Raw genomic sequence first — 54,439 nt, forward strand, 5'->3', positions numbered from 1 at the left:
CAGTGCTCGGACTCGCCGCACAGATGCTGCGGTACCGCAAAGGCACTTTCATCGCGACGTTCATCGCGCTCGCCACCGGGGTCGTGATCCTTACGGTGTGCGGCGTGCTCGTGGAGTCGGGGCTGCGGTACAACGGGGAGACGCAGCGGTACGGCGCGGCATTCGCCGTCGTCGCCAAGCACGAGCTCACGGTGCAGGGGCCGGAACGGTTCGGTGAGCGTGAGACCAGCACGGTGACACTGCCCGAGCGCGGCAGCGTCCCGGAATCGCTGGTCGGCAAGGTCGCCTCGGTCCCCGGCGTGGCGCGGGCGGTGGGAGATCGGACGATCAGCGTCGCGGCGGCGGTCGCGCCGAAGGTGCCGCTCACGGGCCACGGCTGGGGAAGCGCGGCGCTCACTCCCTACAAAGTGGTGTCCGGCACCGCGCCGCGAGTCGAGGGCGAGATCGCCGTGGACCAGCGGCTCGCAGCCGCGGGGAAGCTGCGTCCCGGCAGCACCACGACGATACTCACCGACGGCGCCGTCCAGCAGGTCCGGGTGAGCGGCGTCGTTGGGACGTCTGGCGCGCGCGGGCCGCAGGCGGTGGTGTTCTTCACCGACGTACAGGCGGCCCGGCTCTCCCCCCGTCCGGGCCTTGTCGACGCGATCGGCGTTCTTCCCGCGAAGGGCGCCGACCGGGCGGCCGTCACCGCTGCGTTGAAGCGCATCGTGGACGGCACCGGGACGAAGGTTTACACGGGTGATGAGCGGGGGCTGGCCGAACAGCCTGAGGCGGTCGCCGCCAAGACCTTCACCGTGGAGGCCGGCGGCGCGTTCGGCGGCTACGCCGCGCTCATTACCAGTTTCGTGGTCGCCGCGACGGTCGGCCTGTCGGTGCGGCACCGCCGCCGCGACTTCGCCCTGTTGCGGGCGGTCGCGGCGACCCCTGGCCAGGTGCGGATGCTGATCCTCGGTGAGGTGGGCATGCTCAGCCTGCTCGCAGCGGTGGTGGGGGTCCCGCTCGGCCTGCTCGCCGGGCTCTGGATCAGGGCCGAGCTGGTGACCCGCGGGTTTGTCCCGGAGACGTTCACCATGAGCAGCGGGGTCCTGGCCGCGCCGGCGGTGGTCGCTGCGGTGGCCGCCGTAGCGCTGCTCTCCGGCTGGATCGCCGCCCGGCGTACCGCCCGCATCCGTCCCACCGAGGCGCTCGGCGAGGCATCCGTGGAGCCGACTCTGGGCGGCAAGGTCCGGATCGTGTCCGGCGTGGCGGTCCTCGGCGTCGCGTTCGCACTGATCGCCTTCACCGGCAGCACCGGCGGCCAGGCCGCCATGGGCTCCGCGGTGGGCATGCTGTGCACGTTCGTTCTGGCGATCGCGCTGCTCGCCCCGTGGATCAACCGGGCCGCCGCCGTGGCGCTCGCTCCGGTTCTGCGGACAGTGTTCGGCGACAGCGGGTATCTGGCCGCCGCGAACCTGCGGGCAAACGCGCGCGGCATGGTCGCCGTCCTGACAGCGCTGGTGCTCTCCGTGGGGTTCGGCGGCACCATCTGGTTCCTGCAGGACAACCTGGAACGCCAGACTGTGATCCAGAGCAAGGAGGGCACGATCGCCCAGCACGCGCTGGTCGGCGGCGCGGGCCTGCCCGCCGCAGCGGCCGCGCAGGCCCGGCGGATCCCCGGGGTGCTCGCCGCGACCGGGGTCCGCCGTACCTCGGTACTCGTGCCCTTCATGGACGAGGCGATGGCGGTGGTCGCGCAAGGCATCGATCCCCAGGGCGCGAGCAGGACCATGAACCTGAAGGTGACGTCCGGGCACCTGGACGACCTGCAGGGCCGCGACACGGTGGCGGTCTCCTCGTCCCAGGCGGGCACTTCGGGCTGGAAGGTCGGCAGCATGGCCAAGCTGTGGCTCGGGGACGGCACGCCGGTCACCCTGAAGGTCGTCGCCGTCTACGGCCGGGGCTTCGGGTTCGGCGACGTCACACTGACCAACGAAACGCTCGCCGGACACACCGCGACCGGCCTGGACGACCACGTGCTGATCCGCAGCGCGCCGGGCGCCGACGTGGGGCCGGCCCTGACGAAGCTCGCGGGCGCGTACCCGGCGAGCACCGTGACCGGCACCGATCAGTTCACCGGCAAGCTCGCCGACGACCTGGCGATCAGCTCCTGGCTCAACCGGCTGCTGGTCGCCGTGCTGGTCGGATACGCGGTGCTCGCGGCCGCCAACACGCTCATCATGGCCGCGCTGGCCCGGGCCCGGGAGCTGTCGCTGCTGCGCCTGGTCGGGGTAACCCGCCGCCAAGTGAAGCGGATGGCGAACGCGGAGCAGGCCGCTCTGCTGGGCGTGGCGCTCACGATCGGCGTCGCGGTCGCAGCGGTCGCGCTGTCCTCGATCGTCAACGCCGTCGCCGGGCAGCCCATCCCGTACGTTCCGGCGCTGGGCCTGGTCGTCATCATCGGCGGAACGGCCGCGCTGGCGCTGGGGTCCACGATCATCCCGATCGGGCGGCTCCTCCGCACCCCACCGGTCGAGGGAATAGGCATCCGCGAATAGCGCCTCGCACCGCTCCGCATCAGTCGGGTGCGCTGCCCGTCGGGCAGCGCACCCGACTGCTCTGTGCCGGATCAGTAGGCGGCCGGCCCGTCGTGGTCGCTGCAACGGGACAGTAGCGCTGGCTGCACCATGTTTCTTCCTGCGTGCGTTATGGAGCCGGATGCTCTTGATCGAGATTCTTGAAGCATTACTGAGAAACGTCCCCCACACCACTTACCAGGTGTTTTTGAGGAGCAATGGTGTCCGAGCACTTCCAGCCCGCCACCCATCCGAACGTCCCGTCCAAGCCCCGCCGGAGGCTGTCACGGATCAGCGTGGCGACCGTGGTCGGCGTCCTCGCCGTAGGCGGCCTGACAGGCTGCAGAGACGGCGACGCGTCCGACGCCGAGGCGGAAATCGGCGCGGCCAAGAACGAAATTGCCCTGCAGAAGGCGATGCGGGAGCTGGTGCAGGCGGGATTCCCCGGCGTGCTGGTCTCCGTCAAGGGCAAGGACGGCAAGACCCGCGACTACACGGCCGGGGTCGGCAACCGCGAGACTGGCACCGCTCCGCCGAAGAACGGGCACGTGCGGATCGGCAGCAACACCAAGACGTTCGTCGCCGCGACCGTCCTGCAACTGGTCGGCGAGGGCACGGTGAAGCTGGACGAGCCGATCGACACCTACCTTCCGGGCGTCGTCGAGGGACCGGACTACGACGGCGAGAAGATCACCGTGCGGAACCTGCTCGGGCACACCAGCGGCCTCCCCGACTACACCGAGTTCGTGGACGCGAGCACCGCCACCGCCCCGAGCCGGACCTACACGGCGAAGGAACTTCTCAGCCCCACGCTGCGGCACAAGGCGGTGTTCCCCGTCGGGAAGAGGCGCCAGTACAGCAACACCAACTACATCGTCGCGGGGATGCTCGTCGAGAAGGTCACCCGCAAGCCGGTGGGCGAGGCGGTCACCGAGCGCGTCATCGAACGGCTCGGCCTGAAGCAGACCTACTGGCCCGAGCCCGGGGACAGGAACGTCCGGAAGCCGCGTATGGAGGGCTACATCGCGCCGCCCGGAGGCGAGTTGAAGAACGCCACCGAGATAGACCCCTCGGTCTCCGGAGCCGCAGGCATGGTGATCTCCACCCCGCGTGACCTCAACCGCTTCTTCGCGAGCCTGGTCGGCGGCAAGGTGGTGCCCGCAGCGCAGCTGAAGGAGATGCAGAAGACCGTCGAATCACCGGACGAGGAGCCCAACACCGTCTTCGGTCTCGGCCTCGACAAGATCACTCTGTCCTGCACCGCGATGTGGGGCCATGGCGGCGACATCCACGGCTACGAGACTCGCGGTGGTGTGACCAGCGACGGCCGCGAGGTCACGGTGGCCGTCAACGCCCTGCCCGGCGCGATCATCTCCAAGCAGGACTCGATGGAGGCAATGACCAAGGAGGCCATACAGAAGATCGAGCAGGTCACGAACCTGGTCGACACGGCCATCTGCGGGTGACGAGACCGTTGCAGCGTGGCCGGAAACTCCCGGACTGTGCGGACCAGGGCGGGTCCTCGTGACGGAGGGCGCCCCGGCCACCCGACCCGGCACTCGGTCACGCGGTCCCCCTGCACCCTTTACGACAGTTCCCCGAGCCGGCCCCACATCGCGCGCGGATACTTCGGCGGCCCTCACCTCCGCTACACCCTCGACGAGTGAACCCAATGAGTTTCTGATCAATAGTCGCGTACCGTCGGCCACCGCCGTCACCGGTGCCCGTGCCTCGGCTGAAATCGCCGTCCCGGCCCCCAGCACCCTCTGAACGGGCCTGACTCAATCTACTTTTGGAAGAGAGGGTCACGCTGCGCCTGCCACAGGGTCTGGGGTGGACAGCGGCCACGCAGGACATGGCTCCGGGCAGAACGTATCGATCACAACACCCGCCTCACGGGCTGCGGCACAGCGCATCGTCGGGTCGGGCAGTTCCGTGCCTCTGTACCTCCTCGGCGGTGGGCGGGGACCACCCGGAACCGGCCGTTGTCGTTCGGCCCGGGCTCCGCGAGTGCGGGGCGACGGCCCCCGGCGGGGGCCTTTCATCCCTGCCCTGACACTGCTCGGCTCGCACGTGTCATCGGTACGTGCGGCCGAGCGCGCCTCCCCCGTTCCGCGACTGCATCTCCCCCGCCCCCCTCACCGGTCGGCCCCGGCCGGATCGTGACGATCGTGCTTGCGGGCGTTTCGGGCCCCGTGTGAGCATGCGCCTGCGCAAGCTTGATCTTGCAACCGATCGCGGGGAGGGCGATCCCCGGCCCGCGCCGATCTGTCGAAGAGAGGTACGGAATGAATCCGTTGGCCGACTCCGACCGCCATCCCCAACGGCCGCTCCCCGCACGACACACTCCCGACGGCGACAGCGCCGTCGACCCCGTCGTCGAGCGCTTCCACTTCCTGGTCAACGCTCCCGCGCTCTTCAACGCGCTTGTCACTGCGCTGGATTGGAATCTCTTCGGTCACCTCGCCAAGCGTCCCGAATCGGGCGCCTCCTTCGAGGAGCTGCGCGAGTTCACCGGCGTTCCCGCCCACTCGCTCCGGGTCCTGCTGCACGCCGTGTGCACCACCGGGCTGCTGGAGCGGGACGCGGACGGCGCCTATCGCAACGCCCCGGCCGCAGAGCAGCTCCTGCTCCCCGACGGGCCCGACAGCTGGCACCACATCCTCACCGGCTGGAGGGAGGTCTACTACCCGGCCTTCCCACGCATGACCGAGGCGCTGACCGCCGGGACGAACACGGCGCTCGACGCGTACCCCGGCGAGGAACCGACGCTCTACCGCAGGCTCTCGCACAATCCGGAGCTCGAAAGTGTCTTCCATCGCAGCATGAGCGCCTTCACGCTCAAGAGCCTGGACTCGCTGGTGCAGTGCGAGGAGTTCGCGACCGTACGGCACCTCCTGGACGTGGGCGGCGGCGACGGAACCACCAGCGAGCACCTGATCGCCCGTCATCCCGGCCTGCGTACCACCATCTTCGACATTCCCTCGGTCTCGCAGATCGCCGCGGAACACAGCAAGTCGGGTGGCGTGGAGGGTGAGCGGATCGTCTTCCACCCCGGCGACCTGTTCACCGACCCCTTCCCCCCGGGCGCGGACGCGGTGCTCTTCAGTCACGTACTGGAGATCTTCTCCGGAGAGCAGATCACCGGGCTGCTGAAGAAGGCATACGACGTACTCCCCTCCGGAGGAAGGGTGTTCGTGTACGGCTACAACGTCTCCGACGACGAGACGGGGGGCTGGTACTCTGCGCGGCTCTCGCTCTACCTGAACGTACTCGCCAGCGGGCAGGGCATGGCCTACCCCGCCCGTGACTACGAGGAGTGGGCCCGCCGGGCCGGCTTCGCCGACGTACGGACCCTGACCGACCACCCGTACGAGCACGGCCTGACCATCGGCACCAAGGCGTGAGCAACGCCCTCGGCGGCCGTGGCAACTACCCCGTTCCCGATCCCGGCGTCCCGGTCACCACGTCCCCCGTCCGCTTCCTGGTGTGGCTGGCCACGCGGCACTGGGGCGGTCTCGCGCTGGCCACCGTGTTCGGCGTGCTGTGCACGCTCGCGCAGGCGCTGGTGCCGGTGGCGATCGGTCTCGGCATCGACCGGGGTCTGCTTCCGCGCGATCGCGGAGCCCTGTTGGTGTGGGGCGGGGCGGTGCTGCTGCTGGGCATGTTCCAGGCGGTCGTCGGGACGTTGCGGGACCGGGCGTCGACGACGAACCGGTTCGGGGCCGTCTACCGCGCCACCCAGCTGGTCGTCCGGCACTCCACCGCGCTGGGTGCGGAGTTGCCCCGGCAGGCGTCCACCGGTGCGGTGGTCAGCGTGAGCGCGATGGACGCCGGGCACCTGGGCACGGCCGTCGAGGGCACCGCACGCGGCGGCGGCGCCATCGCCTCGATCGTCTTCGCGTCCGTGTTCATGCTGGTCACGTCGTGGCAGCTGGGGCTCGTCGTGCTCGTCGGCGTACCGCTGATCGCCGCTGCCGTGGCCCGGCTGATGCGGCTGCTCCACAGTCGCCAGGGGCGCCTGCGCGACCGGCAGGGCGCGCTCACCGATCTGTCGGTCGACCTGATCGACGGGTTGCGGGTGCTGCGGGGCATCGGTGGCGAGGACGTGTACGGGCAGCGCTACCGTGCTGCCTCGCAGGGTGTACGCGCCGAGGGCGTACGGGTCGCGGTCACCGTCGCCGACATCGCCTGCCTGCGCGTGCTGCTACCGGGTGCGCTGCTGGTCGCCATCGTCTGGCTGGGCGCGCACCAGGTGGCCACGGGCCGTCTCGAGCCCGGTCTGCTTGTCGCCTTCTACGGCTACGCGGTCTTCCTCACCGAGCAGTTGGGGCGGGTGACCACGATGCTGGACCAGCTGACGCGCGCGGTGGTGGCGGCGCGGCGGCTGCTCGACTTCCTCTCCTTGAAGACCGAACTGCCGTCTGGTGAGCAGTCGTTGCCGGTGGAGAAGCTGCGGCTGCACGACCCGGTGACCGGTCTGGGCGTGCCGCCCGGCGGGCTGCTCGGCGTGGTGTGTGCGACGGACGGGGACGCGCGAGCCCTGGCGGACCGGATCGGCCGGTACGTGGACCCGGCGGCCCGGCACGGTGCGACTCCCCTGTCGGCGTACCGCACCGAGGACGTGCGCGGACGGGTCCTGGTCGCCGACAACGGAGCGGCGCTGTTCTCGGGGCACCTGGCGTCCGAACTCGATGTCGTCCATCAAAGCCCCTTCCGGCGTCGCGATTTCGACCGGGACGCCGTGCTGCGCGCCCTGGAGGCGGCCTCCGCGACGGATGTGGTCGACGCCCTGCCGAACGGGGTGGACCAGGAGATCGGGGGAGGCCGGGAGTTCTCGGGCGGGCAGCAGCAGCGGCTCCGGCTGGCCCGCGCCCTGCTCGCCGATCCGGAGGTGCTGGTCCTCGTCGATCCGACGAACGCCCTCGACGCCCACACGGAGAGCCGGATCGCCGTGTGCCTGGGTCCGTACCGGAAAGGCCGCACCACCGTGGTGCTCACCACGAGCCCCCTCGTGCTCGTCCACACCGAACGCGTCGTGTTCGTCCGGGACGGCAGGGCAGTCGCCGAGGGCGAGCACGTCGACCTGCTCGCGGACCCCGGCTACCGCGCCGTCGTCACCCGGGAGGTCGGCGCATGACCGCCCCCACCCCGCCCGCCGGCGGGCTGCCGGTCGCCTCGCAGCACGAGGTACGCGCGTACGCCCGTCGTACAATGCTGCGCCATCGCGCGCCGCTGGCCCGATCGCTGCTGATGCACGCGCTGGCCTGTGTCGCGGCGCTGGTGGCGCCGCAACTCCTCGGCCGGATTGTGCAGAACGCGGCGGACGGCACGCTCGCCGTCACCCCGGTCGCTCTGACCATCTGCGCGGCTGTGGTGCTGCAGGCGATCCTGACCCGTTACGCGCGGCTCTCGTCGCTGCGGCTCGGCGAGGTCGTACTGGCCGATCTGCGCGAGGAGTTCGTGGCACGCGTCCTTGCTCTGCCGGTGCACACGGTCGAGCGGGCCGGGACCGGCGAACTGGTCACGCGCACCACCCGGGACATCGACATCCTGGCCCTCACCGTGCAGCGGGCCGTCCCGGACACGCTCGTCGCGGGCACCACGATCGTGCTGACACTCGGCGCCGTGTGCCTGACCGATCCGCTCCTCGTGCTGCCCTGTCTGGTCGCCGTACCGGTGCTGTGGCTGTCGACGCGCTGGTATCTGCGACGGGCGCGGGCGGGATACCTCCGTGCCAACGCCTCGTACGCGCATCTCACCGACCATCTGGCCGAGACCGTCACGGGCGCCCGTACGGTGGAGGCACTGGGGCTGGGCGGGAGGCGTCGCGCGCGTACGGACCGGGACATCGCGGCGTCGTACGCGGCCGAGCTGTACACGCTGAACCTGCGCAGCGTCTACCTGCCGATCGCCGACACGGGCTACATCCTGCCCGTGGCCGCGACGCTGGTGATCGGCGGGCTGATGTACGTCGACGGGCTGGTCGGTCTGGCAGCGGTCACGGCCGCGACACTGTACGTGCAGCAGATCATCGCGCCCGTGGACACCCTGCTCTTCTGGATGGACGAACTCCAGGTGGGCGGTGCCTCGTTGGCCCGGGTGCTGGGCATACAGGACGCGACGGAGCCGGAGCGGGGCTCGGTGAAGGCCACAGGAGGGACGGATGCGGCTCCGGAGGGTGGGGTCGAGCTGAAGGGGGTGCGCTTCGCCTACCGGGACGGGCGGGAGAGCCTGCGCGGGATCGACCTGCGGGTGGCTCCGGGCGAACGGCTGGCGGTGGTGGGACCGTCCGGGGCGGGCAAGTCCACACTCGGCCGGCTGCTGGCCGGGATCGACACACCCGACGGGGGCAGTGTGGCCCTGGGCGGGATATCACCGACCGACCTGGCGACGGCCGAGTTGCGCCGTGACGTCGTGCTGGTCACGCAGGAATGCCACGTGTTCCGGGGCAGCCTGGCGGACAACCTGCTCATCGCATGCCCGGACGCGGGCCCGGCGGACCTGGAGCGCGCACTGCGGGCCGTCGCGGCGTGGCAGTGGGCGTCGGCGAAGGGCCTGGAGTGCGAAGTCGGCTCAGGACCCGATGGGCTGACCCCGGCGCAGGCGCAGCAGCTGGCGTTGGCACGGCTGGTGCTGCGGGATCCGCCGGTGGTGGTCCTGGACGAGGCGACCGCTCTGCTGGACCCGCCTGCCGCCCGCACCCTGGAGCGCTCCTTGGCGAAACTCCTGAGCGGCACGGTCATCTCGATCGCCCACCGCCTGCACACCGCGCACGATGCGGACCGGGTGGTGGTCATGGAGGACGGCCTGATCGTCGAGAGCGGTCCGCACGCCGAGCTGGTGGGTCGGGGTGGGGCGTACGCAGAGCTGTGGAAGTCGTGGCACGGGTGACGGCGAACCGTCAGCGCGCGCCGAGGTGGCGCCGGGACGCCGTCGCCGGTCCCGGCGGCGGGTCCGCAGCCGGGACCGGACTCCGCCGCACCACCTGCGTATCCGTGGGAGGGCGGTGCCGGAACCTCACCAGGTGACCGGCAGCGCGTGCACGCCGTAGAAACCCATGTCCTCGCCCCGGAGGACCTGGGACGGTGGAATCGCCGGCTTCATTCCCGGGAAGCGGGCGAAGAGGGCGGGGAAGGCGATCTTCATTTCGGTGCGGGCCAGGTGCTGGCCGATGCACTGGTGCGCGCCGTGTCCGAAGGCCAGGTGGCCGGAGGCGGGGCGGGTGACGTCGAGGTGGTCGGGGTCCTCGAAGCGGGACGGGTCGCGGTTGGCGGTGGACAGGGAGACGGTGACCGACTCCCCCGCGCGGAGGCGGTGGCCTGCCAGGTCCAGGTCTTCCAAGGGACTGCGCGGGACGCCGAAGTGGAAGATTGTCAGATAGCGGAGCAGTTCCTCGACGGCGTTGGCGGCCAGTGCCGGGTCGGCCGTCAGGCGGGCCAGCTGGTCGGGGTGGGACAGCAACGCGAAGACGCCGAGGCCGAGCGAGCCCGCCGTCGTCTCGTGGCCCGCCGAAAGGAGCAGCGCCCCGGCCCCGGCGACCTCCGCAGTGGACAGGTCGTCTCCCCGGGCCAGTTCGCTCAGCAGGTCGTCGCCGGGGCTGCGGCGGCGGTGTTCCGCCAGGTCCGTGAGGAAGGCGTCCAGCTCCCGCATCGCGGTGGCCGCCTGCTCCGCCGTGGCGTCCAGCTGGAACAGGGTGGCGCTGTTGCGCTGGAAGTCGGCCCGTTCGGCGTAGGGGACGCCGAGCAGTTCGCAGATCACCAATGAGGGGACGGGAAGCGCGAACTGCTCGACCAGGTCAACCGGTTCGCCCTCTCCGCCGAGGCGCGCCATTGCGTCCAGCCGCTCCTCCACGATCTCCTCGATGCGCGGCGCCAGCGCGCCGGTCCGTCGCACCGTGAACCAGCCCATCAGGCGCCTGCGCAGCCGGGTGTGGTGTGGAGCGTCCATGTCGACGAGCCAGCCCGGCAGGGCGGGGCTGCCGTAGAAGGGGTCGGTGCCGGGGCGGGCCACCGGCGCCCGTTTCAGCTCGGAGCGGGCGCTGAAGCGCGGGTCGGCGAGGACCCTGCGCGCGAGTTCATGTTCCGTGACCAGCCAGCCGATGTGCCCGTCGGGGTAGCGAAGCCGCGTGAGGGGGCCCTTGTCGCGCGCCGCCATGAGTGCGGGCGGCGGGTCGAAGGGGCGGTGCGGGTCCCGGGTCGTCGGGTGCGGGGGCACGTCTTCCGAACCGGCCCGCGCCATCGGGCACTTCTGGTCCTCGGAGCCGGTCCGCATCTCCGGGGGGTTCTGCTGCATCATCCGCGTGCTCCTTCGGGGGGCACGAAGGTCCCGCTGTCCGTTCGGGCTCGCTCCCGCAGGAAGGCCATGAGCCGGCGTGCTCCTTCGTCGATCCCGTCAGGGTCCAGGTAGCTGCACGACAGCCGCAGCGTGTGAGTGCCACCCCCGCCCAGGTGGAAGGGGGCCATCGGCGTCCACAGCACCCCGTACTCGGCCGCCGCGACTTCGAGCAGCGCGGTATCCACCGGGACCGGCAGCCGCATCAGGACGAAGAAGCCGCCGTCGGGGCGGTTCCACTCAACTCCTTGCGGCGGGTCTTCGGCGCTCTCGCGGTCCAGGGCCCGCAGCAGGTGGGCGAGGTTGCGCCGGTACAGCGCGGAGCGCGTACGGATCGGTCCGGCCAGAGAGCCGCCGTGCTCCAGGAACATGCCCGCGATCAGCGCCTGGCTGATCGGGGAGGTGTTCACGGTGACGGCCGTCTTCAGGCGTGCGAGTTCGGCGGCGAGCAGCACGACGCCCGACCTGGTGCGTACGCGTTGGTCGGCGACCGCGTAGCCGACGCGAGCCCCGGGGAAGCACACCTTGGCGAACGTGCCGACGTGGACGACCCGTTGGGCGGAGTCGAGGGCCTTGAGGGCGGGGAGTTCGGTGCCGGGTGCGGCCGTGAAGCCGTACGCGTTGTCCTCGATGACGAGGAAGTCCTCGGCTTCGGCCAGGGTCAGGAGTTGCTCGCGCCGGGCGCGTTCCATGCGCGTACCGCTGGGGTTGGCATAGTCCGGGGCGACGTAGCAGGCGCGGACACGGCGGCCGGTGCGGCGTGCCGCGCGGCATGCCTGGGCCAGGGCGCCGACATCCAGGCCGCCGTGGTCCTCGGGGATGGGGACGACTTCGGTGCCCAGGAGGGCTGCGGCGCTGGTGATGCCGACGAAGCAGGGGTCCGCGACCGCCAGGAGGTCGTGCGGGCCGGTGATGAGGGCCCGCAGGGTCAGGAACATCGCCTCCTGGGCGCCGACGGTGACGACGAGGCTTTCGGGGTCGACATCGATGCCCTGGTCGCGGCGGAGGGCCTCGGCCACGATGTCGTTGATGATCCCCTGCGCGGGTCCGTACTCGTACAGCAGCCGCGTCGCCGACTCGCGGGTGCGTCCTGCGGCCGCGGCCGCATGGGTGACGAAGCGCTCCAGGTAGCGGGTGGTGTCCAGGGCGGCGTACGGGTCGGGGTGCGGCGCGCCCGGGGCGAAGGAGACGGCGTCCGGGTGGCGGCCCATGACTTCGTTGAGGAAGCCGATCGACTCCAGGACCGGGTCGCTCAGCGAGGGGTGCAGGGCATCCCGGTCGAGGAGGACGCCCGTACGGGAACTTGCGGTGACGCTCACCCGGCGGCTCCCTCGGTCCCACGATGCGAGCGGGCCCAGTGGCGTTCCGCCTTGGCCAGGACGTCGGGGCTGTAGGTGCGTTCGGCCTGAACCACGGCGAACCGGGCCAGGTAGCCTCGCAGCAGCTCCAGGGGTTCCTCGGCAAGGGTGAGCATGGCGCGGTTGGCGGCCACGGCCGGGCCCGCCAGGTCGTGCACGGCACGCTGCACGGCCTCGTCGAGCCGCTCGGTGGGCACGACCTCGTCGATGAGGAGGGCGGCGGCTGGTTCGTCGGTGTGGATCCGGCGGCCGGAGAGGATGACCTGCCGTGCGGTACGGGCGCCGGTCAGGCGGGTGAGGCGCAAGTTGCCGAGGCCGGGGACGATGCCCTCGTCGGCGGCGGGGAGGCTGAGGAAGGCGCCTTCTTCGGCGATGACGCGGTCCAGGACGAGCAGCAGTTGCATCCCCCCACCGATGGCGAAGGAGTCGACGACGCCGACCCAGGGTTTGGTCACCGTGCCGGCGGGGTCGTCGCCGAGCAGGCCGCGGGCCAGTTTGTTCACGTACCCGAGTTCGCGGCCGAGCAGGAAGTCGACGAAGGAGATGGCTCCGGCGCGCAGTTCCTTGAGGTTGATCCCCGCGCTGAAGACGCGCTTTCCGGCGTGGCGCGGATGGTCGACCGGTCCGCCGCGCAGGACGCCCACGCGTACCCGGTCGTCGAGGAGGACGACGTCGACGGCCGTTTCGAGGTCGGTGATGAGCCGGTTGTCCTCGGCATTGAGGCAGTGGGCGTTGCGGAAGGTGACGTGGGCGGCGTCGCCGTGGCGTTCCAGGAGTACGGCGTCCAGCTCCAGGCGGTTCAAGCTGCGGAATTCGGCCAGGCGGGCGGCCGATTCGGGGGCGGGGCGCAGCATCGACTCGATGAGATGGGTGCCCGCGACCGGGGACCGTAGGAGGGCGCCGAAGAAGATGCCCTGGTCGATCTCGCGGCCTTCCTTGTGCGCCTGTACGCGGGTGCGCTCCTCGGCCAACTGCTCGGCGTCCGGCACCAGGCCCGCGAAGCGGACGGCGGCCTCGGCGGCGAGTTCGGCCAGCCGGGGGCGTCGGGTGCGGCCTGCGGTCAGGGTGTCGTAGACGGCGTCGGCGTGCCGGTCGAGGAAGGTGTGCCGGGCGGCCCGGCAGCCCGCGTGGAGGACGTTCGCGCGGCGGGCTTCGGCCTGCGTACGGTCGGGGACCGGGGGCAGTTGGGCCAGGAGCCGTTCGGCTTCGGCCACGCGGTGGGCCAGGGCTTCGGCGTCGATGGCCAGTTCGCCCGCGGGGGCGGTGGGTGCCGTCCAGGACCCGTCGGTGGCGGGCAGCGGGGCCTCGCCGTACAGCTGATTCGTGGTCTCGTTCACCCGGTGGCTCCCCGTGCCGCGTCGAGCGCGGCCAGGCGGCGCAGTTCCCGGTCGCAGGCTGCCAGGTGGGCGCCGAGCGCGTCGTCGTACTCCAGGGTCTGCGCCTCCAACAGCAGCTGCCTGCGGATGGCGAGTTCCGTGTCGGAGATGCGGCCCATGAGGACGCTCGCGGTGTGCACGGCCTCGTCGGTGTCGGCCGTCACCTGGTCCAGGAGGCCGAGATCGTGGGCGCGGGGCGCGTCGAGGTCGTCGCCCCAGAGCACGATCTGGCGGGCGCGGGCGGCCCCGAGCTGCTGGGAGAGGCGGTAGACGACCATGCCGGGCCAGAAGTGTCCGTCGTTGACGGGGGCAAGGAGGCGCAGGTCGGGGGCGCCAATGCGGTAGTCGCTGACGAGCAGCAAGTCGAGGGCCGGGCCGCCGCAGGCGCCGTCGGCGACGGCGATGGACAGGGCGGGCAGGCGTTCCAGTCTGCGGACGGCGCGCTCCCAGCGGTTGATCTGCTGGATGTCGGCAGTGCCGGGCCAGGCTCGGGCGGCGGTGGGTGTGTGCGGCAGGCGGACGACGACGACCGTGCGCTCGGTGCGTTGCTCGGCGCGGTCGCAGGCTTCGGTGACGGCGCCGGTCAGCCGGGGCAGCGGCAGAGCGGGGTCCAGGTCCAGGGTGATGTCGAGGCCGTCGGGCAGGCCGTCCTGCGTGTCGCCCGGGAGAGGGCTCGGCCGACTGTTGTGTGTGCGCACCGCGGTTCCTCTCGTCGTGGTGTTTTCGCGTCGCTCCGGCGCCGGGGTCACCACCGTGCCAGCGCCATCTCGATCGTCGAGCCCGGCCCCATCGTCATCAGGACCCCCACGTCGCCCGGCCGTGCCGTTCCTTCGGCCGAGAGGCGCTGGTAGGAGAAGAGGAAGGAGCCGCTGGAGAGGTTGCCGTGGTCGCGCAGCACGCCCGTGGTGTGGCGTACGTCGTGCCGGGACAGGCCCAGGTTGACACGGACGGAGTCCACGACCTTCTTGCCGCCGGAGTGCACGACCCAGTGGGTGATGTCCGAGGGGAGCAGGCCGGTGCCGCGCAGCAGGCGTTCCAGGGCGCCGGGCGCGTGGGCGCCGACGACATACGGGATCTGCGGGTCGAGCCAGAAGCTGAACTTGCCGTGGCCGTCGTCCCAGTCGTAACGCATGGCGTCGACGGCTTCGGGGATGATGCGACTGGAGAAGCGCAGCAGGGCCGGCTCGGGTGCGCTGCCCGCACGCGTGTCCGCGGTGGTGACGGCGACGGCCGCCGCTCCGTCGCCGAACAGGCTGTTGACGACGGAGGAGCGCATCGTGCCGTCGAAGACGTACGCGGCCGAGCACACTTCCACACATACCAGCAGGGCGAGTTCGCCGGGGTGGGCGCGGGCCCAGCCGTCGACGGCGTTGAGCGCGTTGAGGCCCGCGTTGCACCCCATGCCGACGACGTCGAGCCGTGAGCAGGACACGTCGATGCCGAGTTCCTTGATGAGCAGGGCCGAGAAGCCGGGGGTGAGGAAGCCGGTGGAGGTGACGCAGCACAGGTAGCGGACGTCGGAGAGGTCGGCGTCGGCGTCCTTGAGGCAGTTCTCGATGGCCCGGCGGCCCAGGTCGATGCCCTGCCGGGCATGTTTGCGCAGCAGCTCGCCCTGGGATTCGGCGAGTTGGGTGCCGTCGGGGCGAGGGGCGGGGAGGGTGAGCCCGCGGCGTTCGATGGCACTGTTGAGGAAGACCGAGCGGACGCGGGGGTCCGTGACGTCCAGCAGGTCCAGGAGTTCGCGCTGGGTGTAGGTGGTGTCGGGGACGGCGGTGCCGACGCCCGTGAGCCGGGGTCCGACGACGGTCGCGGTCATCCGAGGTAGTCCTCCGGGCCGCCTTCGCGCACGGTGTCGAGCGTGAAGCAGTGGAAGCCGCCGCCGAACAGCCGGCGGTGACGGTGGCGTACGGGGACGACGGTGAACTGGTGCTTCTCCAGCGTGCGCATCAGCTCGGGGCAGGCTTCGTTGACGAGTACGGTGTCGGGTCCGGCGGAGAGCACGTTGAGGTCGATGAACGGACTGGTCAGGACCAGGTCCTTGTCCTCGTACCGGGGGAAGTTGTCGCTCTCCGGGGTGGGGGCGACGATCCGGTCCCAGCCGCGCAGCACCTCGGGAAGCTTGTCGGCGACGGCCTCGGAGCGCACCAGCAGGGTGCCGGGGCGCAGGGCGAGGACCATGCTGTCGATGTGGCTGTCACTGAGCTGGTGGACGCGGTGGATGCGGAACCGGTCGCCCAGGTGGCGTTCCAGCCAGTCGCAGGCGAGCGCGTGGTGGGTGGTGGAGATATTGACCACCAGATCGCGTCCCAGGCGCAGGACCTGGGCGCCGTCGAACATCATCTCGATGCCGACGTCGTACGGGGACGGGCTGGGCGCTCCGATGGGTTCGGTGGGGCCGCCGACCGTGCTTTCACGAGCGTAGGTGAGGTCGAAGGAGGCGTCGGTCATCAGGGGCCGGGGCATGACCGTCCAGCGGGCGCCGCGTTCAAAGTAGCGCTGGAAAACCTGGGTGAGGAACTGCGTCTCGAAGTAGCGGGAGCGGATCATGGGCGGGGTCTCGATGATCTCGTCGCCCAGGATCAGGGTGTTGTCGCGGATGTTCAGCGGCGGGACGACCGAGGCCGACCAGGCGGGGGTGCGCACTTCGCTGGTGGATGCGTCGAGGTCCATCGGGCGGTGCACGGTGACACCCAGGCCGGTCAGGGCCGAGGCGATGCCATCGAGGTCCTCGACCAGCTCGTCGACGTACCGCTGCTTGATGGGGACGCGGCCCCGGCGGCCGCTCTCGCCGCCCGATTCGCCGCCGACGGTGAGCCGGGGGTAATACCACTCGGACCGGCTGGCGTTGTCGCCGGCAATGTTGTCGTGGAAGAAGAGGTCGAAGGACAACTCCCGCTCGTGCGAGGTGTAGTTGGCCGCCGATCCGACGACGACCTCCTTCAGGGTGGACCATTCGTCGAAGCTGTTCAGCATCATCGCGCGCTCCCTGGATCGCCTGGGGCGTGCCACCGCCCCCCTCGGCCGGGACCGATCCCTGGGACGGGGCCGTTGCGTTCTCCACACTTGCCGTCGGGACGGGCAAGGGCAAGGGTCCCATTTCCGGGTTCACTGCTTTTCGGTCTTCTGCGGGGCGCAGCGTCCTCAAGGTGACACGCGCGGACCGGATTCCGGTCGGATCGGCGAGACGTGCCTGGTCAGCGTCGTCGCGGAGGTGGTGTCGCACAGGCGGCCCAACGCTTAGCTGGAGCAATTCGGCAGGTCGTCGATGTGTCCTGATCCTTGCATCCGCCACCCACGTGGAAGTGGCGTGGGCCACACCCCGGGCCGGGGCGGTACCGGATGTGCTTCGATCGGCATCGGCGCACACCCCGTACGTGCTTTCCCCGACCCGCAGGACGAATCGCCCGGCTCCGCCGGGGTCGTGAGAGCGTTTTCGGCCGAACCGGGGGTCACTTCTCGGACCGGCCTCCCTCGATCCCATCATTCCGTGTGCACACGCAACGACCCGCGACGAAGAGGTGGACGAACAGACATGCCCCGACTCCTGATCGGCAACGGCCCGAGTGAAGACCTGGTGGGAGACTGGAACAAACCACTCATGGGCTGGTGGGCCCAACGCCTGTTCTGGTTCGTGCGCGACGGTGACGTCCTGGTGCTGCCCGAGGCTCCGGACGAGGAGTTCCTCGCGTACGCAACGCAGTTGCTCGAAACGGACCCCGCGAGTCTCACGTTCGTCGTACGGACCGGCGGGAACCGCCCGGGCAACTGGCTGCTCGACCCGGAGCTGGCGGAACGCACGCGCAGCGCTCTGGGCGGTATCGCACCGACCGAGGTGTTCGCGCTCTGTCCCAACGAGGCCGTGGTCGAGTTCGCCGACGCGCTCGGCGCGCGCTCGGCCGTGCCCGGACACGCCTTCCTCGACCAGGGCGGCGCCCGCATCGCCGACAGCAAGGCGATCTTCCGCATGGTGGCGGCCGGTGCCGGGGTCCCGCTGCCCGAGGGCGGCGTCAGCGCCAACCCTGAGAGCGCGTACCGCCTGATCACCCGGTTCCTGGACGCGGGCCGCGCGGTCATCCTGAAAAAGGAGTTCGCGCAGGCCGGCAGCGGCAACGAGGTGCTGACCCTGGCCGAGGGCATCAAGGTCAACGGCGCCGCCCGTACGGTCGTGCTCCCCGACGCCCGCGACGCCGTGCGCGTCTACCTCAACGAGCGCTGGGAATGGCTCACCGCGGGCCATGTGCACCAAGTCGTCGTCGAGGAGTACCACCCGGGCAGCCAGGCGGTGTTCGCCGAGTTCTGGATCAGCGACGAGGGCGTCGAGCTGGGCGGCCTGGGCGAGTTGGTGGCCGAGCCGGTCGCCGACCACTCCTTCCTCCCGGCCCCCGGCCTCACCGCCGACCAGGAGCGCGCCCTCATGGCGGGGGGCCGCGGGCTCAGCGAGGCCGTACGGGTGATGGGGTATCGCGGTGTGCTCAGCGCCGACGCCATCGTGGTGGACGGCGCCGACGGCGGCCCGGAGGTCGTGTTCACCGAGTACAACGGCGTGGTGACCGGCTCGACGCATATCTACCAGCTCGGCAAGCGGCTGGCCGGGGAGGACTACGCCCGTGACCGCGTGCTGGCGGAGTACGTCTCGTGGCCGATCTCCTCGTTCGCGGAGGCCCGCAAGTACGTGGACACCGAGGGGCTGGGCTACGACCGGGAGACGCGCACCGGAGTCGTACTTCTGAACTCGTGGCGGGACAAGGACACCGGGGTGGTGCCCTTCTGCCTGATCGCTGAGGACATCGACGCGGTGGGGCGGCTGAAGGCACGGCTCATGCCGCAGGAGTCGGGCAGCTGAGGCCCGCGGGCCCGGGCCGTTGCCGACCCGACCCGGTCCCCGTTCGATCGCCCCCGCGTCGAGTCGGTCGCGCACGCACGGCCGGAGTGGGCGGGCTCACCGCGTCGTCCATCGCGCTGTGGGTCGGAATCAAGGAGTTCCTCGACGCGCCGCGGTCGCAGATCTTGGTGGGCCGGTGGGAACAGGGAGTTGTCCAATCCGATCACGGTAGGCGCAACTCCCTACCGCTACCGGGGGCATGGTGATTCCCACTCCCTGGCACGCGACGGGGCAGCCGCCACGAAGCCCTCGGGGCTTGTGGAGAGCCGGGTGCGGTGCCAAGTCGCATGCCCGGCTCGGGAAGCGGCTCCGGGGAATCGGGCCAGTCGAAGGACCAGCACCGCGCCCCGGGCCGGCTTCACCATCAGCCCAGGGAGGCCCGACGGGCATCGCCGTCTCTCACGCGGTGTCACACGCGTGTCACCAGCCCTGTCGACGCTCTCGCATCGCAGGGCCCTGTGTGGGCCTTCGCCGGGTCATGCGCCAGGGGCCTGCCCGGGGAGGGTGATGACGTCCGTGGCCCCCAGCTGCCGGTTTCACGCTGGGTGACCGCGATGATCGTGCCGGACAGTTCACGCAGCGCCTTCACGACGTGACGTTCAGTTGCCGCGTCGGGTGCCGCTGTCGCTTCGTCGAGGAGGAGGATCGGCGCGTTCTTCAGAAATGCGCGGACGATAGCGGGTTGCTCGACCTCGTCGCCAACGCACGCCCGGCGGACACGGCGCATCGCGACTGCCGCCCGCTGCCCGCCCCGCCGCTCCCCACGTCCCCCGAAGCCCTCGCCGCCGCGCGGACGCTGCTCCAGAATCCGAGCCATGGCGCGGGGGTCGTTGAACTGGCGCAGTCGGCCGGTGTCGGCGTACGAACGCTGCAGCAGCAGTTCCTGAAGGAGACGGGACTTCCCTTCGCACGGTGGCGCACCGCCGCGCGGGTCGCCACCGCGGCGAGCCTTCTCGGCCTCGGCCACGACATCGGCTGGACCGGCAGGCAGGTCGGCTTCTCGACCCCCGCGGGATTCACGGCGGAACTCGGGGTGGACGCCAGGACCCTCGGCCACGACTTCATCGCCGCGACGGGTCAGACCTATGCGCAGCGGCGAGACCAGCTCCGCATGAACCTGGCCCGCCAGTACCTCGAAGAACGCATGCCGACCGGCCAAGCCGCACGGAAGCTCGGCTACGCGGACGCCTCCGCCCTCACCCGGGTCTTCACACGCGCCCACGGGATGTCACCACGTGAGTACCGGCGCTACGGCTGGCAGCACACCGAGGAAGAACTCATCCTCCAGTGACTTGATCTGCAACCTCGGTGCCCGAACGAGTCCTCGCACTTGATCGCTCGGACTGACAACTGCCGTACGTGCGGGCGGCCGGCTGGTCCCGGCCGTCGACATCACGTGGTGGCTGCGGCCCGGCACGCACACCTCACCGCAATGGATCCTGTGCCACACCCACGGGCGGGCAAGGGCCGGCACATTCCCGTTCCCGGCCGGCCGTACTCGGTGATCTGCGACCCTGAAACGGGACGTACCTCGTGGACCGCACCGCTGGGCGCACTGCGGCTGGCACCGGGCGACGATGCTGCCACCACAACGGCCGGGCAGATGCGTGAACTCGTCGAGCGGCTGGAGTACCGAGTCGGCAGGAGTGCCCTGGTCTGCGAGGGCACTCCTTTCTCAATCCTCCTCGCAGCTCTCTGTGGCGGTCGCGTCGGACCGGGCGGGGCTCGCCGGGACGCGGCTTCACTTGGACGCGACGAATCCCCATTGGTCGACCGGGCTGATCCCCTCTTCGTTGGGTCGTGGGCGCCACAGGGTGATGGAGCCGAATCCCGGATCGACGAGTGTCATTCCGTCGGCGCTCGCGAGGATCTCCTCGGGCCGGCGTACCAGGTACGGCGGGGTTTCTCCGGCTGCGTAGGCTTCTTGGGCGGCGAGGGTCTGCGGGGTGGAGACTGTGTCGCAGAGGACGAGGTGGCTGCCTGCCGGAAGGCTGGCCATGTACCGTTGTGTGAGGTCGATGCCGGCCTGGGGTTCGACGTGTCCGAGGGTGGACAGGAGCATGACGGCGACGGGTTGCGTCATGTCCAGGGTCCGGGCGGCTTCCTGGAGCACGTGCTCGGCGTCCGTCATGTCGGCGTGGATGTAGTCGGTCATGCCTTCCGGTGCGCTCGTCAGCAGGGCCCGGGCATGGGCGAGGACCAGTGGGTCGTTGTCGACGTAGGCGATGCGCGCCTGGGGCCGGATGGTCTGGGCGACCTCGTGCGTGCTGTTCTGAACGGGGAGTCCCGTGCCGATGTCGAGGAATTGCGTGATTCCCGCGCTGCCTGCCAGGTACTGGACGGCCCGGGTCTGGAAGGCGCGTGACGCCAGGGCGAGTTCCCGTGTCTGGGGGTAGATCGCGATGACCTGGTCACCCAGTTCCTGGTCGACCGGGTAGTAGTCCTTGCCGTTGATCCAGTAGTTCCAGACCCGGGCCGAATGGGGGACGCCGATGCCGATCCGGGCTTCGAGTTCAGGGCTCATGCTCATCGGTAACCTCACTTCAGAAATTGTGTTTCACCTTTTCGACCAGAGGGTTTGCGTGTCGTCCTGTCCCAGCGTTTCGACACGGAAGTTCAGTTCGGGCAAGGCGTGGAGATCGTTTGCGGTCGGCACGCCTGCCCCACTACCTCTGCGAGAATGGCACAGTCGTACGTGAGGATCAGAACGCGGCGTCCGGGGACCGGCTCGTGGATCCAGGTGCCGAGAAGTTCTCCGGTCCCGGCGTCCCAACCGCTCTCCTCGCCCGGTTCGCGAACGGTGGTCTCTTCGGGACTGCGGTCGGCAGGGTGTGGTCCGGACGGTGGGCCGATCTCCAGGCGCCCGCCGGGAAGTTCCCACTCCTCGTGTTCGTTGCCGGGCAGCAGGACCCGCACCTCATGGTCCTGGGCCACGGCTGTGACCGGGACCGGCCACAGCGACGGTCGATATGACATGCAGGTTCCCAGAGCGCAGCGGGTGGACCGGTTCCCCGGACCGTAGCAGTCGAGTGCCGGTCCGGGGACCTCGTGGCCGAATTGTGCGAGTCGACAACCTGTCGCTTCACCAGGCTTCCGGACGTTTCGGACCTCGGCCGTGTGGCGCCGGATTCACCGACCTCCAATTCAGCACCGTACACGGTCCTGTGCCGCCGGACGCTTCAGAGGATCTCCCGTGGCAGGTACCTGTCCCGGCGACGGAGGCCATCCACGCGGCGCAGCACCTGCTGCGGGGCTCTCGGGAGCGTGCCGCGCCTTCGGTGCGTTCGTCGTGATCACCCGAAGCTCCCGGATGGCAGCGACTGTCCGGCGGCCTCACCGGGCCCCGACGTGCCAGCCGTAGGCTTCGGCGAAGGCCGAGTGATGCCGGTCTCCATGGCCGAAGCGTCGACAGTGGGCCTCCATGGCAGCCAGATCCCATACTGGCTGTCCGATTTCCACTGTGTCCCAGGCGCAGAGCACTGCTTCACCGCTGAGGCGTGTGAAGCGCGTGACGGTGTTGGGGATCGCCACACTCTCTGCTTCGGCCGGCGCCTCCATCACCGCGATACCGGGCTGCGGCGCGTTCGCCCCCGAAACGGCGACGACCGGGCGGGGCTTGCCGCGCGCGGAAGCCATCGCTCATCCTTCGACCGTGGTCATGGGCGCACACGGTGGGACTCAGGTCTGTTGTTCAAGGGCTGCGACGGTGTCCAGGTTGCCGTGCGCCCGTTCGGGAGCAGCCAGGCGCCACCGGCGTCGGAGCCGGTCGTGACCAATGGAGACGGCCTCGGCGAGCATGGCCACCCCCTCCTCGCGCATGCTGTCGATGCGGGCGAACAACCGGTTCGTCGGATCAGCCGTCATGACACCACCGCCTGCGCCTCCCCGGCCGGGCGGGAGAGCTCCCCGCTGTCATGGACGGTCCTTCCGCCCAGCAGCGTCCGCAGCACCCTGGTTACCACGGAGATCTTCCACCGGGCAAGTCACCGGATCGCGATCCACGACCACCAGGTCCGCGTGGTTTCCCGGTGCGAGCGAACCTATCTCGGGCCGGCCGAGCACGCTCGCCGACCGGGCATCACCACGCCGCCTTCGATATCGACCTGAAGGGCGTCGGACCCTGCCGCTTCCACCATGGCGTCCCGGTCCCCCGCTGCGAGTACGCGCCCGCCGGACAACACCAGTACCTCGGCCTCGGGTGCGTTCGGATCGAGCGTGGGGACTCCGGCATCGCCCGGTACGAGTTCTTCCTGGAAGTCGCTCGCTGCCGCCAACTACGGGCCAGCCTCGACGAATGGGGAACCACGCAGCGGGCGGCCTTCGCCGGCGAACTGCGCGGCGCCGGATCCGCAGACCCCGAGGCCGACGCCGCGGATCTGCTGACCGTCATCAATGGCCTGTTGTTGGAGCAACTCGCTCTGCCCATCGACGACTTCGAATCCGTCCGGCTGCGACCGGCCGTCGCGCGGTTCTTCCCGAAGGGCTGATCACCGCGGCCACCTGAACGAACGAGGGCGCAGGGGTGGTCGATCGGTACGTCGAAGGAAGTCGAATCCACCTGCCCAGCACGCCCCCGGGAACCGGCACGCAGGTGACCGGCTCCCACCTGCGCGACTGCGTGGTCGGCCACCCGCGTCGCCCACAAGCCCGCCGTCAGCGGGATTGTGATCCCACCCCGCACGGTCACCCGCCACCTGACCGCCCTCGGGCAGAACCCACGCAACTCCATCGACCCAACGACGAGATCAGCCGAGAGCCGCAGACGACCACTGCTCGACGGCCCGGCCACATGGTGCACGTGGACGTGAAGAAGGCCGACCGGATGCCCGACGGTGGCAACTGGCGCGTTCACGGTCGCGGAAGCCGGCAGGCAGAGGCAGTCGGGCGCCGCACGGGCAAGGGCGACGTCTTCCAGTCCCTGGGTGGCTTCAGCCGGGCGGAGGAGGAGGGCCGCGCTGTGAGCGACCTGCCGGACTTCCGCGAATACCGACGCGGGGTGCAGCTCTGTGCCGAACGCCCCAGCGGCTCCTGGTGAGCTACTGGCCGGGGATGCGCGTTGCGCCGGCTCGATGCGGCGGTCGGGCAAGCAACGGGGCCACAGCGTCCGTGACGCCGGCTGTTCCTGAAAGGAGATCCCGGGCAGCGCGTTGTCTCACGTACGGTCGATCCATGAACAGTGACGGCGTAGTCGTGGACGAGGCGATCCGCGCAGCATGGGACTCGTACCGGGTCCTGGAGAAGCGGACTTCCGCCAAGGACCGCCAGGATGCGCAGCAGCGGGTCAAGGCCGCCGTGGACGCATACGGGCGCGAGGAGGTTTCCCGAGGCACGGTCTTCTTGGTGGGCGTGCTGACCGGATCCCTGATCGCCGAACAGCCCGGTGGCGAGGACCGGCTCGATCCGCTCAGTGATCTGATCCCCGCCGTGATCCGCAGGCTCCCCGCCTTCGAGATGGCCGACCCGGCTCAGGTGCCGATGGTCACCGGCGTCCTCATGGCCGCGGCGATGGGCATGGACACCGTGGCGTGGCGCGACCGGTTCGGACAGATTCCACCGGAGGAGGCTCTGGCACACGGCTTCGTGTTGTGGCTGCTCGCCGACCTCTTCGATTCCCTGACCGGACGGCCCGGAACCATCGATCACATGATGCGGGAGACCTTCGAGGCCATGGCCGCCGAACACAGCTGACGTGCGGGCGCTGCCCAGTGGGTGGCCACCGGTGCATGGGGCCGTGGCCACGAAGCGAAACGCTCCGGCCCCGGCAGCTGCAATGCCGGGGCCGGAGCGTTGTCACGGGGCGGCTGTCCGAGCCGGCCGATGTTCCGGGCGGCCAGGTGGCGCAGGGGCCTGTTGGCCCGGTGGGTGAGGGACAGCTGACCGGCGGCTCGCGCGGCGCACGTCCCGGTCCCCGGGGTCGGCGGTCCTACATGTCGGTTGTGGCAGGGGCCAGGGAGTCGACGTCTTCCATGAAGCGGAGCATCCGGGCGTTGACGACCTCGGGGTGGTCGATCTGCGGTCCGTGGCCCGTCGCGGCGATGATCTCGGCGCGGGCCCCGGTCACGAGGCGCGGTACGCGTTCGAGCTGCCGCTTCGGGTGTACGAGCAGGCTGTGCTTGCCCATGACGAGGTAGAGCGGGGTCCGAATGGATCGCAGCGCGTCCTCGGAAAGCGGCAGGGGTGCGGGGCGACGGATCCGGAACGCACGGGCGCCGAGCTGGATCCACTTCCGCATCTCGGGGACGGCGATGACCGGCTGGTCCAGCCAGGCGGCGAGACGCGGACGCAGTGCCTTGGGGGCGAAGGTGGCGAACAGGCTGACGAACACCCAGGCGAAGAAGCGCAGCCCCACCTTCTCCAGGCCGCCGGGGTCGAGGGCGGTGACGGAGGCGAGCCGTTCAGGGCGCCGATGGGCCTGGTTGAGCACGAGCCAGCCGCCGTACGAGGAGCCGACGAGGTGGACTCGGTCGAGACCGAGTGCGTCCAGGGCCTCGTCCATCCACTGCGCGGCCCGCTCGGGCTGCCACATGGGCTCGCGGTGGACGCTGCGGCCTGCATCACCGGGGGTGTCGAGAGCGTAGACGGGGCGGTCGAGGCTGAGCCCGGAGGTGTTGGGGTACCACATGGCGGAGGAGTAGCCGGCGCCGTGGATCAGGACGATCGGGGTGCGGGATTCGGCTGCGGGGTCCTCGGGGCCGTACCGGTAGACGTGCGTGGTGCCGAAGCTGGTCTCGACGTCCGTCTCGGAGCGGATGGGCGCTCCCATCGCGTAGAGCACGTCTGCGGCGGCGAAATAGCGATCGCGGAGCTCGTCGTTGACGTAGCGGCCGACGTCGCGGCGCACACGGGTCGTGTTCTCGGGCACGGGGCACCTCCGGGAAGATTCTTCGTGATACGACCGTATCACGATGCTGATACGGCGGTACCATGAACGGGGTCCGAGAAGCCCGGGCCACGAACCCAACCACCGACGGGCGGAGACACCGGCACATGCCGAAGCGCGTGGACCACGAGGAACGGCGCACCCAGATCGCCGAAGCGCTCATCCGGGTCGCCGGACGACGCGGGCTGCACGCCGTCGGCATGCGCGACGTGGCCGCCGAGGCCGGCGTGTCGCTCCGGCTCGTGCAGTACTACTTCGAGACCAAGGAGAAGCTCCTCTTCTACGGGCTCGAGCACCTGACCGGCCGCTTCACCGCACGCGTCGGCGCCCGCCTGGCGGCCGCGGGTCCGGACCCGGGCCCGCGCGCCACCATCGAGGCGCTGCTGCTGGCCTCCCTCCCGACCGACGAGGAGAGCCGCACCTTCCACCTCGTCTACAGCTCCTACTCGATCCTGTCCGTGACCGACGAGGCGCTGGCCGCCCAGCCGTTCATCGACAACCCCGACGCCGCGGAGAACGCCCTGACCGGCCTCCTCGAACAGGCCCGGGCGGCAGGCCTGGCCCATACCGGCATCGACGCCCGCACGGAGGCGATCAGCCTGCTCGCGATGGCGGCGGCCATGGGCACCAGCATCCTCGTGGGTCAGCGGAGCCCGGAGTCGGCCATCGCGGTACTCCACCACCACCTGGACCGGATTCTCGCAACCTCCGCGACGCCGACGGCCGGGGACCGCAGCTGACGCTCCGTGGCACGCGCGCCGTACCCCGCCGCCGGGACCACCGGCCGACGCAGCGAGCTTCGCCGCGCCACCCCCAACCCGGCGGCCGGGCCGCATCCTGCCGAGCAACCCAGGCCGGAACGCAGGGAATCCACGCAGGCCGGCCGCCTCGGGCGCCACTGAGCGCACGAGCCGCCACATCCAGTGCCCATCCGCCAGCTCCAGGCACTGCTTGTCGGATCTCCGGACACGGGTGGCGTGTTGGGAGCGGGGTGGCTGTACGGCCCGTGGGGGTGTGGCGCACGCGGAGTGGGACCGGCTGGCGTCGGACCTGCCTCGTGGTGGTGCGAGTGGGAATCGGTGGAATGATCACCGGCGGCTGATCAGCGGGGTGCTGCACCGGGTGCGGACGGGTGCGCGGTGGCGGGACCTGCCGGAGCGGTTCGGGCCGTCCGCCGGGGGCTGTGCGGTCGAACGATGCATCCGGAGCCGGTGAGCGGACCGGGCCGGCGTCCCGTCGCCCGTACCGGGAGGCCGATCGGGACGGCGATGACGGCAGCGGTCGAATGGCCGGCGGCCGGGAGCGGCGGGCACCCGGTCGGCGAACGGGCAAGTCCCTCGGTATCCCGCTCAAAGACCCCTTCGGTGACCGCGAGTTCGTCCGGCTCGACGCGCCGCGCGGTGATCCGTTCGAGCAGCTCGGGATCCGGCATGCACAGATTACTGAGGTCGAACTCGTGATGTCGCCGGGTTGCTCGGGTGGGCCTGATGGTCGGGCCGGCCACCGGCAAGGCAGCCTTCCATGATGTCGCTGCGGCACTGGGTATGCCGTAATCCGTTTCGGACGCGGTCCGCGCATCCCGTTCGCCCCGGGCCATGCCGAACCCGGTCGCGCCGGGACAACTGACCGCCCGGCATCGCCCCGCGCACGCCTGAGAGTATGGGGAGCCACCGCTGCCGCGCCGCCTGGAGTACGACATGCCCCGCCGCAACCTCATGCTCCTGGTCTCCCCCGCGCCGGGCGGGGGAGAGCCGGGAGGACCGTTCGCCGGGGCCGCCGACGTGCCGATGGCGGTCGCCGCCGCGTTCACACGGCCGGCCCGGCTCCTGCGGCCGACCGGGCCGGACGCGTTGCGGCACCGGACAGGTCCGCACCCGGACCACTGACACGGGATGCAGGACGACCCGCGGCACGCGGACCGGCGCGCACGCGGTCGTCCGCTCGTCGGTCCCTCCCCCGCCCCGGCCGCGTAACCCCTGACCACCCACTCCCCACGATCCCGGAGACACCGCCATGCCACGCGTCCTCCTCGTCGAAGACGACCCCTCCGTTCGCGAGGGCGTCGAGATCGGGCTGCGCCAGCGCGGGCACGAGGTCCTGGCCGCCGTGACCGGCGAGGCGGGCCTTGAGGCGCTGGGTGTCTTCCGCCCCGACATCCTGCTGCTCGACCTGATGCTCCCCGCGATGAGCGGCGTCCAGGTGTGCTCCCGGGTACGCGAGACGAGCCAGTTACCGATCATCATGCTGACCGCGCGCGGCGACGACGTCGACATCGTCGTCGGCCTGGAGGCGGGGGCGGACGACTACATCGTCAAGCCCGCCCGTACCGAGGTCATCGAGGCCCGCATACGTGCTGTGCTGCGCCGCGCCGAGAGCCCGGTCGGCGCGAGGCCCGCCGTCGAACACCACGGTGAACTCGACATCGACCGCGCCGGTCACACCGTCCTCAGGTCGGGCGCCCCGGTCGCCCTCGCACCCTCCGAGCTGAAGCTGTTGCTGCACCTGTCCGCGGTACCGGAACAGGTCTTCAGCCGGCAGCGGCTCCTGAAGGAGGTCTGGGATCACAGTTTCCACAGCGACATCCGCCTGGTGGACGCCTGTGTGCGCCGACTGCGCGCCAAGATCGAGGATCCGTCCCGCGATCCTCGCTACATTCAGACCCTGCGGGGCCACGGCTACCGTTTCGGTCCGCTGTGAGAATGCCCGGCGCGGCCGCCGCGTTCGGACTGCGCACCCGGCTGGTGATCGCGTTCCTGCTGGTGGCCGCCGTCAGCGCCGTCACGACCGCCGCACTGACCTATCGGCAGGCGCGCAACGCGGTCCTCGTGCGTGCGCAGGACACCGCCGTCACCTCCTTCCGCGAGGAGGTCGAGCAGTTCGTCCCCCGCCTGCCCCTGGACCCGGATTCGCTGCGGTGGGACCTCTACGCAATCGCTGCGCGCGCCAAACCACATCCGTGGATCGTCTTCGCCGAGTACGGTTCGCTGCGCGTCTCCTCGGGTGACCGGCCGGTCTCCGGTGTCGTGACCCCGCAACTGCGCCGGACCACGCTCACCTCGGCACGTGGCAGCTTCGAGCGGGTCGTCAAGGACGGGAACGCGTATCTGACCATCGGGATGCCGGTGATGACCCGGGTCGTCGCCGGGGGCGCCGCGGTGCCGAGCGGCCTGGTCCTCTTCGCCGTGATGCCCATGACGAACGAGGAAGTGGACATCGACTCCCTGGTGACCGCTGCCCGCGACGGCGCCCTGCCGGGGCTGGCCGTGGCCCTGGTGCCCGCACTGCTCGCGGCGCGCAGCGTGCTGCGCCCCGTCCGCGAACTGCGGCGTGCCGCACATTCCATGGGCGGCGGGCAGCTCGACACGCGTATCACCGTACGCGGCCGGGACGAGATGGCCGACCTGGCCAGGACGTTCAACGAGTCGGCGGCCCGCCTCGAACGCTCCGTGGAGGAGTTGCGGGAAGCCGGAGCACGGGCCCGGCGATTCGCCTCGGACGTCTCGCACGAGTTGCGCACCCCGCTCGCCGGTATGCTCGCCGTCACGGACGTGGTGGACGAGGAGGCCGGGACGCTCGCCCCGAACACCGCTCGGGCGGTGCGCCTGATCAGCGCCGAGACCGGCAAACTTGCCGTGCTGGTGGAGGATCTGATGGAGATCTCCCGTTTCGACGCCCGCGCGGCGGAACTCACCACCGATGAGGTGGACGCGGCGGAGGCCGTGCGCAACACCCTGTCCGGCAGGCAGTGGCTCGGCCGGGTCCGCGCCGAGCTCCCCGACGGCCTGCGTATCCGCCTCGACACGCGCCGCTTCGACGTCATCGTGGCCAACCTGGTCGGCAACGCCCTGCGCCATGGTGCCGAACCTGTCACCGTGCGGCTGTCGGCACGCGGGGGTGCGCTGATCACCGAGGTGCGCGACAGCGGCCCCGGGATCCCACCGGATGCGCTGCCGCACGTCTTCGACCGCTTCTACAAGGCGGACGCCGCACGTTCCCGCTCGCCGGGCAGCGGCCTCGGGCTCGCGATCACCAGGGAGAACGTACAACTGCACGGCGGCGCGATCCACGCGCGGAACGCGACCGGCGGCGGCGCCCTGTTCACCGTGGAGCTGCCCTTCGACGGGCCCGCGTCCGGGAGCGGCGCGCCGGACGGTCCGTCACCCGCGCACGATGGCACGGGGCCGGCGAAGAACCACGTCCGGACGGAGACCATCGCGTGAGGAAGTCGTCGTTCCGCGGGCGCCGGACGGTCCGGCTCGCCGCGCTGCTGATGCTCGCCGGGGGCCCGCTCGTGGGCTGCGGCATCCAGGAGACGGCCGTGATCGAGGCCGGCAGGCCGGTTGTCGCCGATCTGCTTCCCCCGCGCGAGGAACGGATGCTGTTGTTCTTCCTCTCCCCCGACGACGAACTGCTGCCCGTGCCACGAATCGTCGAAGCACCGTGGCAGAACGGAACCGCGGGCTCCGCCGGGTCGGATGGCGCGTCGCCCCGCCCGGACGAGTCGCCGCACGGGCGGGTCGGCCTCGGCGGTTCGTCCCCGCCGGGCGAGGGAATGAGCGAGTCCCCCTCGCCACTCGCGGCCGTCGCCGCCCTGCTCGCCGGGCCGGACAAGGCCGAACGGCGGGCCGGTCTCCACAATGCCGCTTCGCTGTCCCGTGCGGCATCCGCCGCGGACCGGGCCGCAACGGGTGACCGCAACGTCGAGGTCGTGCTGCGTCTGCGGGTGAAGGGGCTGACCGCCGCCGCCCGCGACCAGATCGTCTGCACGGCCGCGTTCGCGGCGCATGTGCAGGGGGCCGTGTCCGTGGCCCTGGTCGGGCAGGACGGGCGCCTCGCTCCGGCCGACTGCCCCGTTCGACCCGTCCGGGTGCCGACACACTGAGCCATGGGCGGCGGACGGGCGCCTGGTCCGGCACCGGTCGAGGGGGCGGCCTCCGTGACGTGCGGACGAGCCGGCGTCGTTCCCGCACCGGCCCCGGGCGGCGGCGCGGAAAGGAGCGGCCCGCCGGAACATCGGTTCCGGCGGGCCGCTCGCCCCGGCTCACCCGGGGCCGTGCTCCGCCCGTCGTTCTCTCATCCGGTCGCGCGGCGCCCGTGGCCGTCGGCCCGGTCTCGCCTCACCTGCCGAAGAAGGCGTTACCTGCCGAAGAAGGCGTTACCTGCCGAAGAAGGCGTTGTGGATCGTGACCGTCGACTCGTTGTCGTCCTTGTCGGTGACGACGGCCTTCAGCGAGATCGCCTTGCCCTTCGCCGGGGCCTTCACCGTGATCCTGTCCGCCGTGACCGGGACGGGCAGCCACGTCGTGTCGTCGTACGACACCATGACCCGCAGGGTCTTCAGGTTGGCGCCTGCCGCCGCACCCTGCACCTCGACGGGGACGGCCTGCGTGCCGCCCGCCGGAACTGTGGAGTCGAGTGCGAGCTGCGGCAGGAAGCGGACCGTGGAGACCGGGAGCATGGTCGGGCTCTCGGTACGGGCCGAGTCGAAGGTCCACGAGGCGTCGATCCGGGTCCCGGTGCGGTTGAACTCCGGGTTCCGGTGAATCGTGGTCGACACCGTGTACGCGGCGGGTTCGGACGGCAGCGCGAAGGGCTCCTGGTCGATGGCCACGTCCTTCTTCACGTACAGCTCACCGTTGCGGTGGACGGTGGTGCTCGCGCCCGAGTACCGGGCGAACCCGGAATGGCCCGCCCCGTCACTGACCAGCGGCAGCGAACCGAAGATGGTGTCGCCGTCGCGCACGATCCCCTCGTTCGCGTTCATCCGCGGCCCCGGTGCACCGACGTTGAAGGTCTCGGTGTACGTCTTCCCCGCCTCGTACCGCCGCGGCTCGTCGGGGCCGTAGACCGCATCGAAGTTCCGCCGGCCCGAGGGATCCGCTCCGCCCAGTACGCCCGCGACGATGTTCCAGGCGGCCCCGTCGGCGGTGGACAGGTAAACGTTGCGCGTTCCCGGTGCCGACTGCACGGTGTAGGGGGCCTCGACGCCGCCTCCGTAGTCCAGGATGCCGTGCGCCGCGAGGGCGCCGTCGAGGCCGGGTACGGACGATCCGACCTGCGCCTTCACCAGGGCCATGTCCCCGGACGTGTAGGTCTTGCTGTAACCGGTGGCCAGTTCCTTGACCGGGCCGCCGGTGAGGACGTTGTACTCGTTGCTGCCCCGCGCCCAGTGCGCGGACCACTGCTGGGCGAGGGAGCCGTCGTCCATCTCCGGCCCCTGGTACGCGGTGCGCAGATTGTCGAAACTGCCGAACTCTCCGCCCTCGATGATGAGGGTCTCGGGTGTGCTCAGGGTGTACATCATTCCGGCGCGCGTGTAACGTGCGGCGGCGTCCGGCACCTTGAAGGCGACGGGCCGGGTGGTCCGGGCGTCGAGGGTGACCGTGGTGGGACCGGTCACCGAGAACCGCGGATTGTTGATCAGGTCGATGCCCTTGCCCGGGGCGGTGGGGTCGACCAGCATGTCGGCGGCGAGACTGTAGGTGCCTCGCGGCAGCCGGACCGTGGCGGAGCCCGACGACAGGTCCGGGAAGAACCGACGGCCCGTGGCGGACCCGCTGTAGCCCTTCAGGTCGGCCTGCCAGTTGGTACTTGCCGCACCGTCCCGTCCGACGGTGTTGAAGGTGACGTCGTACGACTCGGCCTCGCGCTCCACCGATGCCGCGGTGCGCACGCTCCGGCCGCCCCCGGTCGCGACGACCGTTACCGAGTACGAGCCGTCGACCGTTCCGCCGAGCCGGGTGTCGGCGGTGAGGTCCACGGCGGCGGTGCCGCCCGCCGGAACCGTGATCCGCTTCGCCCCGAGGGTGAAGAACCCGGCCGGGGCGGGCTTCTCGTCCCCGCCGGTGGGCGCCTCCAGCGACAGGTCCAGCGTCACGTCGGTGGCACCGCTGTTCCGGTACCTCACCTGCTTGCCGACGGGTGTGTCGTCGGTGTGGGGCCACTGCTGGATGCCCAGGCCGACCGAGGCCGGTTCGGAGACGAGCGTCTGGTCGATCGCCTTGTCGACGGCGAGTCGGCCCGCCCCCTGCTGGAAGACCGAGTGGGCGCCGCCCTTGGCCGAGCCCGTCAGGACCGCCTTGATCTGTGCACCCGTCCAGGCGGGGTTCTTCTGCTTGAGGATCGCCGCGGCGCCCGCGACGTGCGGGGTCGCCATCGACGTGCCGCTCTTGCTGACGTACCCGGGAGGGTTCTGGTCCGGGGTACCGCTCGCCGCCGCCGCCGTGATCTCCACGCCCGGTGCGGTGATGTCGGGCTTGACGGCGCCGTCCCCGGTGCGGGGCCCGACGCCGGAGAAGTCGGCGATCAGGTCGTCGTCGTCGACGGCACCGACCGTCAGCGCCGCGTCGGCGCTGCCGGGGGATGCGACCGTGCCCCGGCCCGGCCCGCTGTTGCCCGCGGCCACCGCGAACAGGACGCCCTTCTCGGCGGAGAGCTTGTCGACCTGGGCTTCCAGCGGGTCGATCCCCGGGGTGTCCGGGCTGCCCAGACTCATGTTGATGATGTCGGCCCCCTGGGCGACGGCCCAGTCGACCCCCGCCAGGATGCTGGAGTCGTCACCACTGCCCTGGTCGTCCAGCACCTTGGCGCTGATCAACCGGGCCCCGGGCGCCACGCCCTTGAACCGGGCGTCCTTGACCCCCGTACCGGCGGCGATGGAGGCCACGTGCGTGCCGTGTCCGACCCGGTCCCGGGCGTCCGGGGAGGCGCTGAAGTTCCGTTCCGCCACCACCCGGCCCGTCAGGTCCGGGTGGGTGGCGTCGATCCCGGTGTCCACGACGGCAATCTTCACACCGGTGCCGTCGTAGGAGCGGGCCCAGGCCGCTGGGGCGCCGATCCGGCCGGTGCTGCGGTCGAGCGACGCCTTCCGTACGCCGTCCAGCCAGATGCGCGCGATGCCGGAGGTCGTGGCCGCCGAACCGTCGTCTCGCCGACGGGTCAGCGCGTCCCAGAGGGAACCCGCGCTGTCGGTGGTGCTGGTGACGGCGTCGGCGTCGAGGGCCGACAGGGTCCGGCGGACGGTGGTGCCGTCGGAGGAACGCACCTCGGCGCGGGCGGAACCGGCCGCCGACCCCCGGTAGCCGACGATCACCTTGAGGCCGGCCCGATTGGCCTTGAGGCTTTCCGGTTCGGCGAGTCCGGTGATGTCGAACAGCCGCTGGTCCAGCGTGCCGTCGGCGATCAACCGCCGGGCATCACGCGGCACCGCATAGGTACGGCCGTCGTAGGTCCGGGTGAAGAAGGGGATGTCCTGCCTGCCCTTCGCCCGCTGGATACCGCCGACCCGGCCACGGGAGTCCACGAGGACCCGGTCACCGGTGATCAGGGTGACGGTGCGCATGGCCTTGTCGGCCGCCCCCGTGTCCTTGGCGACGACCGGGAATGCCGGGTCCGGGCCGCTGGTCCTCGCCGATGCCGGGCCGGTCATGCCCGCCGTCAGGACGACGGCGGCCGCGGCCACGACGGCATACGCCTGTTTTGATCGTTTACGCAAGATTGCCCCTGCTCAGGAGTGAATCGGGCGGGCGAGGGCCCGGCCCGCACGGGGCGCTCTCGAATACTCGTACGACCCCGAGGTCTTGAAGTATTCCGGGGGCGCTCGGAGGTACTCAATGATCGTTGTGTAACAGCGCTCCGGGACGATCGGGCCTGGCCGGCCCTCGTCATGACGGTCCGTCAGATCGCTCGCGGGCGGTCCGCCGCGCTCGCGGACGTCGTCCTCGGCGATGCGGACCTGGGCGTCGGCCCACTGGTCGGCACCGTTCTCGACGTCGCGCGGACAGGTCGCTCGGGCACCCGGCGGCGCGGGGCCAGGCGAGTTGAGCCCACGTCCCCGGCAGACAACCCGGTCGGCATCGGCAGGACGCGCGGTGCGGTGGTCGCAGCGGGAGCAGGTGGTGCGGCCTCGCGCCGGCGAGCGTCGGCGAGGCCGGTCCGGAAGGCGGCGCGGCAGGAGCCGCGTCTCTCGGCTGTCATTCGGTGTCTGTGGTGATGGCCTTGAGCATGGGGATTCTCGCGGCCCGGCGCCCCGGCCAGAGGGAGGCGAGGATGCCGATCGCGGTGGTGGCCACGAAGAAGAGGAGCGTCCTGTCCCACGGGATGATGAGGGGGACGTCTTCTTGGCCGAGGACGGCCGCCGCGCCGATCGCGCTGCCGACGATGAGGCCGAGTGCCAAGCCGAGGAGACAGATGGTCACCGATTCGATGCACAGGACGGAGCCGACGCGTCGGCGGTCCAGGCCGAGAGCCCGCAGTACGCCGATCTCACGGACGCGTTCGAAGACGGCCATGCCCATGGTGTTGACCACCCCGAGGGCGCCGATCAACACGGTGACGCTGAGCAACGCGTACATGATGTTCAGGAACGGGGCGCTCTTCGCAGCGGCAGCCGCCCTCGCGTCGGCACGGTCCTGGACAAGAAGTGCCGGGTTGTCCAGGGTCCGCCGGATCTCCTTGCGGAGCGCGGCCGTCCGGCCATGGGCGGCCTTGATCAGGATGGATACGGTGCGTGGCCGGTCCTCGGTGCTGGAGGCGCGCGGTAGGGCCTTGTCGGAGATGAGGACGGGGGTCAGGTCGTCCGAGCCGTCGTAGATCGCGACGATGGGCAGGCTGGTCCTCGTGCCCGCATCGCCGGGGGTACCGGTGACTCGGGAACCGAGTCGCCGGCCGTGCGTGGTAGCCGTCCTTTCGGTGACCGCGATGCCGTGGTCGAGCCGGCCGAAAGAGCTCTTCCGGACGGTGACGGGTGCCAGGCGCTGCACCGTGGCGGGGTCGACGGCAGTCGTCGGCAGGGAGTCGGTGTCGGAGAGGTCGAAGTAGGTGCGGATGATCGGTGTGACGGCCTCGGCGTCCGCAAGCCGTGCCACACGAGCGGCGGTGTCATCGCCGATCTCCGCGAAATCGACGGCCGTGATGCGCAGGTCCGAGGTCATGGACCTGTCGGCTTGCTGCTCGTCCATGCGGCTGACCGAGGTGATGACCACGGTGACGGCGGTGACCATCGCGAGGCCGACCATGAGGGTGGTCGCGGTGGCCGCCGTACGGCGTGGGTTGCGGCGTGCGTTCTCCTCGGCGAGCTTGCCGCGGATGCCTGCCACCCGGGTCAGCGGGGAGCGCAGCAGCCCGGTGACCCCCAGAGCGAGCAGCGGGGTGAGGACGATCAGTCCGATCAGGAGGACGGGCACGGCGCCGAAGAGGAGGTTTGGGCTGCCGACGGCGGCAGCGACCAGCAGGGCTCCGAACGCGGTGATGGCCAGGCCGATGGTGTTGCGGCGGCGCAGCGAGGCAGCGGTCGGGGGCTCGCTGGTGCGCAGCGCCGCCACGGGCGCGACGGCTGCCGCTCGACGGGCCGGGAGGTACGCCGACAGCGTGGTGACGCCGATGCCGACCGCGAACGCCGCGAGCACAGGTGTGACGGAGAGGATCCGCAAAGCCGCACTCGGTCCTCCGGTGACACTGAACAGCCTGTTCAACAGCGTCGCGACCCCGATGCCCAGCACGTAGCCGGCGACGGAGGCGACCGCTCCGACGATGGCGGCCTCAGCCAGGACCGGGCGCATCACGTACTTCCTGGTGGCGCCGACCGCGCGCAGCAGCGCGTGCTCGCGGGCGCGGGCCGCACTGAGCATGGTGAAGGTGTTGGCGACCAGGAACGTGGAGACGAACAGGGCGGTGCCGGCGAAGCCCAGCAGTATTGTGGTGAGCTTCTGGTCGTCGCCGGTGGACGCCGCCTCGGCGTCCAGGTCCGCCCGGGTCGCGGCGCGGAATCCTGAGGGCAGCAGTCTCTGTGCCTGTTCGGCGAGTTGGGTATGCGGTATGCCGTCGGCCGCGGTCAACGTGATCGCCGAGTAGTGGCCCGGGGCGATGGCGAACTGACGTTGCGCGGTGCGGGTGTCGAACGCGGTGAGGGTGCCGCCGACCGCCGTGCGACTGTCCTGCGCGGTGAAGATGCCGACCAGTCTGGCGCTTTGGGCCGTGCCGTCGACAACGATGCGTACCCGGTCGCCCACCTGGTACCCGGCCCGTTCGGCGGCCTGCCGGTCGACGGCGATCTCCCCGGTGGTACGGGGGCCGCGGCCTGCCGTCAGCGGGTAGCAAGGGGCCTTGCCCGTACTGTCGGGGACGTAGTTGATGCCTGCGGCCTGGTACAGGTGGCCGACCAGGGTGCCGTCGGATTGGACGAGGAAGGAGTGGCCCTCGACCGTGCCACGGGCCGCGGAGACGCCGGGCAGCGCGCGCAGCCGCCGCAGGAGCGAGTCGTCGAGTTGCGGGGTGCCGCCGGAGGAGTCCGCAGATGGCGGTTCGGCAGAACGGCCCGGCGTGATCTCCACCGATACATCGGGGCGGGAGTTGGTCCGTGCACGAGCCACGGCTGTGCTGACGGACTCGCTGTAGATCAGCGAGCCGGTCACGAACGCCACGCCCAGCAGCACGGCCAGGGCGGGCATCGCGAAGCGGAGGCGGTGGGAGCGAAGGGTGCGGACAGCGGCGCGGAACATCGACGGCCTTCGGGAGGGGATCGCTCGGTGGGTCATCGCGGTCAGCCGACTCGCTGCGAGACATCGAATGCCTTCACCTGCTCCAGCACCCCGGCCGCGGTCGGGGCCGGCATCTCGTGGACAAGGCTTCCGTCGGCCAGGAACAGGGCGCGGTCGGCGTGGGCCGCGGCGACCGGATCGTGGGTGACCATCACGATCGTCTGGTCCAACTCGTGTGCGGAGGACCGCAGGAAGGACAGGATTTCGGCCCCCGCCCGGGAGTCGAGGTTGCCGGTGGGTTCATCGGCGAAGACGACGGCAGGCCGGGTGGCCAGGGCCCTGGCGCAGGCGACCCGCTGCTGTTGGCCGCCGGAGAGCTGGGCGGGACGGTGGTCGAGCCGGCCCGCCAGCCCCAGGAGGTTGATCAGGTCCGTCAACCACGTCCGGTCAGGGATGCGCCCGGCAAGATGGCACGGCAGGGTGATGTTCTCCCAGGCGGTGAGGGTGGGCAGCAGGTTGAACGCCTGGAAGACGAAGCCGATGCGCTCGCGCGTACCCGGGTCAGCTGCGCGTCGTTCAGCGAGCCCAAGTCGGTGTCGCCGATCCGCACCGTACCGGACGTGGGAGTGTCGAGTCCCGCCAGGCAGTGCATGAACGTGGACTTGCCGGAGCCGGAGGGTCCCATGATCGCGGTGAACTCGCCGCGCAGGAAGCGGGCCGACACCCCGGCCAGCGCCATGACGCGGGTCTCGCCCTCGCCGTAGATCCTGGTCAGGTAACCCGCGGCGGCGATCACCGCGCCGGACCCTTCGGGGGACGAGAGGGCATCCGTCCTCTGGTTCATCTCATCGCTCCTGCACGGTTGTTCGTGGAATGGCGGACTTGCCGAACGGGACCGGCCCCATGCGGCGAGGGCGCGGACGGCGGTTGCCGGGGCGTTCCCGAGGCCGATCCTTCGGCGTGGTGCGGGTGCGGCGGATGGGTCGAGGCCGTCGGCGGGCATCTCACCGCCGGCCCGCAGAGCGGACGCGGCTGGCGCGTTGGCCGTTCTTCCCCTGAGCGCCTCGCCAACCTCATCGCCCCCGGTCTCCCCCTCCGCGTTCGTCGGCGGCCGCCGCTCCCCCGCCGGCCCGCCCGTCCCCTGGTCGCAGCGAACCGCGCGGCCCCGCCGAACACCATCGGCGGGGGCGCGCGCTGGTGCTGTGGCACGCGGGTGATCACTGCTGGGTGTGGCGCTCCAGGTAGATGGAGGTGAACACGGCGACCTTGGCGCGCAGGGCCGAGGGTCGAAGGGTGTGCTGATGCAGTCGACGGCGCCGGCCGCGTATCCGCGGGCGGAGTGCTCGGAGTCCACGCGACGGCGACAGAGCCGCGTACGGGGAGAGCCGCAACGGCGCGCTGCGCGGAGCCCGGCGGCCACGACGACGTGGGGGCCCGCGGCGACCTGACGAGCAGGGAGTTCATCGCCTTCTGGTTCGCCGTCGACCGTGTACCGGCCGGAATGGACGTCAGCATCTGGGACGTCGACGACGCCGTCCGGCGCCTCGTCCGCTCCGGCAGCACGGTCGAGCGTGCCGCGCTCGCTGATTCCGACGTGCCACTCGACAAGTTCACCAGCGCCTGATGTCGGCTACCGAGTCGGAGGGACTCGGGTGCTCAAGGGCCGGGTCGGCCGCGGTGCGGCGGCCGTGCCGGGAGTTCGGCGATCTCGGCTCCGCGGCGTAGCACGTCGCGGAGCATGGCGGGGGTCAGGGTGCGGGTGGACATGTTGCGCTGACTGGGGTGGTAGCCGCCGACCAGGTGCAGCGGCCGTCCGTCACCGGGATCGGCGAGCAGCGCCTCGGCCCCGTGTCCGAAGACCGGGCGAGGACGGGGCAGTTGCCAGCCGGTGTCGGTGAGCACCGGCAGGAGCGCCTGCCAGGCGAACCCGCCGAGAACCAGGATCGCCCGCAGTGTGGGCCGCAGCAGTTCCAGCTCACGGGCCAGCCATGGCCGACAGGTGTCCCGCTCACCGGTGGTGGGCCGATTGCCGGGTGGGGCGCAGTGCACCGGCACCGTGATCCGCACCCCGTACAACTCCAGTCCGTCGCCCCGGTGGGTGGCAGTGGGCTGCGAGGCGAGCCCGATGTCGTGGAGGGCGGCGTACAACGCGTCGCCGGACGGGTCACCGGTGAAGATGCGCCCGGTGCGATTGCCGCCGTGCGCGGCCGGCGCCAGACCGACGATCGCCAGTGGTGCGTCCGCCGGGCCGAAACCGGGAACGGGGCGCGCCCAGTACTGCCAGTCCCGAAATGCCCTGCGCTTGATCCGCGCGGCCTCCTCCCGCCAGGCCACCAGGCGTGGGCACGCCCGGCAGGTGGTCACCGCCGCATCGAGTTTGCTCGGTGAGCTCGTCCGGGGAGCCGTCCGCGCGGGATAGTCGTGCGAATCGGGCGGGGGGCGTCTGCTGGACACATCGTGCTCCTCGTGAATATGCCGTGCCGGACGCCGTCACTCGGTGCCCGGGCGGCAGTCGTGCCGGCAGGCCTGGCAGGATCCCGACGGGTTGGCATGAGCTGCCGCCGATAGAATGGGTGGGTCGGGACGATCTGCTTCGCAGCAGGCCACGCAGCCGGCCACCTGCTTGAGGAGAGGCGGCCGACCGATCTGGAAGGGCACCATTATGGCCAAACAGATCACCTGTCGCAGAGTCTACGAGGAGACCGCGCCCAAGGACGGCAAGCGCGTGCTGGTGGACCGGGTCTGGCCCCGGGGCATGCGCAAGGCGGACGCACATCTGGACGAGTGGCTGCGTGCTGTCGCCCCGTCGAGCGAACTGCGCAAGTGGTACGGCCACGAGCCCAGTCGCTTCGCCGAGTTCCGCCGCCGGTACCTGGCAGAGCTGGGCGACACCGGGCACCGTGAGGCGGCCCGACATCTGCGCGACCTGGCGGCACGCGACAAGGTCATGCTGCTGACCGCCACCAAGGATGTCGATCACAGCCAGGCCGCCGTTCTCGCCGACTGGCTGACCGGGAGCCGATGACCGCCCTCAGGGCGCGGACGGTCGCGCCACCGTCGTTCACGCGAACCCGCCCTTGCACAGGTGGCGATCGGGGACGGGTCGGCCGTCCCCGATCGCCGTGCCGCGGACTGTCCGGAGACGTGAAGAGGAAGCGCCATGCGAACGAACATCATCCGGCACGAGAACATGATGGTGAGTTACCACGTGGTCAACGGCTGGACCGTCCTTGAGGCCGATGGTGAGATGGACGCCCACACCGCCCCCATGATCCGGGAGGCTGTGATCAAGCTCCTCGATGAGGGACACCGCCACTTCGTCCTGGACCTCGGCTTCGTCACCTTCATGGATTCGATGGGGCTGGGCGTGATCGTGGCGATCACCAAACGCATCCGTGAGCGCAAGGGCTCGCTGCGTATCGCGTCCGTCTCCGGCCGCATGCTCAAGATCTTCGATCTGAGCGGCATGCGCGAAAGCTACGAATTCCATCCATCCGCATCGGAAGCGACGCAGTCCGCTCCCTCACCCGACGGCCTCGCGAACTGGCCGCACCCCGTCTCCGGCTGAGGAACGCCCCGGGCCGCCAACGGCACCGCCCTGCCGTGCGCGAGAACTGTGCTCGCCGAGCCCTGCGCGTGCATCCCCGCTCCGGCCTCGACCTCGTCGGCCCGGACATCCCGCTCCTGCGATTCCGGCCGGGGCAAACCCGCGAAGCCCTCGGCCCGAGGGCTTGTCCCGCTATCCCCGGCGGGCTCGTGACGACGGCTACGGCGCCTCGCCGCGTTGTCGGAACATCCGAATACATCCCGCATGCGAACGCCCCTCCGCCCTGCGATGCACCGCATCCGGCGCCGCGCGCTGATCCACCGGGGTGACGGGGCAGCCGTCAGCCGACGAGGACATCTACACCGCCCACGGCCCGGCCGGCACCACGGAGCCGCCCCACAAGGCCCCAAGGCCACCGTCACCGCCGACGGCACCACCCGCTTCACCACCCGTCGGCACGCATCGGCGCTCCGGCCCCACCGGGGCAGACACTGCCGCCACGGCAGCATCCTGCCCTGCGCCCTGCGTACCCTGCCGCCAACCTGGGCGCCCCCTCCCCGGACACTGCCACGAGGCCGGGACCGGAACGGGCCGGGCAGCCGCCGCTCACTGCCCCGGGCCGCCCGGAGTGCGTAGGGCGAACACGGCGACATCGTCGTCGAACACCTGCAGGTCACGACCGATCAGAGCATCGCACAGGTCGTCCAGCGGGGCCGTGGCAAGGCGAGCGGCTTGTGCAGCAAGGCCGTCGAGTCCGGTGTCGATGTCCTGGTCGCGGCGCTCGACCAGCCCGTCGGTGAACAGCAGCAGGGTACTACCGGGCGGAAGGGGGTGTTCGTGGCTGAACCGGGGGACGGAGGCGTCGATACCCACCGGGATTCCGTGCCGGGCGGGTGCCAGGTAGCGCGTGCTGCCGTCCGCTCCGACCAGCAGCGGCGGCAGATGCCCGGCGTTGCTCCAGCTGAACGTATACCTCCCGCCCTCCGCACTGCGGCGCTCGATGCGGCCGAGTACCAGAGTGGCCGTGGGCGGCTCGTCGAACATCGACAGGGCATGGTCCAGGCGCGAGATGACCAGGCCGGGCGGCCCGCCCCGGTCGAAGGCGATCGCGCGCAGCATGTTGCGGATCTGGCCCATCAGCGGGGCGGCCTCGATGTCATGGCCGGTCACGTCGCCCATCACCACGCACGTGGCGCCATCGGGAAGCTTCACGGCGTCGTACCAGTCCCCGCCCAGCCCGGGCAGCTCGGAGGCGGGCTCGTAGCGGGCCGCGGCTTCGAGTGGCGCCAGGTCGGGAAGAAGGGGCAGCATGCGGCGCCGGAAGTGCTCGGTGGCGCCCCTGAGGCGCTCGTACAGACGGGCGTTTTCGAGGCTGATGCCCGCGGCGCTGGCCAAGGCCGTCAGCAGGCCCTCGTCGTCGTCATCGAACGGCGTGCCGTCGACCTTGTCGGCGACGTAGAGATCGCCGTAGAGGGTGTCCCGCACCATGAGCGGAACGCCCATCAGGGTCCGCATGACCGGGTGCCTGGGCGGAAAGCCCACGGAGAGAGGGTGCGTGGCCACATCCGCCACCCGCAACGACCGCCGGTCGTCCACCAAGGTGCGGAGCAGGCCGTGGCCCTGCGGCAGACCCATGGCAGCGCACAGATGCGGGTCGTCGATGCCCACGGTGATCAGATCGATGATCTCGCCACTGTCCGAGAGCACGCCCAGCGCCCCGTAGCGGGCGGCGACGAGGTCGGTTGCCGCTTCCACGATGTGGTGGAGCACGGCGGGGGTGGCCATGTCGGTGCTGACCGCTCCGACCGCGTCCAGCAGGCGCCGCAGCAGGTGCCGATCCAGTGCACGTCGCGGCGGCGCGGCCACGCCGTCCCGGGTGGGGCCCCGGCCCCGGTCCTGCAACTCGGTGGCCCGTGCGGCCTCCGGCTGCGGGCCACCGAACGGCGGTTCCCACGGATTGTGCGCCATGGTGCTGCCTCCCGGCGCCATCGGGCTCGTTTCCACCGTCGCCCTGTCTAGTCACACTACGCGCTCACCGGCCGGGAAGCAGGCCGCCCGGCTCCCGCCCCCTCCGGCCGGGGCCACGTGGTACCGCGCCTGTGCCCGGCTCGGAGCGCGGTAGGGGTGCGGGACGGCGATCGGGCAGGATCGCCGCCCCGGGGTCACCTACGGCTCAGACGAACGACGTATCGACCGTACGGCCGGTGGGGGCCGGACACTCCCCCGCGCTCCGGAGCCGCACCGCTGCTCGGAGGGAGGGTCAGCCCCATGCACCGAGGGTGAACTCGGCGATCACCACCGAGAGCAGGAACGAAGCGGTGATCGCGACGAGCCCGACCGGGATGATCTTCCAGCCGATGTGCCGCAGCAACGGCAGGTCCTTGCCGAGCGACAGTCCGGCGAGGGTCAGCATGATCGTGGCGATGGACAGGAAGTCCACCGATCCGACCAGCCTGTTGAGGCTGCCGGAGGCGAAGAACCACGGGCTGGAGACGTACGTACCCACCGTGGTGATCCACACGATCGCGGAGATCTTCCGGCTGACCTTGGCGAGGAAGAGGCCGAGCAGCACCAGGCCCAGCAGCACGGCGTAGCCGCCGACGATGTCCCAGCCGATCGTGCCGGCCGCGACCGAGGCAGTGCCCAGACCGAGCACTGTCAGGACGCCGAGCGACAGCCAGAGCGGAATCCTGACCTCGCCCGAGGCGACGGCGACTTCTTCCCGGAAGGCGCGGTTGGCGGCGGCGTCCGTCGGGCCGTCCGGGGCGGAGGGAGCGTCGGGCGTCGTCGTCCCCGGCGCGCGGGTGTCCTGCCGGCGGGTGAGGAAGCGGTAGAAGCGGTCCGCCAACGGCAGTGCCACGTAGATGCCCACGTAGACCCCGAGGATGGTGGTGATGAGGTTCGACACCGCCGCCATGCCGAGGATGGCCTCCTCGTGCCCCGGGTACGCGGCCACGATGCTGGCCGAGGACGCGGCCATCATCGATCCCGAGCCGACGCCGGCGCCCATGGCGAGGGCCAGCGGGTCGAAGATGTTCCAGTTCGACACCAGCGAGGTCAGGAGCGTGATGAACACCGCGCCGAACATCGTGCCGAACACATACATGGCCAGGACGCCGCGGTACTGGTCGGAGTCCGGTCCGTACTTCTCCGAGACCATCGCGAAGGACGGCTCGCGGTCCAGTGAGAAGGTGGCACCGACCGTGGCCTTGCCCAGGCGCAGTACGACGGCGAGCGGCAGTGCGACGGCCACCGTGCCCAGTAGATGGCCGATCTCCTGGAGCAGCAGCGCGGGCCCGGCCTTGACGAGCGTCGGCAGGCTGGGGCCGATGTTGAAGGCGAGCCGGGCGACCAGGAGCATCACGGCGACGCCGACGAGCGCGGACGCCACCCTCTGGAGGTGGATGCCGAGGGGCCGGATCTTCTGGACCGACACCAGCAGGCCCAGGATCAGGCCCCACACCATGGGGAAAACGATGACGGAGCCGATGCCCAGGTCGATGTCGAGCTGTCCGACGGCCTGCACGACCAGGGCGATGACCAGAGCGAGGGCGGCGATCGGCAGGGTCTGACGCGACCCGGCGACGCGGTCCTCGGGCGTGGTGGTGAGGCCGCTCATGTCGCCACCGCCTCCTCGCCGACGTCACGGCGGTAGGCCGCGGCGATGAAGCGGTGCCGGTGCTCGGCGTGGCCCGCCGCGTCGACGACGGTCCAGGCGAGCGCACGGGCCGCCTCGAACATCATGTCGTACGCCAGGGATGTGTCGGCGACGGCCGCGAAGGCATGGGAGTGGATGGGCTCGTCGGCCCCCGGAATGCTCAGCCATGGATGCAGGCTGGGGATGACCTGGCTGACGTTGCCCATGTCGGTCGAACCGCCGGCGAGCCGGGCGCCGGGGGTGACGTCCCGCCCGAGGGCGGCCATGGCCGACGTCCAGAACCCCGCCAGCGCGTCGTCCTGCACGAGCGGCTCGTAGAGCGGCTCGGTGGCCTCGACGGTCAGCTCGGTGCCGGTCGCCAGGGCCGCGCCCTCGAAACACCGCCGGACACGCTCCAGCAGTGCCTCGTACTCGGGCAGGGTGAACGCCCGGCATTCGAAGTCGACAACGGCCCGCTCGGGGATGATGTTGGTGGCGACACCGCCTTCGGAGACGAACAGCGCCACCCGCTGGTCGCCCGGCATCTGCTGGCGCAGCAGACCGACGGCCACCTGGGAAAGCGTGGCGGCGTCGGCGGCGTTCACGCCCTGGTGGGGTGCGGCCGCGGCATGCGCCGCACGTCCCCGGAACACCGCCCGGTACCGGCCGACCGCCTGCGAGGTGCTGCCTGTGGGGTTGTAGCCGAGCCCGTCCTGCACCGGGTGGACCATCAGGGCCAGGCCCACCCCGTCGAACGCGCCGGCCTCCAGCAGCAGCGCCTTGCCGCCGCCGTGTTCCTCGGCCGGGGTGCCTATCGCCTTCAGTGTGATGCCGAGTTCGTCGGCGTACGGGGCCAGGGCCAGCGCGGCGGCCACCGAGGCGCCGGCGATGAGGTTGTGGCCGCAGGCATGGCCGACCTCGGGCAGCGCGTCGTACTCGACACAGAGCGCGACCGTCAGCTCGCCGCTGCCCGCGGTGGCGGTGAACGCGGTCGGCAGACCGCCCGTGCCGCGCTCGACCGCGAACCCGCCCTCGGTGAGCAGCTCGGTGATCGCCGCGGCGGACTCGGTTTCCTGGAAGGCGGTTTCGGGGTGCGCGTGCAGGGCGCGGGCCAGCGCGAGCACGCGGTCCTGCCAGTCCGACACGCCCGTGGAGGTGTCGGCCTTGAGCCGGTTTCCGGAGCCGGCGGGATTCTTCGTGGTCACGGGGGTCTCCTAGTAGCTCAGCGAGGGGAACGGGGCGCCGGCGGCCCGGGTGGGCGTCCAGACGGCCTTGGTCTGCGTGTACTCGTCCAGCACACCGGGGCCGGAGGAGCGGCCGTGTCCGGAGTCCCCGAAGCCGCCGAAGGGCACGGCGACGTGGATGGTCTTGTAGGCGTTGATCCAGAAGGTGCCGGATTTCACGGCGCGGGCCACGTGGTGGGCGCGGGCGACGTCCTGCGTCCAGACCGCCCCGGCCAGGCCGAAGTCCGTGGCATTGGCGCGGGCGATGGCCTCCGCCTCGGTGTCGAAGGCGTCGGCGCCGACCACCGGTCCGAAGACCTCGGTGGTCTCCAGCGGGTTGGCGGGGGTGACCCCGTCCAGCAGGGTGGGCGGCACCCAGTGCCCGCCTGCCAGCGCCGAGCCGGTGAGCCGGTCGGGCAGTTGTGTGCCGGTCACCCGGCGGGCACCGCCGTCGAGCCCGGCCTCGATCAGCGAGGTGACCGTGCCGAACTGGGGCCGGGTGATGATGGGGCCGACCTCGGTGGCGGGGTCGAGGGGGTCGCCCAGCCTCAGCAGGGACGCGCGCTCGGCCACGCGGGCGATGAACTCCGCGTGCACGGAACGCTCCACGAGCAGCCTGGAGCCGGCCACGCACGACTGGCCCGCTCCGGAGAAGACCGCCGACACGGCGCCGTCGGCCGCGCGGTCCAGGTCGGCGTCGGCGAAGACGATGTTGGCGCTCTTGCCACCGAGTTCGAGGACGGTCGGGATGCCGGCGCCCGCCGCGGCGACCGCCACCCGGCGGCCGGTGGCGACCGAGCCGATGAAGGACACCTTGCCGACCCGGGAGTCGGAGGTGAGGGCGGCGCCGACCGTGGTGCCGAGGCCGGTGGCGACGTTGAAGACGCCGTCCGGCAGCCCCGCCCGGTGGGCCAGCTCGGCCAGCCGCAGTGTGGAGGCAGGAGTGAATTCGCTGGGCTTGACGACGACGGCGTTGCCGGCCGCGAGCGGCGCGGCCGAGTTCCAGCCGCCCGTGAACAGGGGCGCGTTCCACGGGGTGACGGCCACCACGACGCCCCAGGGGACCCGTTCGGTGTAGGTGTGCCAGTTGCCCGGGACGGGGATCGTGTGGCCCAGCAGCTTGTCCGCCCATCCCGCGTAGTAGCCGAACATCTCGGCGACCTTGGCGGCCTCGGCGCGGGTGTCGCGGACGGGCTTGCCCGTGGTGGCGGATTCGAGGAGGGCGAGTTCCTCTGTGTGCTCGCCGATCGTCCGGGAGACTTCGCGCAGGATCGTGGCCCGTTCGAACGGGTCGGTCGCGGCCCAGACCTCGGCCCCGCGGATGGCGGAGGCCAGCACGGATTCGGCCCCTTCGGCCCCGGCGTCGGCGTAGTCGGCGAAGCCCTCTCCGGTCGCGGCGGCGGTGAGGTGCACGGTCTCGCCGCGGCCGGTGACGACCCGACCATCGATGAACGAGCCCAGGCCCTGCGGGAAGGCGGCGTCGAGAGCGGCGCGGGCAGTGACGGCACCGGACGTGCTCAGGTCCGTCGGAAAGATGGTGGTGCTCATGCTTCTGTGGCTCCTTCGGAGGTGAGGGAGGGGGCTACGGTGCGGGCGATCTCGGTGAAGTCGGCGCCGGGGCCGAGCGCGGCCAGGGCCTGCTGCCAGACGCTGCTGGCGGCGGCCAGCAGCTGTGGGGTCTCACCGCGCTGCCCGGCGGTCTCCACGGCGAGTGCGGCGTCCCGAGCCATGAGCCCCAGGGCGAAACCGGAGTCGTAGGTGCCGGGGAGCACCCAGTCCGGGTACATGGCCGCAGATGCCTTGCTGGCACCGGACGCACCGCTGATGCCCGCCGCGGCGGCGGAGGGATCGACGCCGTATGCCTTCGCCACGGCGAGGGCCTCGCCGACCGCGACCAGGTTGACGGCCGCAAGGGCGTTGTTGAGGAGCTTGACCACGTTTCCGGAGCCGGGGGCGCCGAGGTGGCGGTACTGGCCGCCGGTGAGTGCGTCCAGGACGGGCCGGGCCGCGTCGAGCGCGTCGGTGTCGGCACCGACGAACGCGGCGAGTCGGCCGTCGGCCGCGCCATCACGGCCGCCCGAGACGGGTGCGTCCACGAAGGCCGCTCCGCTGTCCGCCGCGAGGGCCGCGCACTTGGCGGACGTGCCCGGCTCCGACGTCGTGGTGTCGACGATGACGAGGGTGCCCGACCGCGCCAGCAGAGCGGGCACGGTCGCCTCGACCGCGCGGGCCGAGGGCAGCGACAGGACCACGTAGGGCGTTCCGGCCAACTGATCGAGGTCCTCGACGGCCTCCACGCCGGCCCTTGCTGCGGCGGATCGGGCGGCGGGCGCCGGATCGAATCCGCGCACCTGCCACCCCGCCCGCAGCAGGGCGGAAGCCATGGCACCGCCCATCGAGCCGAGGCCGACGACGGCGATGTGCTTGCTCATCAGTGCTCCTGTCATGAGGGGGCGTGCGTACGGACACGAGCGAGGCCAAGAAGATGGACCTCGCCGGCCCGGGGAGAGAAGGACGGTGTTCAGGCGGTGGGGCCCGACGGACCTTGGGACGGGGTCCGGGTCGGGCGGGCCCGTCGGCGCGGTCAGCGCTCACACACGGGCGGTGAAAGAGGTGCGCCGAGGTTCGCGTGGGCCACCGGCGTGACGGAGGCGGCACCGGTCGGGCGGCGGGGAAGCGTGTGCGGTACGGCGGTGGGGACTGGTGGGGTGCATCGCCCGATGCAGGCGGTGCCGCGGGGCGTCCGACCGCGCGGACCGGACCGGACGTCCGCGCGGCGCGAGAACGATTCAGTCGAGGTAGACGTCCAGGTCCTTCCAGAGTTGCTGGGTGCGGCGGATGGCGGCACGGCTGCGCTCGGGCCGAGCTGTCTGCATACCGGCGAGGAGTCCATAGACCACCGAGGTGGCGGCCGTGACGGACTGGAAGAAGGAGATGCCTTCCGACGGCACGATCAGCAGATGGTGGGCGATGGAGGTGGCGAGCCGGCCGCGCCGCATGTCGGTGATCGCCACCACCGTGGCGCCCTCCGCACGGGCTGCGTCGGCTGCGACGATGACCTGCTTCGTGGACCGCCACATGTTGACGACCACGAGCACGTCACCCGGACCGAGGCAGTTGACGGCGGTCGCCAGATGGACGCCGGCCCGGCTCTCCAGTGTGATGGGGTAGCCCATGGTGGAGCCGAGGTGTGCCATGACACTGGCCGGACCGGCGAAGGAGCCGACCCCGACCACCAGGATCGACCGGGCCGAGGCCAGCGCGGCGATCGCCGCCTCCGCGTCGGCGGCCGAGTTGCTCTCCAGGGTCTGGCGCAGATTCTCGATGTCGTGTGTGAGCGCGCTGTGCAGCGGGCTGCGGTGCTCGCCGTGTTCGGTAAGCGTCTCCTCGGTGGAGATGTGCACCAAGTAGCGGGCCCGCAACTCGCGTTGCAGATCCGGCCAGCCCCGGTAGCCCAGCGTCTGGGCTGCCCGTACCACCGTCGAGCTGTTCACGTCAGCCCGCTCGGCGATCTCCGCGATCTCCGCGTACGAGGCCAACTGCGGATTGCGGACGACGACGTCGACGACCCGGGCCTGGGCCTTGGACAGCGGCACATCGGGCAGGGCGTCGCCGAGCCACTGGACGTTGCCGCCGGCGGGGTCGCGGTTCTGCAATGCGGACACAGGTCTTGCTCCCTGGCACGAGAGATGTGCTGCAAGCACGTTTGCAGCACCGTACATCGCAATTCCATTTGCAGGAACCCCCTCCTTCATTTGCAGGAGCCCTCCCCGTATCCCCGCGCTGTCCGGAGAAGCCGGCCGTGTGTCCGGAGCAGGGCCCGGCCGTGCACGGCTGGATGGCGGACCAGGTGTGGACCACGGCGAGGGTGGCCATACCTATCGGCAGGAAGTTCCACGTCTCCCACAGCGCCTTTGGGGCGAGGAGGCCGATGCACCGGTTCGGCTTCAGCCCGCAGGTCCCCCGCGCGGCGGGTCGCCGAGCGCGCGAGGAGGCCGTCACCGAGTGGCGGGAGGCGAGCCGGGCGGAGGCAGAAGAGCCCGGGCGGCCCATCGGGGTCACGCTGCTTCGAGGACGGGGCAGGGCGTTGTCACGCCGTCGGGCATGTGGACACCTGACGGTGTGTCGAGGTGTTGTGGGGCCGCGTGACGGCCCTGGACTCGGGCGGCGGCAGGTCGGCCGGTGACGCCGGTGATCTGCTCCCGGACGGTGAAGCGGACGGTCATTTCGGCACGGTGTCGGGTGCCGGTCATCAGGTGGCGGCGGGGCCGGAAACGAGGGTGAGATGCCGCTGAACGCGGAAAGGAACCGCCGCGCGGCGCTCACGCTGCGGAAGCGTTTCATCGCCCATGCGTGCTGCCGGGTGGACTACGGAAGAAGAGCCTGGCCGCAGCCGTGTCCCGGCGGTTCTGCACCAGGATGTCCGGCACCTCTCCGTCCTGGTCGACAGCCCGCCACAGGTGCTTCCGCCCGCCCTTGATCAGGGCAGGCATGCTCACATCATCTCAGCCGGATCACGACACGAACGAGCACCCCCGAGATCAAAAACCGGGCACTGACCGGACTCGCTGCTCGCGCACATGGCCACTGCCCCGCGAACCGCCCGATCCAATCACGGCTGTGGCGTCTTCCATAGTCGTACGGCACCGTCGAAGGTGGCGGTTGCGACGAGGCGGCCGTCGGGGCCGAATGCCACGTTCGATACGTTCGATGTGTTTCCGACCAACTGCGCCTGCAGGTCGCGCTCGGTCGCGTCCCACAATTGCACCACCTCGCCACCGAAAACAGCGAGTGTCGTACCACGGGGGCTGTAGGTGACTCCGACCTTCCCGGTCGTCGTCTCGTCGAGGGAGGCTTCGGAGCGGCCGCTGGGCGCTTGCCACAGTTGTACCGGCGCGGTGTCGTCGTCGCATGCGGTGGCGAGGCTCTTGCCGTTCGGGCTGTACGCCACGGCCAGACTGTCCTCGCAAAGGTCGAAGCGCTCGTGTGCCGTGCGCTTGGCCACATCCCACAGTTGCGCCTCGTACCCGTCGGTATGGCCGTACTCGTCGTTGCGGTAGCCCGCAGTGGCCAGAGTCTTGCCGTCAGGGCTGAACGCGACCTGACTGGCCCTCATTTCGTCGTCGAGGACGGCGATTTGTCTGCCCTGATCCTTGCCGCTGTCCGCGTTCCACAGCCGTACGCCATTGCCACCCCCGGTGGCGAGGAGGCGGCTGTCGGGGCTGAACGCCACGCTGTCGAATCCCTCGTGGCGAGAGTCGCCGGTGACGGTGGCGACCAGTCGGCGCTTGACCACGTCCCACAGCCCGAGCACATCGTCGCGGGTGCTGGCGGCCAGCAGTTTCCCGTTGGGACTGAACGCGATGGCGACGACCGGGGGCCCGCCGGCGCTGGACTTGGAGCGCTGGGCGAGGACGGTGCGGGTCCGGCGGCCGACCACATCCCACAGCCGCACCTTGCCGTCGTTGCCGCCCATGGCGAGGGTCTTGCCGTCGGGGCTGAACGCCACGTTCGCGGGCTTCTCGGGAAAAGCGGTGAGCGTGCTGGTCGGCTCGATCGTGGATGGCGTGGCTCGGTCCGCCGACTGACCGGGAAGCAGGACGGCGATGAGCACGGCGGCCAGGACGAGTACCCCGATTCCGCTCAGCGCCGCCGCAGCGGGCAGGTGCGGCGTGACGACGGCGGGAGGGAGCGGGCTGTCCGTCTCGGGCCGCCTGCCCGCGGCCGGTGGACACGCCGAGGCGCCGGGCCCGGCTCCCCCGCCCTGTCCCGGAGGGGTCGCGGACGGGGCAGGGGAGGTAACGGCGTCGTGAAATCCCTGTACCGGGTCGACGACGGTCCGGGCCCTTGGCTGGGAAGGGAGGGTATGCCCTGCACCGCCCGCGCGTCCTGGCGCCGAGGCCGAGCGGCAGTGGCGTATGACCTCATCGAGGGTGGGCCGGTGCTGCGGATCCTTTTCGAGGCACCGTGCGGCGATGGTCCGGACGGGTTCGGGGCAACCGTCGAGGTCGGGGTCCTGTTCCAGGATGCGGTACAGCACACCGTGCCCGGTGCCGCCGAAGGCCGGTCGTGCGGTGGCGGCGAACGCGGCGATGGCCCCGAGGGCAAAGACGTCGCCGGCTTCTGTGACGGTCTGTCCCCTGATGTACTCGGGTGCCATGTATCCGGGCGTCCCGGCGAGCATTCCGGTACTGGTCACGGACGTGACGTCCGCGGCTCGCGCTATGCCGAAGTCGATGACCTTGGGGCCATCGGGCGTGAGGAGGATGTTGGAGGGCTTGAGGTCACGGTGGATCACTCCGGCGGCGTGGATGGACTGCAGTGCCTCGGCCACCCGAGCCGTCAGCGCCAGTACCGCGGTGACCGACAGCGGCCCGTGTCCGGCCACCGCATCGTGCAAGGCGGGACCGGGCACGTAAGCCGTGGCCAGCCACGGTTCGTCAGCCTGCAGATCCGCGTCGACCACCGGCACGGTGTACAGCCCCTGGACCCGCCGGGCCGCGGACACTTCCTGCTCGAACCGCTTGCGAAAGCCACGGTCACTCGCGTATTCGCGGTGCACGAGCTTGACTGCCACGGCGCTGCCGGCCGGAGTGCGTGCCAGGTAGACCCGGCCCATTCCACCAGCGCCCAGTACTGCCTCGATCCGGTACGGGCCCGTCTCGGCGGGATCCCCGGGCCCCAGTGGGCGGGGCGGTGGCGGAGTGGTCGGCCATTCCGTTTCCCCAACGGCGTCTGACGCTGCATGTGGACGGCGGTCCGGTTGGGACATGCCGACTGTCACCCCTCACTGGTCGTGCCCGCGCCGCGTCGTCTGCTGTTCGAACCACTCGGATCCCATGCATCCCACTGCGAGGCCCGGCGCCCTCGCCGAGGCCCGTGCCGGTTCGAGCGGGCAACAGGGTAATCGAGCCACGGCCCACTTGTCTGTCCCTGTGAATTCCCCACGGACCACGGTATGCGCCTCGGCCGACTGCCCCGGTCTCCTCCACGACCGTCCGGTCCCCGGAGCCACCGGTGAGGATCAACGGCGGCTCATCGCCGGTCCCGCACTCGGCTCTCGGGCCAGCGGGCACGGCCACCTCGATCGGCATCGATTCGTCCAGACCCGCAAGGAGGAGAGGACGACCGACCGTCAGCGGCTCCGGCGGCGTGTGCTCATAGGTGTTGCCCCGGAGGCGTAAGCGCTCCTCCGGCCTCTCCCTCGGTGAGGTGCGCGGCGGCCATCTGCCGGAGGAGGTAGCGCATCCGGTCGACGCGGCCGGAGACGACGGCACCGTCGGGAATGCCCTTCGAATGCGGCGGAACCAGCCTCGGCCCGATGCCGATCGGGGGGTGCCGGTGGCTCACACTCGTGTGTCGAAATCCCCCGACGCCGCTTTCACACCGTAGGGGCACTCGGCCTTGGCGTACGAGTAGTGCCAGGCGCTGACGCTCGTGCTGCCGTCCTTGCACCACACCGTCGCCTGTACGTAGACGTTCCCCCGGCAGTCGACGTGGTAGCGGCCGGCACCTCCCGGGCCGGCCGAGTCGAACCACTCTGTGCATCCCCCGGCGATCGCCGCGGGGCTCAACGCTTGCGATGTGTTCGCCGAAGCCGGAGATGCTGCGAGTGCGCAACAGAACATCACGGTTGCTGACAGGGCTGTGACGAGCCGCTTCCTCATGGTTCTCCCCGTTGTTGGCGTTGTTGTGCCGTGCCTGTCCGAGCGAGTGGTTCATGGCGGAACGGCCGCCGGTCGAAGTCTCCCGGGCTTCTCGCCGCAGGGTCACGACCGTAACTGGCCAGGTACTCCGTCTCCGCCGTCGCCGTCCCCGCGGGGCTGTCCGTTCGCGCGGAACGATGCTCGGCACGGGCGGCGTCGGGCGGCGTCGGGCGGCGTCGGGCGGGACAAGGGGCGCAGCCGGGCCGGGGCGGTGCTGGAAGCGGCGTGTGCGCGATGGGGTGGGCGCATCGGCGCCTTGAGCCGCTGCCTGCGGCGCAGGAGGCGAGACTGCGATGCTCGCCCAGGCGCTGCTCGCAGCACCGTCCCCCACACAGCCGGAGAACACCACCGCACCAGGTGACCGTGGCGGGCGGCGAGACCGGCCGCCGACCGGCTGATCCGGCCGGACACCGAGGCGGTGTCAGAGCTAACCTCTTGCCATGAGCTGGGACGAAGGACGCCTGCTGGCCCTGGAGGTCGACGTGAACTACGGCCTCGCGACGAACCCGGACACTCCTCGATCAACCCTGAGAGATCCTTCCCTGCTTGTGGTGTGGGCATGGTCCCCCCGCGCACGTCTCCTGGCGCTCGCGTCCGGCCTCGCGCTCCCCAACTCCATCTGCGGCATGGAGCAGGAGTACAGCCCCGGCCGTCTGCCCGACGCGCTTCACTGTCTCGTCGCATCCCTCGACAACCGGACGGTGTCTGTCGAGGGCGGCCCGTGCTTCGTCTTCCCGGACCGTCTCGACATCCCCGTTCCGACCCCACTGCCCGTCATCACCTCCACCAGCGACGGCCGGCGCACCGCCCAACACCTGATCCGGCCGGACAACTGGCAGCCCGACGAGTGGAACGAACTGATCAACGGGCGCATGGGTGAGTGGGCCATGGCCGTCCACGACCGGGAGCCGGTGTCGATCTGCTTCACACCCGCGTCGAACGCCACCGCCGGAGAGGCCGGCATCTGGACCCGCCCCGACTTTCGCGGCAAGCGCCTCGCACCGACCGTCGTAGCCGCCTGGTCCCAGCGTGAGCACCGCACCAAGACCGTGCTCTTCTACCGCACCACCGCGGACAACCACGCATCCCAAGCCGTTGCCCGCGCTCTCGGCCTCACTCCACTGGGCTGGATCTGGACCGCACGTTGAACGACAGGACCAGTGCGTGTTTCGGAACGCCGAGCCATTGCCGAACTCCGGTTGAAGGTCGCCATGGTGGCCTTCAGGCTCCGCCTCACACGCCCCTCGTGCGGCTGCCCCGGCCGAAACGCCGTGGATGGAGGCCGGCCCCAATACCGTTCAGTTATTGACTCGGATGGTGACGTGAGGGCCGTGTTCGGGCTGGGGCCAGTGTGCGTGGTGGGAGCGTTTCGCGGCCCATTTCAGGACCTTGCGTTTGACGACTCGCGGGTGTGAGCGTTTTCGGCGGGGTGGGTTGAGGTGTTGGGTGAGCCATCGGATGGCGTAA

Annotated in this window: 41 protein-coding genes and 5 pseudogenes; 22 read left to right on the plus strand and 24 right to left on the minus strand. The window is 70.9% G+C overall.

Annotation, left to right across the window (positions count from 1 at the left end; genetic code table 11):
* Positions 1-2 precede the first annotated feature (2 nt).
* From ACFC79_RS30660 to ACFC79_RS30680, 5 genes are all read left to right on the plus strand, one after another.
* Positions 3-2,534 carry an FtsX-like permease family protein gene (locus ACFC79_RS30660; RefSeq protein WP_376246794.1) on the plus strand — a complete coding sequence of 844 codons (2,532 nt, stop codon included), beginning with the start codon at positions 3-5 and terminating at the stop codon, positions 2,532-2,534.
* Between the two features lie 236 nt (positions 2,535-2,770).
* The gene (locus tag ACFC79_RS30665; RefSeq protein WP_376246797.1) at positions 2,771-4,018 is read left to right on the plus strand and encodes a serine hydrolase domain-containing protein; all 1,248 of its coding nucleotides are present in this window, start codon (positions 2,771-2,773) and stop codon (positions 4,016-4,018) included.
* An 822-nt stretch (positions 4,019-4,840) separates the two neighbouring features.
* On the plus strand, positions 4,841-5,959 hold the full coding sequence (locus ACFC79_RS30670) for a methyltransferase (protein ID WP_376246800.1): 1,119 nt from the start codon (positions 4,841-4,843) through the stop codon (positions 5,957-5,959).
* Complete coding sequence (locus ACFC79_RS30675) at positions 5,956-7,692, plus strand: ABC transporter transmembrane domain-containing protein (RefSeq protein ID WP_376246803.1); 1,737 nt, start codon at positions 5,956-5,958, stop codon at positions 7,690-7,692. The genes ACFC79_RS30670 and ACFC79_RS30675 overlap by 4 nt, the downstream gene beginning before the upstream one ends.
* Positions 7,689-9,446: an ABC transporter ATP-binding protein gene (locus tag ACFC79_RS30680; RefSeq protein ID WP_376246806.1), complete on the plus strand. Its 1,758-nt coding sequence runs from the start codon at positions 7,689-7,691 to the stop codon at positions 9,444-9,446. The genes ACFC79_RS30675 and ACFC79_RS30680 overlap by 4 nt, the downstream gene beginning before the upstream one ends.
* Before the next feature lie 126 nt (positions 9,447-9,572).
* Here ACFC79_RS30680 and ACFC79_RS30685 read toward each other — a convergent pair whose 3' ends face one another.
* From ACFC79_RS30685 to ACFC79_RS30710, 6 genes are read right to left on the minus strand one after another with little or no spacing between them, the layout of a single operon-like run.
* Complete coding sequence (locus ACFC79_RS30685) at positions 9,573-10,793, minus strand: cytochrome P450 (protein WP_376246910.1); 1,221 nt, start codon at positions 10,791-10,793, stop codon at positions 9,573-9,575.
* 53 nt (positions 10,794-10,846) lie between these two features.
* The gene (locus tag ACFC79_RS30690) at positions 10,847-12,205 is read right to left on the minus strand and encodes a PLP-dependent aminotransferase family protein (protein WP_376246809.1); all 1,359 of its coding nucleotides are present in this window, start codon (positions 12,203-12,205) and stop codon (positions 10,847-10,849) included.
* Entirely contained in the window at positions 12,202-13,581 is a 1,380-nt protein-coding gene (dpgC, locus tag ACFC79_RS30695) for a (3,5-dihydroxyphenyl)acetyl-CoA 1,2-dioxygenase DpgC (protein WP_376246811.1), read from the minus strand. Before dpgC ends, ACFC79_RS30690 begins: the two co-directional genes overlap by 4 nt.
* Positions 13,578-14,318: an enoyl-CoA-hydratase DpgB gene (dpgB, locus tag ACFC79_RS30700; RefSeq protein ID WP_376246814.1), complete on the minus strand. Its 741-nt coding sequence runs from the start codon at positions 14,316-14,318 to the stop codon at positions 13,578-13,580. Before dpgB ends, dpgC begins: the two co-directional genes overlap by 4 nt.
* A 47-nt stretch (positions 14,319-14,365) precedes the next feature.
* Positions 14,366-15,436, minus strand: a complete 1,071-nt coding sequence (gene dpgA, locus ACFC79_RS30705; protein ID WP_376246817.1) for a 3,5-dihydroxyphenylacetyl-CoA synthase DpgA — start codon at positions 15,434-15,436, stop codon at positions 14,366-14,368.
* Complete coding sequence (locus tag ACFC79_RS30710) at positions 15,433-16,596, minus strand: glycine amidinotransferase (protein ID WP_376246820.1); 1,164 nt, start codon at positions 16,594-16,596, stop codon at positions 15,433-15,435. The genes dpgA and ACFC79_RS30710 overlap by 4 nt, the downstream gene beginning before the upstream one ends.
* A gap of 556 nt (positions 16,597-17,152) precedes the next feature.
* Here ACFC79_RS30710 and ACFC79_RS30715 point away from each other — a divergent pair.
* The 3 genes and pseudogenes from ACFC79_RS30715 to ACFC79_RS30725 form a co-directional block, all read left to right on the plus strand.
* Positions 17,153-18,463: a peptide ligase PGM1-related protein gene (locus ACFC79_RS30715; protein WP_376246823.1), complete on the plus strand. Its 1,311-nt coding sequence runs from the start codon at positions 17,153-17,155 to the stop codon at positions 18,461-18,463.
* 721 nt (positions 18,464-19,184) lie between these two features.
* Complete coding sequence (locus tag ACFC79_RS30720; protein WP_376246826.1) at positions 19,185-19,793, plus strand: helix-turn-helix domain-containing protein; 609 nt, start codon at positions 19,185-19,187, stop codon at positions 19,791-19,793.
* Positions 19,794-19,863: 70 nt separating this feature from the next.
* Positions 19,864-20,129: pseudogene (locus ACFC79_RS30725) on the plus strand (transposase); the annotation flags it as partial.
* 114 nt (positions 20,130-20,243) lie between these two features.
* Here ACFC79_RS30725 and ACFC79_RS30730 read toward each other — a convergent pair.
* From ACFC79_RS30730 to ACFC79_RS30745, 4 genes are all read right to left on the minus strand, one after another.
* Positions 20,244-21,026: an SAM-dependent methyltransferase gene (locus ACFC79_RS30730; RefSeq protein WP_376246913.1), complete on the minus strand. Its 783-nt coding sequence runs from the start codon at positions 21,024-21,026 to the stop codon at positions 20,244-20,246.
* A 92-nt stretch (positions 21,027-21,118) separates the two neighbouring features.
* Positions 21,119-21,478, minus strand: a complete 360-nt coding sequence (locus tag ACFC79_RS30735; protein WP_376246829.1) for a hypothetical protein — start codon at positions 21,476-21,478, stop codon at positions 21,119-21,121.
* Positions 21,479-21,835: 357 nt separating this feature from the next.
* Positions 21,836-22,138 (minus strand): hypothetical protein, encoded by a 303-nt coding sequence (locus ACFC79_RS30740; RefSeq protein WP_376246832.1) that lies wholly within the window; start codon positions 22,136-22,138, stop codon positions 21,836-21,838.
* 42 nt (positions 22,139-22,180) lie between these two features.
* Positions 22,181-22,366: a hypothetical protein gene (locus ACFC79_RS30745; RefSeq protein WP_376246834.1), complete on the minus strand. Its 186-nt coding sequence runs from the start codon at positions 22,364-22,366 to the stop codon at positions 22,181-22,183.
* A 164-nt stretch (positions 22,367-22,530) separates the two neighbouring features.
* Here ACFC79_RS30745 and ACFC79_RS30750 point away from each other — a divergent pair, with 164 nt between their 5' ends.
* The 3 genes and pseudogenes from ACFC79_RS30750 to ACFC79_RS30760 all read left to right on the plus strand — a co-directional run bounded on the left by ACFC79_RS30750 (position 22,531) and on the right by ACFC79_RS30760 (position 24,190).
* On the plus strand, positions 22,531-22,989 hold the full coding sequence (locus tag ACFC79_RS30750) for a hypothetical protein (protein WP_376246837.1): 459 nt from the start codon (positions 22,531-22,533) through the stop codon (positions 22,987-22,989).
* 296 nt (positions 22,990-23,285) lie between these two features.
* A pseudogene (locus ACFC79_RS30755) lies at positions 23,286-23,390 on the plus strand (IS481 family transposase); the annotation flags it as partial.
* A gap of 281 nt (positions 23,391-23,671) precedes the next feature.
* Positions 23,672-24,190, plus strand: coding sequence for a hypothetical protein (locus ACFC79_RS30760; RefSeq protein ID WP_376246840.1), 519 nt, complete (start codon positions 23,672-23,674; stop codon positions 24,188-24,190).
* A gap of 235 nt (positions 24,191-24,425) precedes the next feature.
* On the opposite strand, the gene ACFC79_RS30765 is transcribed toward ACFC79_RS30760, so the two are convergent.
* Positions 24,426-25,364 (minus strand): alpha/beta fold hydrolase, encoded by a 939-nt coding sequence (locus ACFC79_RS30765; RefSeq protein WP_376246842.1) that lies wholly within the window; start codon positions 25,362-25,364, stop codon positions 24,426-24,428.
* Between the two features lie 125 nt (positions 25,365-25,489).
* Between ACFC79_RS30765 and ACFC79_RS30770 the strand changes: the two genes are divergently transcribed.
* From ACFC79_RS30770 to ACFC79_RS30795, 6 genes are all read left to right on the plus strand, one after another.
* A complete protein-coding gene (locus tag ACFC79_RS30770) occupies positions 25,490-26,122 on the plus strand; it encodes a TetR/AcrR family transcriptional regulator (protein WP_376246845.1) in 633 nt (210 codons plus the stop codon).
* Between the two features lie 274 nt (positions 26,123-26,396).
* Positions 26,397-26,597: a transposase gene (locus ACFC79_RS30775; RefSeq protein ID WP_376246848.1), complete on the plus strand. Its 201-nt coding sequence runs from the start codon at positions 26,397-26,399 to the stop codon at positions 26,595-26,597.
* Positions 26,598-27,079: 482 nt separating this feature from the next.
* Positions 27,080-27,268, plus strand: a complete 189-nt coding sequence (locus ACFC79_RS30780) for a hypothetical protein (protein WP_376246850.1) — start codon at positions 27,080-27,082, stop codon at positions 27,266-27,268.
* 127 nt (positions 27,269-27,395) lie between these two features.
* Entirely contained in the window at positions 27,396-28,079 is a 684-nt protein-coding gene (locus ACFC79_RS30785; RefSeq protein ID WP_376246853.1) for a response regulator, read from the plus strand.
* 2 nt (positions 28,080-28,081) lie between these two features.
* Positions 28,082-29,602 carry an ATP-binding protein gene (locus tag ACFC79_RS30790; RefSeq protein WP_376246855.1) on the plus strand — a complete coding sequence of 507 codons (1,521 nt, stop codon included), beginning with the start codon at positions 28,082-28,084 and terminating at the stop codon, positions 29,600-29,602.
* Positions 29,599-30,264, plus strand: a complete 666-nt coding sequence (locus ACFC79_RS30795) for a hypothetical protein (protein WP_376246858.1) — start codon at positions 29,599-29,601, stop codon at positions 30,262-30,264. Before ACFC79_RS30790 ends, ACFC79_RS30795 begins: the two co-directional genes overlap by 4 nt.
* Positions 30,265-30,537: 273 nt before the next feature.
* On the opposite strand, the gene ACFC79_RS30800 is transcribed toward ACFC79_RS30795, so the two are convergent.
* The 3 genes and pseudogenes from ACFC79_RS30800 to ACFC79_RS30810 form a co-directional block, all read right to left on the minus strand.
* Positions 30,538-33,876, minus strand: a complete 3,339-nt coding sequence (locus ACFC79_RS30800; protein ID WP_376246861.1) for a S8 family serine peptidase — start codon at positions 33,874-33,876, stop codon at positions 30,538-30,540.
* Between the two features lie 478 nt (positions 33,877-34,354).
* Positions 34,355-36,916 carry an ABC transporter permease gene (locus ACFC79_RS30805; RefSeq protein WP_376246864.1) on the minus strand — a complete coding sequence of 854 codons (2,562 nt, stop codon included), beginning with the start codon at positions 36,914-36,916 and terminating at the stop codon, positions 34,355-34,357.
* Between the two features lie 5 nt (positions 36,917-36,921).
* A pseudogene (locus ACFC79_RS30810) lies at positions 36,922-37,703 on the minus strand (ABC transporter ATP-binding protein).
* A gap of 495 nt (positions 37,704-38,198) precedes the next feature.
* Between ACFC79_RS30810 and ACFC79_RS30815 the strand changes: the two are divergent.
* Entirely contained in the window at positions 38,199-38,483 is a 285-nt protein-coding gene (locus tag ACFC79_RS30815) for an oxidoreductase C-terminal domain-containing protein (RefSeq protein ID WP_376246867.1), read from the plus strand.
* 32 nt (positions 38,484-38,515) lie between these two features.
* Here ACFC79_RS30815 and ACFC79_RS30820 read toward each other — a convergent pair whose 3' ends face one another.
* Complete coding sequence (locus ACFC79_RS30820; RefSeq protein ID WP_376246870.1) at positions 38,516-39,313, minus strand: uracil-DNA glycosylase; 798 nt, start codon at positions 39,311-39,313, stop codon at positions 38,516-38,518.
* Positions 39,314-39,521: 208 nt separating this feature from the next.
* Between ACFC79_RS30820 and ACFC79_RS30825 the strand changes: the two genes are divergently transcribed.
* Together ACFC79_RS30825 and ACFC79_RS30830 are read left to right on the plus strand one after the other, a co-directional pair.
* Entirely contained in the window at positions 39,522-39,884 is a 363-nt protein-coding gene (locus ACFC79_RS30825) for a DUF488 domain-containing protein (RefSeq protein ID WP_376246873.1), read from the plus strand.
* 135 nt (positions 39,885-40,019) lie between these two features.
* The gene (locus ACFC79_RS30830; protein ID WP_376246876.1) at positions 40,020-40,427 is read left to right on the plus strand and encodes an STAS domain-containing protein; all 408 of its coding nucleotides are present in this window, start codon (positions 40,020-40,022) and stop codon (positions 40,425-40,427) included.
* A 585-nt stretch (positions 40,428-41,012) separates the two neighbouring features.
* Here ACFC79_RS30830 and ACFC79_RS30835 read toward each other — a convergent pair.
* The 6 genes from ACFC79_RS30835 to ACFC79_RS30860 form a co-directional block, all read right to left on the minus strand.
* A complete protein-coding gene (locus tag ACFC79_RS30835; RefSeq protein ID WP_376246879.1) occupies positions 41,013-42,374 on the minus strand; it encodes a PP2C family protein-serine/threonine phosphatase in 1,362 nt (453 codons plus the stop codon).
* 292 nt (positions 42,375-42,666) lie between these two features.
* Positions 42,667-44,025 carry a DUF3100 domain-containing protein gene (locus tag ACFC79_RS30840; RefSeq protein WP_376246882.1) on the minus strand — a complete coding sequence of 453 codons (1,359 nt, stop codon included), beginning with the start codon at positions 44,023-44,025 and terminating at the stop codon, positions 42,667-42,669.
* A complete protein-coding gene (locus tag ACFC79_RS30845) occupies positions 44,022-45,248 on the minus strand; it encodes a M20 family metallopeptidase (protein ID WP_376246885.1) in 1,227 nt (408 codons plus the stop codon). Before ACFC79_RS30845 ends, ACFC79_RS30840 begins: the two co-directional genes overlap by 4 nt.
* A gap of 9 nt (positions 45,249-45,257) precedes the next feature.
* Positions 45,258-46,814, minus strand: coding sequence for an aldehyde dehydrogenase family protein (locus ACFC79_RS30850; RefSeq protein WP_376246888.1), 1,557 nt, complete (start codon positions 46,812-46,814; stop codon positions 45,258-45,260).
* Positions 46,811-47,698, minus strand: coding sequence for an NAD(P)-dependent oxidoreductase (locus tag ACFC79_RS30855; RefSeq protein ID WP_376246891.1), 888 nt, complete (start codon positions 47,696-47,698; stop codon positions 46,811-46,813). The genes ACFC79_RS30850 and ACFC79_RS30855 overlap by 4 nt, the downstream gene beginning before the upstream one ends.
* A gap of 357 nt (positions 47,699-48,055) precedes the next feature.
* Positions 48,056-48,931, minus strand: coding sequence for a MurR/RpiR family transcriptional regulator (locus ACFC79_RS30860; RefSeq protein WP_376246894.1), 876 nt, complete (start codon positions 48,929-48,931; stop codon positions 48,056-48,058).
* Between the two features lie 173 nt (positions 48,932-49,104).
* On the opposite strand from ACFC79_RS30860, the pseudogene ACFC79_RS30865 reads away from it, so the two are divergent.
* A pseudogene (locus tag ACFC79_RS30865) lies at positions 49,105-49,224 on the plus strand (winged helix-turn-helix domain-containing protein); the annotation flags it as partial.
* 100 nt (positions 49,225-49,324) lie between these two features.
* Here ACFC79_RS30865 and ACFC79_RS30870 read toward each other — a convergent pair.
* The 3 genes and pseudogenes from ACFC79_RS30870 to ACFC79_RS30880 all read right to left on the minus strand — a co-directional run bounded on the left by ACFC79_RS30870 (position 49,325) and on the right by ACFC79_RS30880 (position 52,038).
* Positions 49,325-49,492 carry a hypothetical protein gene (locus ACFC79_RS30870; RefSeq protein WP_376246918.1) on the minus strand — a complete coding sequence of 56 codons (168 nt, stop codon included), beginning with the start codon at positions 49,490-49,492 and terminating at the stop codon, positions 49,325-49,327.
* 156 nt (positions 49,493-49,648) lie between these two features.
* Positions 49,649-49,741: pseudogene (locus ACFC79_RS30875) on the minus strand (DDE-type integrase/transposase/recombinase); the annotation flags it as partial.
* 137 nt (positions 49,742-49,878) lie between these two features.
* The gene (locus tag ACFC79_RS30880; protein WP_376246897.1) at positions 49,879-52,038 is read right to left on the minus strand and encodes a WD40 repeat domain-containing serine/threonine protein kinase; all 2,160 of its coding nucleotides are present in this window, start codon (positions 52,036-52,038) and stop codon (positions 49,879-49,881) included.
* A 1,374-nt stretch (positions 52,039-53,412) separates the two neighbouring features.
* On the opposite strand from ACFC79_RS30880, the gene ACFC79_RS30885 reads away from it, so the two are divergent.
* Positions 53,413-54,120: a GNAT family N-acetyltransferase gene (locus tag ACFC79_RS30885; protein WP_376246900.1), complete on the plus strand. Its 708-nt coding sequence runs from the start codon at positions 53,413-53,415 to the stop codon at positions 54,118-54,120.
* Positions 54,121-54,439 lie beyond the last annotated feature (319 nt).

The sequence above is a fragment of the Streptomyces sp. NPDC056061 genome, from assembly GCF_042266885.1.
Lineage (GTDB): Bacteria > Actinomycetota > Actinomycetes > Streptomycetales > Streptomycetaceae > Streptomyces.

Excerpts from the sequence above, each read along its gene's own strand:
- ACFC79_RS30665 (WP_376246797.1), top strand. The coding sequence starts at position 2,771 with ATGGTGTCCGAGCACTTCCAGCCCGCCACCCATCCGAACGTCCCGTCC.
- ACFC79_RS30670 (WP_376246800.1), top strand. The coding sequence starts at position 4,841 with ATGAATCCGTTGGCCGACTCCGACCGCCATCCCCAACGGCCGCTCCCC.
- ACFC79_RS30680 (WP_376246806.1), top strand. The coding sequence starts at position 7,689 with ATGACCGCCCCCACCCCGCCCGCCGGCGGGCTGCCGGTCGCCTCGCAG.
- ACFC79_RS30685 (WP_376246910.1), bottom strand. The coding sequence starts at position 10,793 with ATGGCGCGGGCCGGTTCGGAAGACGTGCCCCCGCACCCGACGACCCGG.
- dpgA (WP_376246817.1), bottom strand. The coding sequence starts at position 15,436 with ATGACCGCGACCGTCGTCGGACCCCGGCTCACGGGCGTCGGCACCGCC.
- ACFC79_RS30710 (WP_376246820.1), bottom strand. The coding sequence starts at position 16,596 with ATGATGCTGAACAGCTTCGACGAATGGTCCACCCTGAAGGAGGTCGTC.
- ACFC79_RS30715 (WP_376246823.1), top strand. The coding sequence starts at position 17,153 with ATGCCCCGACTCCTGATCGGCAACGGCCCGAGTGAAGACCTGGTGGGA.
- ACFC79_RS30730 (WP_376246913.1), bottom strand. The coding sequence starts at position 21,026 with ATGAGCCCTGAACTCGAAGCCCGGATCGGCATCGGCGTCCCCCATTCG.
- ACFC79_RS30735 (WP_376246829.1), bottom strand. The coding sequence starts at position 21,478 with ATGTCATATCGACCGTCGCTGTGGCCGGTCCCGGTCACAGCCGTGGCC.
- ACFC79_RS30740 (WP_376246832.1), bottom strand. The coding sequence starts at position 22,138 with ATGGCTTCCGCGCGCGGCAAGCCCCGCCCGGTCGTCGCCGTTTCGGGG.
- ACFC79_RS30745 (WP_376246834.1), bottom strand. The coding sequence starts at position 22,366 with ATGACGGCTGATCCGACGAACCGGTTGTTCGCCCGCATCGACAGCATG.
- ACFC79_RS30760 (WP_376246840.1), top strand. The coding sequence starts at position 23,672 with ATGAACAGTGACGGCGTAGTCGTGGACGAGGCGATCCGCGCAGCATGG.
- ACFC79_RS30770 (WP_376246845.1), top strand. The coding sequence starts at position 25,490 with ATGCCGAAGCGCGTGGACCACGAGGAACGGCGCACCCAGATCGCCGAA.
- ACFC79_RS30780 (WP_376246850.1), top strand. The coding sequence starts at position 27,080 with ATGCCCCGCCGCAACCTCATGCTCCTGGTCTCCCCCGCGCCGGGCGGG.
- ACFC79_RS30785 (WP_376246853.1), top strand. The coding sequence starts at position 27,396 with ATGCCACGCGTCCTCCTCGTCGAAGACGACCCCTCCGTTCGCGAGGGC.
- ACFC79_RS30790 (WP_376246855.1), top strand. The coding sequence starts at position 28,082 with ATGCCCGGCGCGGCCGCCGCGTTCGGACTGCGCACCCGGCTGGTGATC.
- ACFC79_RS30805 (WP_376246864.1), bottom strand. The coding sequence starts at position 36,916 with ATGACCCACCGAGCGATCCCCTCCCGAAGGCCGTCGATGTTCCGCGCC.
- ACFC79_RS30825 (WP_376246873.1), top strand. The coding sequence starts at position 39,522 with ATGGCCAAACAGATCACCTGTCGCAGAGTCTACGAGGAGACCGCGCCC.
- ACFC79_RS30830 (WP_376246876.1), top strand. The coding sequence starts at position 40,020 with ATGCGAACGAACATCATCCGGCACGAGAACATGATGGTGAGTTACCAC.
- ACFC79_RS30835 (WP_376246879.1), bottom strand. The coding sequence starts at position 42,374 with ATGGCGCACAATCCGTGGGAACCGCCGTTCGGTGGCCCGCAGCCGGAG.
- ACFC79_RS30840 (WP_376246882.1), bottom strand. The coding sequence starts at position 44,025 with ATGAGCGGCCTCACCACCACGCCCGAGGACCGCGTCGCCGGGTCGCGT.
- ACFC79_RS30850 (WP_376246888.1), bottom strand. The coding sequence starts at position 46,814 with ATGAGCACCACCATCTTTCCGACGGACCTGAGCACGTCCGGTGCCGTC.
- ACFC79_RS30855 (WP_376246891.1), bottom strand. The coding sequence starts at position 47,698 with ATGAGCAAGCACATCGCCGTCGTCGGCCTCGGCTCGATGGGCGGTGCC.
- ACFC79_RS30870 (WP_376246918.1), bottom strand. The coding sequence starts at position 49,492 with ATGACCGTCCGCTTCACCGTCCGGGAGCAGATCACCGGCGTCACCGGC.
- ACFC79_RS30880 (WP_376246897.1), bottom strand. The coding sequence starts at position 52,038 with ATGTCCCAACCGGACCGCCGTCCACATGCAGCGTCAGACGCCGTTGGG.
- ACFC79_RS30885 (WP_376246900.1), top strand. The coding sequence starts at position 53,413 with ATGAGCTGGGACGAAGGACGCCTGCTGGCCCTGGAGGTCGACGTGAAC.